Source organism: Bradyrhizobium sp. DN3, assembly GCF_041357655.1.
GTDB lineage: Bacteria > Pseudomonadota > Alphaproteobacteria > Rhizobiales > Xanthobacteraceae > Bradyrhizobium.
In genome coordinates, this window is record NZ_JAULLN010000025.1 from 57672 (window position 1) to 115342 (window position 57671).

Genomic DNA, 57671 nt, shown 5'->3' on the forward strand with positions numbered 1-57671 from the left:
AACACAAATATAAACTATTCAACTAACCAAGGTGTCGTCAATCAAGGCGCTGCATTCAATGGCACGTCCAGTCACATCGACATCGCCGGGCCATTGTCGGGGATGGTGAACACCTCAGTAAGTGCGTGGATTAAGACATCCGCGGCAAGTGCTACAATGTTTATTGCCTCACAACGTGACAGCGACAATTCCACGGGTCAGTGGATATTCTATCTCGACCATGGAAGACTAGTGTTTTCTGCCGAGAATGGCGGTCAAGGGAATGGCGGAGAAGGCAATAGCAATTCAATTGCCGACGGCAATTGGCATCACGTCGGCGTTTCTCAGAGCGGAAACTTCTATACGTTTTACCTCGACGGAGTCGCCGACGGTACGGTGACTCAGGTGTAGTATCTCGTACAGCAGACCGGCCGGAGCGATCGGCTATGATCGCCGCGGTGGAATCAACCTCTTCAAGTGTTTGGAACGCAACTTTATCAGCAGCTAATTTTGCGACACTCTACAATCGGGCTACGTTCTCGACGACAACGCCTGCTGGACCGAGCGGTTTGGGTGGCACGGCGGCATCGAATTCACAAATCAATCTTTCCTGGACAAACAATGCGACAAACGAGGACGGCTTCAACATCGAGCGAAGCGTCAACGTCGGTGCAAACATTGATGCCACAGGAATTACTATCGCGCCGTTCGGCTCATCGTCTAACCCATTCACCGGCACATTTGATGGCAACGGTCACACGATCAATATAGTTGGAAATGGCATCTACGTCGGCCTGTTCGCGGAGCTTGGAGCAGGCGGAAAAATCTCAAACCTCGGGCTCACAAACCTGTCGGTCTCCGCCGCGCGCGGCTACGATGTCGGTGGCTTGGTCGGACGCAACCTCGGAAAAATCGAGAGTAGCTATACTACTGGCTCGATCAGCGGCACCGCCGGGAACTTTGTTGCGGGGCTAAACGGGATCGCTATCGGCGGCGTCGCGGGCTGGAATTTCGGCACAATCAAAAACTCCTATTCCACGGCAACTATCACAAGCGACAGCACTATCTTTGTCGACTTGGGCGGTCTCGCCGGAGGCAACTCCGGTACGATTGATCACTCTCATGCAAATGGTCTCGTTCTCGGACACAGCGGCGCTTACGGCACCGGTCTCGTAGAAATTGGTGGCTTGGTCGGCTCCCTCGGAGACGTCAATGGAAGAAGCGGATTATTCTGAGCTCCTATGCGAGGAGCAGTGGTCGAAGCGTACAAAACCTCTCTCTGCATCCGCAAATAGCTACAACTGGCGTGTGCACTGCAATGATGATGCCCGCTCACTACTGTGCTACCGCAGAGGCCTAATCCGCTCGGCGCTAACCAAGTCATTACGCAGGTCTTCGCAGCCAATTGTATTTGGATATAGGTTCGTGTAAAGATTGCGCGGGGGCCTGCGTTTGTTTATTTTTTTACTTTCTTATTTGCGCCGCCCCTGGGGTTGGTATGCGGCGATTGATTGCGTGTTCCTTGTTCTTTCTTCTGGTCGGTTGTGCCTCGATTTCAGTGCAGGAATTCGAGGTTTACAAGACAGCCTTTGATAAGACGAATGAAGCCTCGACGGCCATCCTAGACCAATTGGCATTGCAGGAACGCGCGTTATTCCTGCGGCACTACAAGTATGCGAGGAGCACAATTCATTTCGAACCCGGGCTCGCTCGCTTCTTGACGGACTCTGTTGATCCGCCTGGTACTGCTGCCTTCAGAGGCGCTCTGCAGGTCATCAAAGCGTACAATGATCTGCTGTATGGTTTGGAGAGCGGACAAACCGCCCAGACCCTAGCTGCTAAACTATCGGCCATGGAGTCCGCTACCAGCAGTTCTATCGTTGCGGTGGGTGGCGTTGCTGCAACGGCCACAGGCGCCAACGCTGCCTCGCTTGCCACGTCAATGGCTGCGCTTGATAAGATTTTCCAGACGCTACTCCCATTCATTCAACTCGGGCTGAAGTACCGAGCACAAGAGGAATTCAGGACGTTCCTGGTTCAGAACTATGGTCTCGTCCGGGATCTGCTTTGGCAGCTGCGCAAGGGCACGTCAGTTATCTTCCCGGTGCTTACTGCGGCATCGGTCCGAGAGTTCAATGAGGGTGGAGCAATGTCCGCGGAGGATAGCAAGCGGATCGAAACGTACCGAAAGCTGCTGGCTGATTGGGTGGTCCTACTTGAGGTAACCATCAAGGCATTGGATCGCGCAAAGGCAGCCGCAGAGGCGCCACCGACGTTGGTGGACAACGTAACAGGGCTTACGGTCTTCGCGGTCGAAATGGAGACGGCGGCAAAATCAGCGAAAACAAATTTGGCGAAGCTTGCCACAAAGTAGTTATTTTGCGTGGAGTAACTGCAATGAGTGATACTCTTGACACAATTGAGGCCATACGCAGCAAACTGCGAGATGCTTTCGCACAAGCCACGGACGATGAGCAAAAGCAGAAGATCAAGAATGAGCTCAAAAGACTCGCGGATCTGCAAGAAGAAGTTGTTTTGAATGAGTTCGAAACTGCGGCGGCAGAAATACAAGGGCTCACGAACGCGCTCCAGCGGATCATCGACAATCTGAACGGCGTGATCGCAAACTTCTTCATTCAGGATCTTAGCGGGATTGGTACTCGCGCCGGCTTGCCCGTTCGTGCTGCTCCTACAGAGCCTCCAACAGACGCCGGAACGCCTGCTCGTAGAGATCGACGCCGGCCTTCCCAAGGCTCCGCCGCAACTCCTCCGACAAGCGGCGATGGGTGGTCTAGGCTCATCGCGGCATACCGAAGCAACGATACGATCAGTAACGACCTGAAGGTCGCAAGCCTTGCGCAATGGATCCAGGAATCGGGTCGCGGGACTAGTCGCTTGGCGCGAGACTACAATAACTTCGGCGGACTCAAATATCGGGCGCGCATGCAGGGTTATTGTACTCCCATCGACTACACGGGAACTGACGGTGAAGGTACGACCTATTGTAATTTCTCTTCGCCATCGGCCTTCATCGACGGCTACTGGCACTTTATAGGTAGCGGAGACGCGTATTCTGGATGGGAGAGGTACAACAACAACGCAGCCGCATACATTCGCTTTATCGCTCCCAACTATTCGGCTGACCCAAATTATGTAACGAGCGTCCTCAGGCTATTTGACGAAGCTACTTCGCTACTGAACCGGGGTATCTCCGGAGCGTCGGGAAGGAGAGAACCACCGCTGGCTCTGCGGGTGCCGGATTTGCCGAGGGTCGACGGGTCAGCGGCACGGGTCGCCATCGTGATCGGACACAATGCGCGATCCCCCGGCTCGAGCGCAGGCTCTCCTCTTTCCAGAACTGAGTTTACGTTTAACTCTGAGATTGCCGCGTTTATGCAGAGGAATGCCGCGCAGTATAATATTGAGCTGCAGGTTTTTACGCGACAATCCGATCCGAGCGTGCAGCGCGAAATTCTTGCTGCCTACGAGCAGGTAGCAGCTTTTAATCCGGTTTGCGCCGTCGAGCTTCACTTCAATTCGTCGGATGATGCAACGGCCACAGGCTCAGAGGTACTCTTAGTCGGCGGAAACCCAGCTGCGACCGCCCTTGCATCTAGCTTGGTATCCAGCGTGAAGAGCGCATTGGGGCTCAGGCTGAGAGGCAACAACGGCTTGGCTGTCGTTTCCCGTGGCGATCGGGGATGGATATCGGTTTCTGCCTTGCCAAACGTTCCGAGCGTTCTCTGCGAGCCGTTTTTTGGTTCGAATCCCAATGATTGCCTAAAGGTTGCAGCCCTTGGGGAAGATAAGCTTGCGCTGGCGTATCTCCGCGGACTGCGTGAATTTATCTTGAGCAGAGATCTGGTAGCTTAGGAGCGGGCTATGAGGGTTCTCTTCGCGCTCACCCTTGGTGTGCTCCTGGTACTATTGGCGTCACAATCGCCTCGACTTGCCTACTCGCAACAGGCGCCGGGGCTTGCCAATCCTGCGCCTACTGCGAGCCCGTCGGACCAACGAATCTCCAATCCGCCGCCTCCGGTCGAGCAAAAAAGCACGACAGAGCAGCGCGCTCCTACAGCGTACCTGACTTACAAGACTCCCTACGAATTCTGGCTCACCGCGCTCACGATCCTTCTGCTCATTGTAATGGGTGGGATGCTGTGTCTGATGGCGTACACGGGAACGTTGACGCCAGAATTTTACAAAGCGTTTCTAATACTGGTCGTTGTGTTTTCAGCCTTGTTCTTGATTGTGGCCGGCTACACGGATCAACAAACTGCACCAGTTTTCGGCCTCTTGGGTACGATCGCTGGATATATTTTTGGCCGTCTATCGAGCACTCCGGATGGGCAGGCGGACGGCCAGAACGAACCTGACCGAGTTCGTGCTGAGCCAGCGCGAAATGGAAATGCGGTGAACGCGGGAACAGAGCCAGCGCGCGACGCAAATCCAACCAATACAACAGGAGTAGCTCCCGGCGATCTGCCGCGATGATGAAGGAGAGAGGAGATGCGCAAAGGGACTGGACTGAAAAGTGCGGCGGCGCTGATCTTCGCTGTTATGATGCAATCAGCACCACCATCCTACGCTCAACTAAATCTGAATATTGAAAATTACGGCATGCGAATACCCCAGCCGGCGACTCCGTCGAGAGAACTCTCAGGGCGCAATAACACGTTCAACATACCCGGTCTCGCGCCGACGCCAGGAGCGGTAGCTCCAGTTGTAGTACAAGTCCCAGGCGTGACGCCCGGAGCCACGACCATGGCCCCGATCGTGACATCTCGTCGCCGCAGCATAGAGGATCCCACCGTTTCGAAAAACAACATTGGCTTTTACAACGAATCGAGCGATCAGACGCTGAAGTTTCAGTTGCTGGTCGGCGGCGCATCTCGCACCGTTACATTGCAGCCGCATCAGGTCATAACCATTGACGTAGATCCGCCGGCCGAGTTGAAAGGAGTGTTAAACACTGACGGCAGAGACCCGTCTGAAACACCGTTCTCCTTGGGCGAACTTTATGTACTTCGAGCTGAGGGCGGAAAATGGGTGTTTGCGAAGCTATAAGGACTAAATCATTGGACCCGCAAAAAAAGAACGACAAGCACTGCGCGAAGTATCTTTCGGTTGCAAACCGCGAAGCAGGTTGCGGAAGTCGAGATCTCGCGCGAAGTGTACTGCTCATTATATTTGAGAGAATTTCGGTGGCCTGTGCAAAACGAACAGTTATTGCCGCACTTTGCTGGATAGCCTTCAATTACGCGGCGCTAGCGGAGGATAAAGAATTTGTTCTGCGTGGTCCTCAATCGTCTTTGTCTGACTTTCCGGCGGAGCTACTGAGGCGGCCACCGGCGGATTTGAACGAAGGTCAATATGCGGAATGGCTGAAGGCACAGCCCGCGTTGATCTTAGATGGAACGACACTAAGGATTGGTCGACCAGGCACCACGATTTCCTTATCAATCCGCGCCAGTCGATTCGAGCTCCGTAACAGCGCTCAAATTTTTACAAATGGCGGAACCTTGGAAATCTCGTCCCCTATTATTGTCTCCGAAAATGGTGCCATAAGAGCGTTTGAGGATGAGCAGACCACACGACCGCCGGAGTCACGCGTTGCCACCCCTGGCGCCGCGGGGTTCGCGGGAGGCAGGGTATTGCTCGATGGAGCATTGGCGATCGGAAGCCAGCTTACAATTACTCTCAACGGAAGTGATGGCGGACAGGGTGGTGAAGGCCGCCCGGGACAAAGGGGGGCGCCCGGTGAGCCGGGTCAGCGTGGAGCTGATCATCTCTTCGATTGCGCTCGTGGTGGAGGCGCTGGGGGGCGTGGAGGCAAGGGACAGCCAGGAGAAAGGGGGGCTTCCGGAGGCAGGGGGGGTGATGGTGGCGTGCTCGTTCTTAAAGGGAAAGTCGTTCTTCAAGTCGATATGATCTCATTCTCAGCTAACCCCGGGGCTCCAGGACCGGGCGGCCCAGGAGGACCAGGTGGCCCGGGAGGACCAGGTGGCCCTGGTGGCGGAGGAACGACGTACTGCCGAGGAGGACCATCTGGTCCGGATGGGCCGCCAGGCGACTTCGGGCCAGCCGGAGATCCCGGACAACCCGGAAACCGCGGACAGATTTTGACAAATCAGTAGACGTGAACTCACCCACGAGATGGCACGCGCATGAGCATTGATGAGCATCACCACGAGCATTCGAGGGTAACTGATCAACCAGTTGCTGCTCTTATTTTGGCACTTTCGCTTGCGGCGGGGATACTGCTTCCCTCAATTTTATATGCTGTAGTACTTAGACCAAGCAATCCTGCGGATGTGTTAGTAGCAAGCAGCATCTGTCTGTTTTCTGCGATCGTCTATCTCTGGACGTTGCACGCGACGTCGATCGTTCCCTTTCGAGATCCTTGGATGAGCAAATCAATTTTCGGCGCGGCAATTGTTGCAATATTAGGAACTTGTACGGCTGCGGTTGCAACGCAACTCTCGGCCAGTCCTCACCCACGCGAGGGAACATGGGAGATATACCTTCGCCGCGTAGATCCGGAAACGCAAAAACGAAGTTGCGTTTGGTCCGGAAAGATAATCTTGGCCTATAGCTCGCCCAGAAACTCTTACGTGGGTTATGCCGAAGACAAGGGGGAAAACGAATGCGAATATGGCGTGCGCTCGATACGTCTCGTTGATTGGCAGGAACAAACAAATGAACTGCAAATCTCGATAAGAAACTTCGCTGCTAGCGATAATCGCCCATCAGATAAATTGGTCCCGACAGAGCAGCTGTCTTTCGTTATGGTGGGTGGCCCTGGCCGGTGGAGCAGCAAGCAAAGCTCCAATCAGACTACAAGCTATCTGTATGCGTTCGAAATGCTCAGGCCCGAGTGACCAGGGACAGAATGGACAGATTGGTTCGGATAGCCCCTAGCGAATTGCCTACCTTTCTAGTCTTAAAGAGCTGATCGCGGATACTCTTCTGCAAAAAGGTACCGTTGGTACCTGTTGGCGCGCTGGTCGTCTTTCCGCCATTTGAGAGGTTTGCTGCGAAGCGGGAGAGCTTCGGAGGGAAGAAGCAGGCGATCGTGACCATGCGGGTGTATCTTCGGAGAGACAGTCTGAACCCTCGTAGGGAAGTCGCTCGGTACATAGAGCGGCTCTCCTATAACTTGTTGCAGATGCACTTCATATTTCTGGAGCGCTTCCTTGATTTCCGGAAGGTTCTTATAACGTTATAGATTTGGGGGTTCTGCCGTTTTTGGTCGCTACGCCGGGAAGTGTGAGGTTCTCTGTGATCCACTGCTTATCAATCGCTGAGGTCTCGCCCTTTCGAGTGCGGAGCAAGATGCACAGACGGATGACTAAGCCGTACTGTGCAAGGCTTCCCAAGCGAGCGTCTCGGCGATCTCGCGCATGCTGAACCCAGCAATGTAGAACTTCGTGGCGGCCGTCCCCCGAAGGTCGTTGAAGTGGAGATCAACCCCCGACATCTCGGCGTCGATCTTCGCCTTATTGAACGAACTGCCGAAACCATCCACTGTCCAAGGCCGACGCTTGCTGCTCGTCAGCACGGTCGTGGCCCACTTGGGGATACGTGCCAGAACATTGCGGAGCGCATCATAAAGCGGAATGATCGCTTCTCTGCGGTGCTTACTCTTGCCGGTCGTCAATATGATCGCATCGTCGCCAACATGGGACCAAGACAAACGCACCAAGTCGCCCAGACGCAAGCCCGTGTGGCCCGCGAGATCGACAGCGTGGGCAATTTCGTCCGAGCAGGTTTTTTTTGATCTGCGCCACATCGGCGTCAGTCCAGATGATCTCCGAATGATCGTTTGAGAAGAGGCGCTTGATGCCTTCGCAAGGATTCCCGGCGATCTTGCCCAAGGGATCGACTGCGTGCGCGAGAAGCGCGAAAGTACCTGTAGGCCCTAGTCGGCGGTACGCGGAGTGTCTGACCACTCGTCGCGCCAACGGCGAATAAACGGTCTGATCTTTTCCGGCCGATCAAACTGCGCGATGCGCAGATCCCCGCCCGTTGCCCACAGGTCGCCCACAGGTTCAATCGGAATTTCTGCCACACTTTGGGCGGCGTAGCGCACGAAAAGCCCGCCGAGCAGATGCCGGCGGGCAGGATAGAGCAGGGCGGGCGCTTAAGCCGCCACGTTCTCTGTATCGATTTCCAAGCTACCTAGGACGGACTTGGCCCGCGCCGGAAGCTTGCTTTCATCGAAGAGCGGATAATAGCGCTCGGTCGAATTGCATTGAGTGCCCACCGCTCGATCGTAAAATACCTGTTGCTTCGCTAAGTCGCGCTCACCGTAGAGGTGCCAGCTCACGGTTTCGAGCTCCTGAACCAAAAAGCTCTGATAGCGAGTGAGCAACCCGGCGCGCGTGAGCTTGCGCCCGTGCCGTAGCGCGCCGACTCGCTTGCTGGCCTCGGTCAGCTCACCGGCCAGCTTGATGACGTCGTCCACGTTGAGAACCTCCTTAATCGCATCCGTTTTGAGGGCTTCGATTTCAGCGACTGCTGCCCTGAGCTGGGCAGCCACCTGCCCCGACGTCACCGCGCGCGGACAAGATCGCGCCCAAAATCCTGTTCTTTATGCCGCAATAAAAATCCAGCCTTTCATCCGTTGCCCTGGGACACACTTTCAGGCCGACATTGGGGAGGTGATCGATCACCTCGATAGCCTTGCGATGCCAGAAGCAGAGGATTTCGATGGGCTGTCCCTCGAGAACGAAGCCCTCCGGGAGCTTTCCGGAGATCTCCGGCGGATACTCTCCTGCTAGAAACAGGCGGATGGCCTTTAAGCTTTCGCTCTGGACATAGCGCACCCCTCCCGGCCATAATGGCCAGGTCGGTGCACCCGCCAAGGTTCATCCAGCATCAGACTCCGCCAAGGGTCCATGCATTCGGCAGCTACCGACGCCAATTGGCCGGCCGCCTATTCTAGCCCGGGTGTTCAAGCCCACGGACAGCTTATCGAATCGGTAACCAAATCACCTCGTTCGAGGGCGCTTCGGCGCGCCTCTGGCACTCGTATTTTCCCAGCCACGGCCGCTGGCGCACGCGGTAATCGGGGCACGACTCGGGTAAGTTGCTCCCCAAAATAGGAGAATTCTCGTGACCAGAGCTGACGACCACGGTTGGTATGCGAAACCATCCTGCGATAGGCACGACGTCGATACAGTCCTTTCCTATTTCGGCATACATGAGCCCGATGAATGGGCGAGCTTGAAAGAATTTTTTGAGCAAGGCGCCTTCGGAGAGCGACCCGGCCGCACGGCGTATGCTGTAGTGCCAGACCGACTTCCTGAGCCCGCGGATGGCCTTCACTGGTGTCAAACGGCCGATTTCGACGCGGCGCTTGCACTGCGAGCTGATCCGGGACTGAAACCGGTTTTCGACGTCGCTGTTCAGATGGGGTTTGCCTCAGTGCAGCGCTGAGCGGCGGCGCCCTCATTTCTTCTACCGCAGCTATGGTCCATCTACATGACCTACTTCATGTGGTTGCACGCACTAGTCCACGGGCCGGTGGGCTCGCGCTGATCATGGGGGCGGAAGAAAAGCCATCTCCACCAAGGAATTTCGTAGTCTTGGCAATCGTCGTGGTCGTCATTGCGGAGGCGCTGAGTGTTGTCGTGACTGTCGCCGTGGCTCGATATTCAAGGCGTGCGCTTGCCCGAGCGACCGAGCTTCTGGACGACCAGGATTTCCATGCCGGGGTTGACCCTAAAATCCTGTTAGCGGCCGGCGCAATGAGGGTAGTTGTGCCCGCCTGCTAGCCGAACTCATCGCCGCCCTTGCGTTCGTGTATGCGGGAATTTGGGGTATTCCCGGTTCTCGAATCTGATCCCCCCTCCGGCAGGCACTTCGGCGCGCCTGTGCACCCGTATTTTTTTTCCAGTCCCCGACTGCTGTTCGGTACTGACCGAGCGCGCTATATGAGACGCGGCGGCCGTCGCTGGTCCGGATTCTCTCTGATCCGATCCCCAGCGGTGACACCCGCCATCCCTGCGCCTGGTGACGTCGAAACGGCATGTTCGACCATCGCGCTGGTCGGTTCGCGTGACTCGGATCGATGGCAACCAGGATGAGACGCAGGGCTGTCGGAAGCGGTACGTAACGTGGACGGCAGGCCGATGCGAGCACATGAACTGGGGTGGTTTTCCGTTCCGATGGCGGCCCACACCTCAACCCCTTGGTTCGAGGCGCGCCCGATCCGGAGATTTGGCTATGAAAAGCCGACTTTTCGGATCGACGTTCAGGTGAATGTCGCAGCTTGTCTTTGGGCAATTGCTGCGATCATTCACATGTTCCACTGAACCTGAAGGGGAGGCTCCTGCTCCCCTTTTGATTCCTTGGCCGACCAAACCGCGCCGATGCGCTACGGCTTGCCTCCCCGCTTTGGTTGAGGTTGGATAGGCTCAATGAGGAACAGCGACCTGTACTTTCTTTATGATCAAGTCATCGAGTCGCTTACGCGACTTCACAGCTTCGCGGCAATGAGAGTCAGGGACTTGGACAACAGCAACGACGTTGAGGATGATGTCGACCATGTTGCAGAGCTCCTCCTGAGACGTGATCTCCTCACGTTTGCTGCATCAACACGAAATTTTGCCGAGGCTTCTAGCGCGACAAAAGAGATGAGGACGATCGGCATTCCAACATGCCAGCTTTTGCCACCCCCAGTGAAAGCGCCGTTTTTTACTGAAGGCGCCGAAACAATCACGCTGTATCAAGCCCTCAGCCGAATTCTTCACTCCAGTTCGATCAAGATCCTGCGTTCAGCAAGGGACTACGACTACCAAGCCGCTGCATCGAGCGAAGCCCTCCTAGATATCATTGGACGGCGTGCGCGCCAAAAGCCTGAGCGATCCGCCCCTCTGATTCTCTTGAAGGGAGAGAGAGATCCAGCGACAATTCTGCGCGTAAGGTCAATTGTACTTCGATCGTGCGCCTATCTTAATGGCGTTTCCGATCGGTTGTCCGAGGAGCGGAGTATCTACTTGCAGCGCGAGTTCAGAGATCTGTAGGTGGTCCTACATCCTGACTAGTGCAGTATGCTACGGCTTGCCTCTGAGTTGGTCTAATCCGGCCGCGAATCTGCGCTACAGGCTCAGATCAGGTGTTCGCTATGAAGAGAGCATCAAACCAACCCGTCTGGGTTACAGCAATATTGGGATGGATCGCAGCTGCCGTGGCCATAATGGCGGCGCTCACCGGATTAATCGGGAAGGTGCCGGCGTTTGAAGCCGCTTGGAGAACGGCAGTTTGTTCTGTGAAACACTGCGATCCGACGTACACTGTGGACGATACAGTCACCATCAAACCGAATGTACGGGCCTGTTGATTGCGGTTTGCCGAGGCGATGACATCGCAGTTTCACATGAGTTCTTGCCCCTACCTCCAGCAGCCAATCTGCACGACCAGGAGGTTAGGTCTGTTATCCGCGATGGCATACAAATCGGCTTTACGGTGAAGGCACAAAACGGAGCTGGCGAACAGCGCGGTTCATCGCCCTTCACTTTCCGCGTGAAGTGTCAGCCGAAGCCATAGATTGGCTTCTCCCTGAACGCGCCGCCATCGCTTCCCTCGGGAACGCTAGGGCTTGCGTTCTCGCCATGGTCGCGCTTGGATGAATTTTTCGAACAGGCCGTTTTTGGATGCGTTTCACAGCTTTCTTGACCGCAGTCTTCACGATCGCAGGCACCGTGTTCACCGCTCCTGTGAGTTGGAGCGACCAAGGCTTGTTGACCCTCGGAGCGGGCCAAAACTCATGCGGACGGTTTCTGGCCGCCATCACAGGACCGAACGGCACACAAACACCGGTCGGCCAAATCTGGACCCAAAATGCCTCGAACGGCAGCAAACTATACAGCGAGCTCATCCGCTATCAGGAGTGGATGACGTTCGTCACCGGCTACAACTCCGCTCACGAGCAAGACACTGACGAGCAGATCAACATCGATCTGTCTGCCGCTCGATGTTTGGCTGCGAGACTGGTGCAACAAAAATCCCACTCAAACGATCGCTCAAGCGGGTCGAGAGCTTCGGTACGAATTGCTCCGAAGACGGTAACGCCCGCACTCAGGTGACGATGCCCAGCGACGAACGCCCAATGTCCTCCCAGGTCCAGGAGATCAGGATAACCCGCTAGATGCGACGCTTCGAGTTGGAAAGATGTGGTGTGCTTGAAAGCACAGATTGGAAGTAGTCCTCATCCAAGAAGCGCAGAAGCTTTTTGAGTTCTGCTTTCTTTTCTGGAAGCACCAGTGCGACCCTATCGCCAGTGACCTCAGTTTCGAGGTTGACACCAAATACCAGGGCCGTGGCTTTGGTCGCTTCGAAATCAATCCTTTCGAGGATGCCGCTCTGCATGACCAGCGCAACCTTCCTTCGCACCCAACTATCTGACGTTGTCACGAAAGTATTCAAATCCGCAACCTTTAGAGCCTCGCTCGCAGCAAATACATTTAGATCCTCGTCGGTTGCCTCCCTGAAATACTGACTAAGGTCAAAAATTTGACGCGCCGAATGAAAACTGAAGAACGACAACCTGCTGTCATCCAGGATTGCGGAAAGGTTCGTTCCGATCGTTAAGCCTACGCCCTCGACCTTTCTGAAGACATCGGCCGAGTGGAAAATCGACAATCCCCTATTTGATAGGATTTTTCGCTTATCAAAATTTTGAACAATCGCAGTTCTCCTGCCGTCGATTTCCCTTCCCATGAAGAGGGCCTTGATCTTCTCAAACTCGTCGGCGGAAGGCTCGATTTGAGGCTTGCCTAGCGGGTTTGCAATCGCGTCGTGGAGGCCATCAATATCGTCGTAATCATCGATGAAGAGACATTCGCCATCGTCTGGCTTGTATTTTCCATCGAATTCGATCTGGTCCTCACTTGAGTCCCTGAATCTCTGTTCCTGAACGGTGAAGGCCTCATCCATCTCACGCTGCACTTCCGCCGTCAGCTGAATCCGAACAATTCGCCGATCGCTCATCAACGCGAATAGATTCACTCGACAATCTCCAACAGCATCGATCCTGAAATCCGTTTGACGGCTTTTACGTCCCGCGGATCAAAAATCTCCCGACGCGTAATCAAAGTATACACCATGCCATTGGCCGATTCGGCTTTATAGAAACGATAGCCAACCAGCCGCATCAGCGGGCTGGGTATTGTTGCGTCTGTAAGCCAAAAAACGAGCCAGACGACACAGCCGATCAGCAGAATTGCGCTCACTGTAATATCGGAAGCCCTCGCAAGAAATGGGAAAGCGTATGTTACTACAACCCCCAAGAGAAGAACATCGTTGGACTCGATCTTCTTTGCGTTGAAGGGAAATTCCTCGCCTCGCCATCTGAGGGCGCTCAAAATATAGACGATCAATAGGCTGCCGATGAAACCAGCGAACAAATAGTAGATCGCGTCCCAAAAAGGACCGCCGGCGAAAAGACGAGCCACACCCACGCTGATCAGCGCAGGTGAAAAAGCGGCCACAAAAAGAACTGTTTTGAGCGTGTTTCTCATTCAGTTCTCACTGGCTCCAAAAGCACATAACGTGAACATACGTCGGTAGAGGCGAGTTTGCAAGCTCTGCGGCACGTGCGATGCTCAGCTCACCTCGGTGGCCTCGTAGAGCGCTCTCAAGGCATTCGCCTGCCCTTTCAGCGCGTGAGACCGGTGCGGCGAGCAACTGGGTTGCCGGAAGCTCCGGGCCGTATGAGCCACGCCCGCATCATCTCACTGCCCATAAACGGCTCGACGCCACAGGCATTCTTAAGCACGCGCTGCCCCGCGCCGGCAGCGAGGGATTCACCGACCGTGCTGTCCATCATCTTCTTGAGGATGATGTCGACCTGGACATTTCCGTTGGCGTCCGTCCTGGCCGACTGACTCCCCCCCCCCGTTCGGGGCATTGTGGACATTAACCAGGACATTGACCCCGCGCTGCCCCATTGCGGCCATCTGGCCTGGCGTGAACACGCCCTCTCCCTTGCGCGCGATGACGGCACTCCATCCCCGGCGATGTCGCCTGAGTGGAAGCGCGGCGCATCGTCGAAATAGGCGGGATGGACGTAGCGCATCGTGGTCGGCTCGGAACCAACGATGCCGCCGCTGTGGTAGAGGCCGTCCGTCGAGGTCAGGCTGAGGCCCTGCCACCGCGGCACCGCCGCCAAGACCGAAGCCGCCCGCCAGGGATTGCAGCGAGCGCATCAAGGGTTGCACGATGGTGAGCTTGTTGCGGATCACCATCTTAGACATGTCCTGGAAGCCCTGCCCGATCGATTTGGTTCCGTGGTCAGATTGCCCTCGGTCGCGGCGCCCATCTGCTTGAAGGCATTGTTGGTGCGGATGGCGCTCGCCTCGACGCTGCCGAGGGCCGCAGCAACATCAGAATAGAGCCCCTGAGCTGTTGCGCTATCTGAACGTCTTCCTGCGACAGCCAGCAGTGCGGTATCGCGATTGAACTTGATGTCGGCGGCGACCTTCGCCTTCTCCAGCGCCTGCGCGGCCGTGGCAGCCCGCTCTCCGGGCTTTTCCATCTCGGCACGAAGGCTCGCCGTGATCGGCGTGCCATCCTTCATTGCCGCAGCGGTTAGCTGCGCCCCACCTTCGCCTTCTCCTGCTCGGCCACGGATTTGCCCACCTGTCGGCCGCGGCCTTGGTGACCTCGACATGTTTGAGCACGGACTCGGTCGCCCGATCATAGGCGCTCGCCGCTTCGCAAGCCGATGCCGCTGACGAAGATTGCTAGACGCGCTTTGACACGGACTGTGACGGGGCAGGAGCGAGGGTGCGAAGGTGCGGCGCGAAGAACACGCAGACGACCAACAGCGCTACCGCGGCGACTCCAGGCAGCCGGCCCGTGCCATCGGCTGTGTGCATAAGGTACGCGATTGGTCTGATGCTCGCATGCATTCGCGCCGAGGGCATGTAGAGATCAGTGTGTCCCATTGCCAAAAATTGAACGAGTATCCACGTATCCTCATCTACGTATTGGGATACGTCATGTAATGCAGCTCTTCGAGCGCTGAGATCTTACGCCCATATGGAATTGGGCGGCGCGCTCGTGGAAAAGCTTCGGTCTGTGCGACGGCCCTAAGTCTGGAGCCGATGACAACCTAACATCCGATGCCTCGCGCCGCGGCGATTGAATTTGTCCAGTCTAAAGTTCGTCACCGTTGCACTACCCGTCTCAAGCCGGTTTCGTCGAGCTATCGGCGGGTTTACCGGCGCGTTGTGTCGGCGCTATGCAGAGCCTCCAGCGAGTGCTCTTACTATGGAACTGACAAGCAATACTAGTCAGTTCGCTCGTATGCACCACGCGGATCGTCACCGTCCCCACTTGAGTCCTGGTGAACGTAGGTGACTGCCTGCTTCAGTATCGAAGCCAACCAGATCGAGCTTGAAGTGACTTTGAGCTGCTTCGTGTCCGACAGCGTCTCGCCTGCGCTGCTCTCGGTTACTGCGCCGCCACTGAAACGAAAATGGAGTTGTCCGCCTTTAATGTGAAGGTCTCGGCGCCGGCGCTGATGCGTTCAAGCCAGCTGGTCTACGAGCAAGAGCAGCGATGGCCCTGAAAGACCGACGCGGTATTGAGCTGCCCGCCCAACGCTTGTCGAGCCGCGTCCGGCAAAGTTCACGCTAGAACAGATGGGAGGGGCTTGATCGTGTGTGATCATTTACGTGCTTCACAATCGTAGAGGTGAGTAAGAGAGAGCGATCATGAGGAAGATAAATCCCGGCTTATGATCCGAAATCCCGGCGTGCCTTCAGTGTCGTGTCGCTCATAGTGAGGCAAAATAGCCAGCCGGATTTGCGGCTTGCAGTCTGAGAGCGCAAAGACGCCCTGTTGTCTCAGGGGGGCGATATTCCTGGGCGGTCGGCGCTCTGTTTCTATTGTGTGTGCTCAACTGCCACAAAGCCAAACGGCATGCACTCAGTAAGGAAAATCTACGTCTCCGGGCAGAACCAAAGGCAGGTCACCGCCGGGACACCCTGCGTTCGTGCCGAGTGCAAATTTCGAGAAAATCGAGGGATTGAGTCCGTTGTTAAGCTGCATCGGAAGTTGCAGCCTTCTTATTTTGCGCGGCCCTCCCGCTAGCCAAAGTCGTGACAGCAAACCACAGCTGATCAAACAAACCGCGCATTGAACAACTCGAAGTCGCAAACAAATGATTGTGAACCCGTTGAAGTAGTTCTAAAAGTAGTATACATCTATAGGTAGCGAGCCTTCGAGGCGGTGGGTGCTATCCGCTTCGCGAGCGCATGCCCACGAACCAGTTCCAATTTCATCGCGCGGATCACGCCATGCGGGTTTTATGAGGTGCGACCCAGTCGTTGGTCGAGGATTTTCCAAGCACGAGTTCTGAGACGAGGCGAACGTCACGCCAGCTCGAAAAGAAAGCTGGTTTCGTTTCATGGACTGGACATGTGTTGCGTCTATGATCTGCACTGTTGATCAGGCGGCAGATCGATCTGCTGGCCTCATATGCGAGTGTCCATCGATGAGAACGGCACTAGCCGTGTCGACACGCAGAGGGAGTCGGATTCTAAGTTGCTGGTGGTGTGTATCAAAATTGGTCGCCATTGAGCGGCGTGGTGACCGACCCTCAGACAATTCGGGTGTGTATCATCAAGATTGTTTTGCCGCGTTTGTCGCCAGACACGACCACCACGGAGCTTGTTTAGACATCCACAGAGAAAGGCGCCGTCATGAGTGAAAAAATGGCTGTTGATAACGTCATTCCGCGAGCAGACATCGTCAAGCACGCGGACCGGCTTGGTGCCGAAATCAAGAACATTACGCTGTCTGACGATTTGCCTGACGATGTCATCGTAGCGTTCAACCGGCTGCTGCTCGAGCATAAGGTCATCTTCTTCCGTGATCAGGGACATCTCGATGATGCCCAGCAACAGCGTTTTGTGCTCCGGCTCGGCTCGCTAATACCGAATCCCACAATGGCGGACACGATGGGCGGTTTAACGATCCGGCAGGAGCTGCCCGATCGCGCCTGCAGTCATCTCAACCAGATGAACGATGGGCGCGTCCGCACAGCCATTTCGGTGCTGCGGCGCGCAGCGATCCCGCCTTTTGGCGGCGACATTGCTTGGTCGAGCAGGGCGGCCGCTTATCTTGATCTTCCCGATCCCCTGCGGATGCTCGCAGATAACCTCTGGGCTGTAAGCTTCGTCGCATCGGATCTCACTGCGACAGAGGGGGCCACCGAAGCCAACAAGAGGCCTTGGTGCGGCTTATCCACCGGAACGATCTACGAAACGACACATCCGATTGTTCGTGTTCATCCCGACACCGGCGAACGCATGCTCTCGCTCGGTCGTTCCGTGCAGAACTTTGTCGGCCTGCAGCGCTATCCCAGCCAAAGACTGTTCGAACTGCTGCAATCCTATGTCACCGCCCCGCAGAACACCCTGTGCTGGAACTGGGAATCAGGCGACGTGGCAATCTGGGACAATCGCGCGACTGAGCCGTACCCCGTCAACAAAATCGGCAGTCCTCATTGGGCCACGGACCAGCTTGCGATTGACGCCGGCGTACCGCACATCAAGAGGCTGAAATCACGGGCCGCTGAGGCTGCCTAGCAGTGTCCGCACGTCCGGTTTTCGTAAGACGTTGGCGGTCCAAGACTAAGTTGCGCCCTGCAATGTCGAGCGGAGCCGGGCCTTCGAGCTTATCCCGCCAGAACCGGCTAACCAGCGCGGGCTATCTGCTTCTTTTTCTTGTCCATAAGACTTGCTGACAAGGCGCAAGCAGGCGGTGCCATTCTCGTGTGAGAGCCGGGTACACTGCGAGCCGGCTCTGCTATCGGTGCTGGGCATTGAAAAGCTGGAGCGGATCGAGCTTGGCGATGGTCGAGGCGCTATTCACCTAAAGCGGCCTCGCACACTGAAATAACTCATGAATGTGAGCCCAGGCACACCAGGTCCTGATTCCGATGAGGGCCTTTCAAGGGTGTCCTTCGCAACTGGGATGGCGCTCACCTCGAGTTCGAGGAGGCGGCGGTCGCGTGTTTGTACGCCACAGAATGGCGTGGGCGCGCTTGTCGCACATCTTAGGCATGCTGCGCGGTTCGCTGGAGCCTGTCGCGAGCAAATTGATTGTATCCGCAATGACGGACGTAGTTGGCACATTCTTCAGAAGTGAACATGTTCAGGGTGCGTCCGATGAGATCCCAGGGGGCATCGACGGTCCTGGCTTGGGCTTGCCGCAGCAGTTCTTCGAGTATGGCGAATGCCATCTCAATCGTATTGAGATCGGGGCTGTAGGGCGGCAGGAATAGTAGGCGCGCGCCGGCGCCTGCGATGAGGCACGCGGCCTCTTCGTTCTTCTGGCTCGACACATTGTGAGGATCACCGTCTCGTCCTGGCGCAGCACGGGGAGGAGGATTTGCTCGACATGGGCCAGGAAGCACTCGGCGTTGATCGGCTCGTCGAGCACGAAAGATGCAATCACCCCTCGCAGGTGAGGCCCGCAAGGAACGTCGTCGTCTTCCAATGGCCGTTCGGCGCATCGCCGATGGCGCGTGCGCTGACATCGGCCCAGGCGTAACGACGCGCCATCACGGTTGTCGTCAAGTCTCATCAAAGAAAATCAAGGGCGACCAAAGTCCTTCACGCCGCCACGCTTCCCGGCGCTCAGCGACTTCGGGGCGATCCTGTTCGCTGGCCTGCACGGTTTTATTTGAAGCTGATCTCCTCGGCGGCGAAAAACCGCGACAGCATCGACTTGTCTGCTTACGCCCGTTGCGCGCGAAGCAGACGCTCGGCGATCGCATCGAGCGTCAGATCGTCCAGGAGGCAATCCCAATGCCGCTTCAACGCGGAACGTCGCTCCGCGCCCGGTCGGCAAAACTGCTGTGCGGCGCGTTTTCTCGAACCCCTCACCCAATGGATCGCGCTCGCGATCCCGACCCCGACCCGGAAAATCCGTGCCGCCTCGTTCCGCGCAAGACCGGCCTCAACCACGGCCTTGATCACCCAAATCGGAAGAGCCTCCCCATGCGCCATCCCCGCCAGCCCTCCTCCCCGCCTTGAGGATGAATCACGCGTCGCCTGTTTGGGAATCCCTTGCTTCAATTCGATCTCAACACGATCTCATGGCTGCGACTTAGGTTCGCCATCGCGCCGCTATCCTCGGCGCGCCGCCGTCTGGCGAGTACCAGTGCGCCCTTCTCAACTCTCGAGTCCGATAGTCCTCACCACAATAGGTAGGTATCGATCCACTGTTGATGCTGTATGTAGACGGGGAAGATCGCATTGAATCAAACGCGCTGATAAGGGCAGACGAGGTGCGCAATGGAAATCACAGCTAATCCGCTGGATTGCAGAGCACACGTGTTGAAGTTCATTGAAGAAACTCGCGTCGTTAGCGAGAGTGAACTGCGCGTCAACAACATCACGCCTTATCATGTCACAAAGTTCTATCGCGAACAGATCACCAAAAGTGCTTACTACGAACAGCTGAAGTACATTGTAGAGCCCTCAGTCCAGGAGTTCGAGAGCCCTGGCACTTTGGATACGAGCGGCGAGCACGACAACACGGTCGTGCCGGGACTGCAGCACAAGTACGCACAGACCGGCTTATTATTGGTGACAGAACGCTGCGGTTCATATTGTCGTTATTGTTTTCGCAAGCGTATAGTGGGCAAAGCTTCCGATGAAATCGCACCGGACTTCGATCAGGCCGCGCAATATATTGCGCGCCATCCTGAGATGACGAACGTACTCCTTTCCGGAGGGGACCCGTTCGTGCTCAGCACCGCCAATCTGAACAAGATCGTTGACCACCTGCTGCCAATAAATCATTTGAATTCGATCAGATTCGGCACAAAAATGCTGGCCTACGAGCCGAGGCGGTTTAAAGATTCCGCTCTACCGGCGTTATTCCAGCGTATCCACAAGGCGGGTAAAACCCCAATCATCGTCACGCATTTCGATCACGTAGGTGAGATCTCATGCGACGCGGAGCACAAAGTTCGCGCTTTGCGAGCACAGGGCGTGCAATTCCTTAATCAGTCCGTGCTTCTCGCCAAAGTCAACGATGATCCCGAGATATTGGCCGCGACCTTTGCCAAATGTCACGAAATCGGAGTGCGACCTTACTACTTATTTCAAGCGAGGCCGGTGAAGGGTGCATCGCACTTCCAAGTCGCACTGCGGCGCGGACTAGAGATTGTACACGGCATCAACCAACGTCTGAGCGGGATTGAGAAGACATTTAAATACATCATGTCCCATTACACAGGAAAAATAGAGATATTGGACTTAGGACAGGATGGCCGCGTGTATATGCGATACCACCAGAACAAAGCTCCCGAGAAGATCGGAAAGATCTTTTCCCGACCGCACGTCGCGGCCGCCTGCTGGTTAGACGATCTGCCGGAACAATGAGGTTTACCGTAACTCCAGCGCACGAACTCGGAGCGAGTGCGGTACGCCCGCCGCCCCACGAAGCGTAATGAAGTTGAGCGGCCGCAGGCCATGGTCTCAACGGTAGAAAGGCCCAGATGCCGATCGACTATCCCGCTGCACTGAACTTAAGGACCTCTGGAGCTCGCTATTCCTGGACTGACAAGGAGGTAATGCTCTATGCGCTTGGAGTGGGCATGGGCTCAGATCCTTTGAAAGAGGAGGAGCTACAATTTGTCAACGAAGCATTTGCAACTTCGAAGCCATTAAAGGTGATCCCGACGTTTGCTTCCGTCTGCGTTTGGGGCGCACGCCCCGGAGTCATTGACCTCGATCGCGTCATGGTTGTTGACGGCGAACGCGATATTACGTTTCACAAGTCAATGCCCGTCGCAGCGAACGTGACGGCGGACGCGCGTGTGAGGGGAATTTATGACAAGGGTAAGGAGAAAGGTGCGATCATTCAGAACGAGGTGGTGGTCAGAGAGGGGGGCGGCGACAAGATCGTCACAATCGTTTCGTCGACCTTCGCGAGGGGGGACGGCGGCTTTGGCGGGCCGTCGGAGGGGATGCCCGAGCCGCACCAAGTGCCCCGCCGAGCACCAGATAGATCAATCGACATCCCGACCCGACCTGACCAAGCCCTGATCTATCGTCTTTCTGGTGACCGAAACCCTTTGCACAGTGATCCGGAGTTCGCCTGTCGAGCCGGTTTTCCAAGACCCATTCTGCACGGAATGTGCACGTATGGGCTGACCTGCAGAGCCGTCCTGCAGAGCTATGCCGACTACGATCCGTCTGCTTTTCATCGTCATCGCGCCCGCTTTTCCGCGCCGGTGTTCCCCGGAGAAATTGTTACCGTCAATCTTTGGAGGGACGGTAATTCGATCTCATTCGAAGCTTGCGTACGAGAGCGTCGGGTTACGGTCGTCAAGAATGGGCAGACGGTGTTACACTGAGCAGGGTTCGGACCGTTTCTTGTACCTCTTCGGCTGGCAGTTTGGCGCGCTCTTTCAGCGGTTCTCGCCGACATGCATGAAAGGTCCGCGACAACGTCCGCATAGATGGGCCGCCCGCCGCTGATTCGAACGAACCTGAGATGTGTGGAGCACTTCAATTGCGGCCTTCAAGGGCGGGCCATCTGCGGCTGATCGCGCGCGCTTTGACCTCAACGGGGAGGGCGGTGCGCCAGGTGGCAGAAGTTGAGCCGCTCCGGCTCGTTTGCTCCCGTCATTAGCTACAAACATGGCTCTCTCGATAATTACGTCCTGTTCCGACACGGGCATGCCGGCTTGCGTCCTCTGGACATCGGCTTGGGGGGCATCGCACCCTTGGCCGGCTCAGCGAACAATTCGGACAAGTGAATACCCAAGGTCGCGGCGATACGGTCCAGGAGATCAATGGTCGGGTTCTCTTTCTGCTGCTCAATGCGCCCCATATATGAGCGGTCGATCCCGGCATCATAGGCCAATTGCTCTTGCGGAATGCCGCGATCTACACGGATCCGGCGCACATTCCAGGCCACTAGCGCACGAGCGTTCATGCGCAAAGGCAGCCATTCCGATGATTATGAAACCACTGGTTATAGACAGAGTATTACGATAAGCTCGCATCCAGCAGTTGGCTGTCCTCGCCCAATTGCTTCAAGGAAGCAGGTCAGGGTGAGATGCAAACGCCGTAATGTTTGTCGTCTTCGAATGTGGTCGACCATCACAAGCGTTCTCGCGGGGCGATAGCCCGCCACTGGCGCGAGAGCAGTAATGGCCGCTCAGAGGTACTGCGGCGTTTTCCGGGCACCGCGACCAGATAGGACAACCGTTCAACTGGAGCTCGAAAAGGGAAACGAATTTTCTCCCTTGGCTGGGTCTGGCCACGGCCTTTCACCAGTGCGCGCTGGCCGGTCACCACGGGCCTTCCGGCAGGAAAGAGCAAGAACAGCCTAGTTACATGGCAGATCTGCGATCAGTGTACTGTGATGAAGGAGGAAATGCGCAGGATGGAGCCACCAGGTCATTGTGAGCCGATATGCGATCGCGGTCTTGGCGCGAAAAGGAGCTTGGCGCTGCGACGATTGGGGCGGTATCAAAATGCCCCCAAGTTAGTTATCGTTGCTCCGATTTCGATAGATTTTTCAGCTTGGTAGGAGTTTCAAGCAGTGCCGGCCGATCCGAAGATCGCAGATTTGGCGCCGAGCGCGCACGAGCTCACGTCATATGACAAGGAGCACGCTATCACCTACATGCGACTTCTCGATGCCGACGCTGACAAGGCAGATTGGCGCGAAATCGCGCGCATTGTGCTTGGGTTTGATCCGACAGTTGAACCGGATCGTGCGCGACGCACCTTCGAAAGTCATCTGGCTCGGGCCAAGTGGCTAGCGGGCCACGGCTATCGTGATCTGCTGCGCGGTGGTTGGCCAAAGGAATGAACTCAGCCGATCTCAGGATCGGCGGAATTCCTAGCAATCGTAAAACACGATCATTGCATCGATTCAGTGCATGCAAGGCGAGTACGCGGCACGCACGCAACCGTAAAGTGCCACAATCATCGGCTGCAGTTCACCGCGTGTGAAGATCATGCGGGGAAATGATGCGATGGCGGATACTGACTGGAGATCTGAGGAAGCATACAGCGGCCTCAAGAAGGCAGAGGTTGCCGACCTGGCCTGGGAGTGGCTGCGCCGGGATCGCGACTACCAAGAGGATTATAGGCGGTTATCTCGCCGCGAACGTTCAAGCGCAGCGGCGGGCCAATTCCGACGGAAGTGGGGGCTCTCGTTTTCCAGCTGATCCGCAAAAGACGTTCGACAAGCAAGCAGTCTTCTGGGCACCCGAAGTGCTGTCGACCGTACTGGCTGCGCGGGCGGCCAACTGCATGGCGCCCAAAAGCTACAAGCTCGATTTCGCCAATCTGCCGGGCAGCGAGCTGCGTCGCGCACCGGATGGATGGCATGCGATCGTGCCGCTCGGCGGCGCGAAGCATCGCCTTTGGCTGAGCAAGCTTCCGGCGAGCGGGTCTGCTGTCGTCGTCGATCTGCCGCTCGACGCGAATTTCGAGCTTCGCTTGGGGGCCGCACGTCGATTTTGGCTAGCGCTTGAGCATCGGCCGCTCGGAACGCCCCCTCTTGCTCTACCGGCTTTGAAGCGGCGTCGGCTAATCCTCGCGCTCCGCGCACTGGATGGGTGGCAGGAAGGAAATAGCTACCGCCAAATCGCGCAAGGCTTGTTTGGAAGTCATCGTATTGCCGGACGGGGCTGGAAAACAGACGATTTGCGCAGCCGAACCATTCGACTTGTTAAGCTGGGGCGGCGCCTCATGCGCCTTCGCTGCCGCGCGTTGCTCCACAAGGGCAGACGCAGGAAGGACAGTTCATGAGCTCTTGGGCGATCAATGGCGTACCTCCGTTCTGTGCAGCTAATTCTTCTGCTAGCATGGCACGATCGCGGATAGGATGAGATCTTTGCGTTCGATCTCTCACTGTTTGGCGTCGGGATTGCTGCAACAGAGAGGCGCTCTCTTTGTAAGGGTTTGACGACTCTGCTCGCATGGTTTTCTCAAGTTGAGTGCTTTCGACTTGAATAGCGGGCAATGCATCGATCTCCCGCTGTACCGGATTGAGGGGCGCCCGCTCGGCGTCAGGCAGCCTGCGCAAGTGCTGCCTTCTTGCAAAGGCGAGCCACCCATCGGCAAAAAGAACGAGCGATCTCGGGATGCTCGCTGCGATCCACGGCATAGGCGCGATATTGCATGCCACTTGGAGCGCGTGAGCCGGGGATGATTTGCAAAGCGCCCCCTCGCACTAGATCACTGACGATGATTTCTGGTGCGACAAGAAGGCATTTTCCTGTCACGACGGCCGGCAGAGCAAGATAGTTGTGATCGTACCGCGCGCCCGCTCGTATGTCGTTTGAGGACAGGTTCATGGCCCTCAGCCAAGTCGGCAGGATGTCGGGACGTGATGTGATGTTCAGTATCGGGGTTGAGCGAACAATCGAGAGCTCTCTGCCCGCGACCAGATTTGGCGGGCCGACGCATACCAGTTCCTCATTGTAGATCTCCCAACTATCGGCGGGTTCGATGACGGAAAGGTCGCGTGTAATCAATATGTCGAAGTCATCCGAAGATGTCGGCGCCGATAGCGAGCTGACGACGTCCACGATAACGCCGCCCGCTTCAGCAGAGAACGCTTGCAGATTTGGAATCAGGAGCGAGGAAGCAAAAGTCGATAGTGATGTGCGGACGACAATCCGATTGGTGCCCGCGGCCGCCCGCCGCCGCATTCTCTTGGCGGTGAAGCCGACTGTCTCGAGCGGTTCAGAGACTGCGTTGGCAAATAGTCTTCCGAACTCGGTCAAATCACTACGCCGGCCGCGCCGCTCGATGAGATCCGCACCGAGATAGTCCCGCAGGACGGACAAATAGCGGCTGACCGAGCTCTGCGTCGTTCCCAAGCTGCTAGCGGCACGCGTGACGCTGCCTTCGCGTGCGACGGTCACAAAAGCATGGATGGCATTCAGCGGAACTTCATCGTCTTGAGCCGCCATTGTCTGCTCCGGAGCCAGAATGGACATCCATCACATTATTGAATGTCCATAGCGGGATTGCCGCATATCAACGGTGGGTTGCGCACAAAATCCGCGTGGGAGCGCATTGATACTTGGTCCAGTACCGCACAAGATCTGCGTCAACAGGTCGGTGCTGTCAGGGGGGCTAGGTCCTTTTGCGGCGTGCCGGCTTCGGCTTGCGGCCTTTAGGTAAGGTAGCGGGTGGCGGCGCACCCTTGGATGGCCGAACAAACAGCTCGGAGACGGTAACGCCGAGTGTCTCGGCAAGGCGATCGAGAAGGTCGATTGTCGGGTTCGCCTGTTGGCGCTCAAGTCCGCTCATATAGGAGCGATCAACATCTGCATCGTAGGCCAATTGCTCTTGCGGAATACCGCGCTCGACGCGGATCCGGCGCACATTGTAAGCCACAAGCGCACGAGCTCTCATGCGCGAAGGCAGCCATTTCGATGGTCATCAAACCACAGGCTATAACCGACCTAAAAACATTACCAAATTGGAGGTTTTCGATCGAATTATTCGATGAGTGTCGCCGAATCGTTGTTCCCCCGACGCTACTGGGGCCACACAAGCTCTGGTATGTCGACCGTCTATCAATTTGCGGCGGCGCAGGTTTTGCGGGCGCCGGCGGTGTTGGAGCGCTGCTTATCGGAACGGCCGGTGGCACGCTGACGCTAGTTCTTGCTCAGGCCCCTCGCTCAGAGTCTGGTCTTTGACCTCGCGAACTGCGATCGCAATAGCATTCGCTGTTCGCGCCGCCCATCGCTGGTTATCCGTGCTATTCGCTCTGGCCCAGATTGGGGTGCCTTCCTGTTTGGCATGAGGCCTTCGCTTGACTTGGCGCGGTTTATTGACGGCACGGCTTGGACAGCCTCACAGTTTTTATCGAGACCCGCCCGTTCGAGCAGACCAGGTGGCGGAGAGGCCGTATCAACCATGCTTACAGCCGGAACGAGCGAAGGATGACCGTTCCACCTGATGACCGTTCCACCTCCTGCCATCGAACAGATTCTGTAGCTCGGCGTTAAAACGACGGATTGCTGACGTGAGCTGGGAGGAGTGCAATCTTCCTCGGGGAGCCTCCACGAGCCGCACTCATTTCGATCGGCCCACGTCGCTCCGGCCGGGCAGCATTATCTCGGTCTTCTCTTCGCATACGATACCGCCCTTTGCAGCAGATTGTTTCTCGTTCCGCCTCGAATCGTTCCAACGTCTTGTTGAGCACAACCGAGATACGCCACGTCTTCTCCCGAGATTGCGGTTCAGCACGCGGACGCACCTGGCCTCCTTGATGGCATGATCTGGCCGAAGACCGGCTTCGCCTCTTTCGTCTGAGCCGCAACGTCGTTGATACGACTTTCTTCCCCTGGGCTTCGCCCATTCCTCGCGAGGCAAGAAAGTCGCCACAACAACGTCCTCCGCTGCGCTCCGGCCGCGCTGCGGGTGCGTCGCCGATCGTCTTCCACCTTTAGATCGCCATCGGGCCGCGGTGGTCGCGGGCTCGAAACACGAGAGGAGAAGTGACATGGCTAACATCGGTTCACTTTCAAGAAGGTCAGCAACGATTTTCAGGGCGAGATCGTCACCCTGAGCTTTCAGGCCAAGGGCGTCCGCATCGTCGCCGAGATGAACCGGTCGAACGAGAACGCCCCCAGCCACCGCATCTACGTGGGTCGCGCTGAGATTGGGGCCGCCTGGTCGAAGCGCTCCGAAGAGCGCCGCGACTACCTCTCGCTGAAGCTCGAGGACCCATCGTTCAACGCAAGATCTACGCGAACCTGTCTTCAAAGATGAAGGCGGCGAAGGCTACACTCTGCTCTGGTCGCGGCCGCGCAAGAACGGTGAGTGAGGCAATGTGCGAACAACCCCGCCCGAATTGTTCGGGCGGGGCGCTTTTCGAGCGACAAAGAGGCGCCGCGCTACACGGCGATGCCGAGCAAGATTTGGCGCTGCTAACGCCAAGTTCGAGGCGAGGCTCGGCAGCGAGCGACTTAAGAGACAAGGAAATTCTGAATGGCGCGTGATCAGCGGGCTCGTGCATGTGCTGCGGTCGAGAGCGCGATTGCAGGACTGTCGTCGGAGTGCGGTCCCACAACACGCCACTTGCAGCCGCTTCAATCACTAGAGTCGGCCGGGCCTCTGGTCGGAGATGCGGGCTTCTGGTTGAAGATGTTTGACGCTTTGACTCGCAAGAGCGGCATTGTCGGATCGGTCACGATCGGCAGTCCCACATCGGCGCAACGGTCGGCCGCACGCGGAAAAAGGGACTACGGGCAAGTCATCGGGCGCGACGGCTGCACACGAACATCTACGCCGCTACGATCGCCCCGAAGGACGTCCCCGCCTGCTGCTGCCTTTCCGAGCGAATATCAGTAATATCGTACTGGTCCTGGCCTTCCTACGTCGGACCGACCCAGCGTTGCCGATAGAGCGGATGATGCCAACAACTTGCGAAACCTTGTGGCCAAGCGGGCGCCCAAACGTCTTCGAGGACTTTCAGCCATCGCGCCGCAGCGAGATGGAAGAAACCTACGCAATCGTCTGCGTCAATTATTGCAACTCGTTACTTCGGAGCCGCAACTCCGGCTGCGTTTGAGTTCAAATCTAAAGCTTGCGCCGTGGTGGGGTGGACGTCTCGCCGCGACTGGCAAATGTATGCGCATGGAAGCAACACCATGCTCCCTTGGGCTTGCTCTCAACACACTCGGCATCGGTTTGTTCTGCTGGGCGATTCCTCTTCGCCGTGTCTGCCTTGCCGTTTTTCGTTGTGCCCACCGCCCCAAGACCATCGAAACGAAGTTGCACACGCCGGCATTATCAGAACGACGGCGTTTCGGAGCGGCGCCGGCCTTGTGTTGGAGCGCTGCTTATCGGAACGGCCGGTGGCACGCTGACGCTAGTTCTTGCTCAGGGTCCCCTCGCTGTAGAGTCTGGTCTTTGACCTCGCGAACTGCGATCGCAATAGCATTCGCTGTTCCCGCCGCCCGTCGGTGGCAAGATTTGCGATGTGGCTAGGAGCCAGCCTGGCCTGCCCAAAGTTCCTAATGGGGTGCTATGGAGCAGAAGGCTCTGTATTTGCAAAGGAGTGCTGTAATGGAACTGATGATACAACTGTCGGGTTGTGCTCACATGCACCGCAGCGGGACTCCTTTTGTAGTAGCATGCGCATGGTGTTGGACTGCTCGCGATGTGTAGCGTCCGGACCCTGGTGCTCTTCGACAAATCGCGGATTGAATCGACAGCTTTTCGTCAGCTGCCTCGCTCATACATTAGTCATCAGAAGCGGCAGGGTACCTCGTTAGTAGGGATGGGAGCCAAATGTGAGGCGAGCCCTTCTGACTGCACCGCACGACGCTCGCATCACGAGTTCCCCCGGCGACCTGTTGACTAGGCGCGTGCGGTGCCGCTGCCCCGAAAGTGCAGAGACAGCCCATTGTGTTGGGTAAGTCATTAGGCTCGAGCACTTTCGGGAGCGCACACGGCGCGTGTACCAGCCTGTCGTCCTTCTGACCGAGGTGTGCTGTGTGCTTCTTCCGGGCCAGGAGCTACTTCTTGGATTTGGGTGGCCCTCGCCCGTAGAATCAACTCGTTCGTTTCGGCACGCTATTTGCTGGGCGCAAGGGGCACGACCAACGACGCCACAATAACGGGCTGGCTGACCAAAGCTGACATACTTAGATGGCGACACTCGCAGGCCCTTCTCCGAAGCCCGGATATAGGAACGCGTCAGTTAGATTTTTGCGAGCGGCCCAGATCCACTCGTCCTGCACATGAAGCACAGCGTGGACCTTTGGACATTCGTCACGAATCCGACGTTGTGGGTACGACGTATTACTGTTGAAGATTCCATACGCCGACTTTGTCGCGTTAACGTCATCGGTGGCAACTCCTCTCCGATACGAAGATCAGGTGCCGCCTCGATCGAAGCGTAGCCGCTCCAGGTTTGCTCGTTCAGGAAGTTAGAGATTTCGTTGCGAAGTGCAAGCTGCGATCTCTAACCAAGGCAACAATGGTGCTTTGATGCGATCAACCGGCTCGGCATCTTGCGGGCGCGCGGTTCGGCGTTGGCTCTTATCAGCGACGCACCATACAACCGAGCTCATCCATCATCCGATCATCGAGATGCGAACGTCCCGCGTTTGCCGTTTGGAGCTCATACCGTTTCCGGCGGGCGCCGAATTTGCTCTCGATATGTCGCCACTATGCAGAAATCCGGCGATATGCGTTGAATAGCATGCGGCCCGATAAGGCGTTCACGTACCAATTAAGGTTGCACTAGCGAATATGACAAAGATGCGCCTGCACAGATTGGGCTCGCGTCTCGCCGGCGCTGCGACGGCTGTGCTTGCTGGCGTCACCGTGACAAGCGCGGCCGACTGCCCGCGGTGGGATGCGCTCGGCACGTCGCGCGTGCTCGTTGTCGATGCGAAGGCCTATTCGCGGGTGGGATTAGATAGCTTTTCAGAGACCATTCCTCTAGTCGACCATGAGGTCGTTCTCACCTTCGATGACGGGCCGCGGCCGCCTAGCACGCAAAAGGTGCTTGCCGCGCTCGCGCGGGAATGCGTACGCGCCACATTCTTCCTGGTCGGCAGGTCTTCCGCAAAATTTCCCGAGCTCGTCCGCCGCATCGCCGCCCTCGGCCACACCATTGCGCACCATAGCTGGTCACATCCGATTATCTCAAAGATTTCATTCGAACAGGCGAAGGAAGATATCGAGCTTGGCATTGCTGCCGATGAAATGGCGCTCAACGGCGTCTGGATTAAAACACCGTCGACGCCTTTCTTCCGCTTTCCTTATTTTGATTCGACGCCCGCGACGCTCGACTTCTTGCAGTCGCGCGGGATCGTCGTGTTCGGAGCTGATCTTTGGGCGAGCGATTGGGAGAACATAACTCCGGGCCAGGCATTAAAGAATTTGACCGACCAGCTTGAGACCTCACGAAGAGGCATCATTCTGCTGCATGATGCCCAGGCCCGAACGGCCGCCATGATGCCGGCGTTCTTGCGATATCTGCGCGAAAACGCGTATCGGGTCGTGCATCTCGTACCGGCTGGCCCGGTTCAGAGGAACGTTGAGATCGCCCCTTGACGGTCTAACATCATGCCGCCAGCGCAATCACAACGACCGGGTCGCCACCACCGGCCGGTCTGCTTCCGAGAAGGGAAAGGAGCGGTGCGGGTGTGGATCGGCGACGGCTTGCGAAGCGGCCATCGTATATCGTGTGGGATCCTGCTACACGGGTGCAGCATTGACCGGACTGCGTCAGACAGTCGTGCATATGCATGCGCACTACATCGCAGCAAGCAGCGCAAGAGTCCCGCACCGGGAGCAAACCGCTACCGAAAGAGCGACGCGCCTTACAGAAAAGGCTGTTGAGCTGCTGCTGCTGCATCACATCTTCGGGCGCAGCGCAGCATAATAATGGTAAATGCAGACGATGGGATGAGCGAAACGGTAGAAAGATTCAAGAAAACTGCGCTGCGCGCTGTCGAAATTATCCGATCCGGAGGTTCTCGGCCGACATTTTACCAGAACGGCTGGCCTTCACCTGATAGCTAACCCGGGCGCCTTCTGCCAAGTTGATGTAGCCGGCCCTTTCAACGGACCTGATGTGCACGAAGACATCAGGGCCGCCGTCGTCCGGTTTGATGAAGCCGTAACCTTTTGCCGCGTTGAACCACTTTACGGTACCCGTTTCCACCTTCAGATCTCCTAAAAAATTAACTCATTCCCTCTGTCCAACTGTTGCAGGGCTATCAAGCGATGGTAATATGACAGTGAACTAGGCTGAGTGTCGCCGACATGAAATCCACCTGGAGGTGTTTCTGACCATTGGCACGGCAAGCGGATCGTCCTGGTTGCGCTCCGCCAGCCGGTGCGCAAGCTTGTAGCGGCTTCGATGTCCAGTGGCAGGGGCGGCTGTGCGTGATCACCTGTTGGACCGCTCCCGTCATCGAAAAGATCGTCCGGACCTCGGCGAAATATGTCGGGCCGCCACGCCTGACATTCGTGTCGATTGGAGTTCGCAGTCACGGACGTGGGCGGCCTCAACGATGCCCCAAGCCTCGGCGCGTTCGACCCGCCATCCAATCTGCTGGCCGACGCATTCGCAGTCTGTGGAAGCGGCAGGCTGCCGAACATTCGCAACGTACCGCTATGCGGGATCTCGTGCGGCAGCGAGCATCAGGAAGGAATCTTGGAAGTCTTCTCCTCGAGCAATTCTGCTGGCCGAACCTCGAGGGCTTGAGAGACCTGCCAAACTGTTAACAGGGTTGCGTTTTGCAGCCCTCGCTCCATGCTGCTGAGGAAAGCGCGATCAGCGCCCATGCGTTCTGCAACGGCCTCCTGACTTAGGCACAGCGCCAATCGAAACTCACGCGCATTTTTCTCCAAAGGCCTTGGCGAATGTCCATCCGCGGGATAGGAGGCAATCGCGTATTTTGGCGCTACGTGTTATAATACTAGGAACGAGCGCTCACAGCTCACTCTCTTTCGGACCCGCCCGTTCTCACGGATCACGCCTCTGACGAAATTACTGCGCGCAAATCTTAGGCGCGGGCATCCATATTGTGGCGCTCGCACGACAAAGCTTGCAGGAATTGAGTAATGTAGCTTACTAAGTTGATGGTAAGGACCATGCAAAATCCGCCGCTCGATCCCGACGTGGGCGATGTTGCTCCTGACGATCCGGCGCTTACTGCCAACTACCGAATTTCCTACCAAGAGGCTCAATCAAGAGGCGGGCAGGTGAGTGCTCGAATTCCGAAGGAGATTGGGTCTCTGCTTTCGCTCATGACCCGCGAGGGTCCTTTTTCGAACAGATCATCTTCTGGGCACCAGAGGCCTTGCCGAACATTGTGCAAATTGTTCGGAGCAAATCGGGCGCACAAGTTGTCGGCGTCGCGCCACCGATACTCGCACTTACCGATCTTGCATCGGGCAGTATCAAACGGGCAGCTGATGGCTGGCATGCCGTATTTCGTATTCAGGGTGTGCAACATCGTCTTTGGCTCGAACAAGCGCCACAGCTGGGTGCGGTTTGTGCTGCCGAGCTGCCCCTCGACACAGATTTTGAGATCCGCGCCCAGCCCCTCACAAACGTCGAGCGCGTGAAAGTCCACATCGTCGCATTTTGGGCGATCTGGTGCGGGCCATGTCTCGCCTCGATGCTGAACTTGTGCTCCTCCAAGACAAATATAGGAGCAACGGAGTTGAGGCCGTCGGGATCGCGGCTCACGAAAAGGCTTCAACGTCAGATGAAGCAAGAGCCAAGTTGGATGCATGATTGACGAAGAGCTTCCCAAATCTGAACTACGCCATCGCATTCGACTGCGCAGGCGAAATGAACAAGTTTGGATGGAGCTCAGTTCCTCCGTCGGAATTCCCACGTCATGTGTGATCGACCGCGACGGCAAGATCGGCTTTATCTGTCATCCAACGCAGCTTGATGACGTCCTGCCTAAGGTTCTGGACTGCTCCTGGTCGAACAGCGAAGAAGCCATAGCCCTGGATGTGGAGAGGATAAACTCGAGTCGACGCAGAAAGCGCGACGTATCGCAGAAGCAAGCGCTGATTGAGCCAATCTTCGCCAGACTCGGGCCCGCCATGAAGCGTATGGATTGGCTGACGGCCTTTTCAGCGGTCGAGGAGGCCCTTGCGTCGATGCCGGACGAGGTCATCTTCCGTGGGATTCAAGCGGAATTGTTGCTTCACAAGATGCGCGACATGGCGGCCGGCTTGCCGGTCTTGCACCAATTGGTTCGCGACGCAATCGACAAGAAATCCGTGGTCTGGATGAGCGTGGCGATTCGCAAGCTGTTCGATCCGGCGAAACTCCCGCGTGCCGAGCGCTTTGCGATGGGTAAGGAGCTGTGCGAACACATCTTGGCGGCGAAACCGTCGCAAGGCAGCGAGGGTGCGAAGTTCCTGTCCTATGGCGCGATCGCTCAGTATTACTATGAGACCGGTAGGAGGGGGCGCGCGATCGAGTTGGTCACACTGGGGCTAAAGTGGCTGGACGCGGCGCCTGCCATGGACGACGCAACGGGACCTCATGCAATGCTCTCTCCAGGCGTTGGGGCACCTACAGGGGTGAGAACGTCTGTTCCGAAGAGAGCTGTTCGACGCCACAAAACATGTCTGCCGAAAAGCCGAGACAGAAATCGTTAGGGTAGGCAGCGTGAGCAATCTGTTGTCATGTCCTTTCAGCCTCAGCTGGCAATCTCAACCAGTGCGTGTTGCGCGGTGCGGGGGCATTCACATGCGGCGGTGATAGGAAAGGAGGCCGGTAAACGCAGGCGAGCGTGGGGCCGTCCCGCCCTGGTCGGGTGGGCACGGAAGTACCTATCCAAGTGAGGAGAGACAGCCGACTTTGCCTCGAAAAGCGCGCCTCAATCAAAGGGGCAATCATGGCAATCCATTCTTTTGATTCCGAGGCGAGCTTGCGCGGAGCGCGCATGCTGCGCACTGCGCTGGGGTCCGCCATCGCACGGTTCTTGGAAGATCCGTCAGTTCTCCAGGTAATGCTCAATCCGGATGGCCGACTTTGGATCGACCGCCTGTCGAGCGGCCTTACGGATACGGGTGAAGAAACATCCGGGCCGACGCAGAGCGAATCATACGCCTGGCGGCCCATTACGTGGGTGCCGAGGTTCATCCCGGATCGCCCCGGATTTCTGCCGAGCTGCCTGAGACCGGAGAGCGCTTCGAGGGGCTGCTGTCGCCGATCGTTGCCTCGCCGGCATTTGCGATCCGCAAGCCTGCGATCGGGGTCTTCAGCCTCGAGGATTACGTCGCAGCCGGCATCATGACGCCGGGGCAGGCAGGCGCATTGAGAGATGCAGTCAAAGCTCGAAAAAATATTATGGTCGCCGGCGGGACATCGACCGGGAAGACGACACTGACTAACGCGCTTCTTGCCGAGGTCGCTAAAACCGCTGATCGGGTCGTGCTAATCGAAGATACACGCGAACTTCAGTGCACGACGCCAAACCTGGCGGCGTTGCGCACCAAGGACGGCGTGGCCTCGCTCTCCGACCTAGTCCGTTCGTCGCTCCGTCTGCGTCCGGATCGCATACCAATCGGCGAGGTGCGCGGAGCTGAGGCGCTCGACCTGCTCAAAGCCTGGGGCACGGGGCATCCTGGCGGCATCGGCACGATCCATGCCGGGTCGGCGCTTGGTGCCTTGCGCCGGCTCGAGCAGCTCGTCCAGGAGGCTGTCGTTACGGTCCCGCGCGCCCTGATCGCCGAAACCATCAACGTGATTGCGGTTCTTTCGGGGGGCGGCGCCGAACGTCGCTTAAGCGAGCTCGCCTACGTCACCGAGTTAGGGACGTCGGGCGAGTACGCAATTGGAGATCAGTCATGAGCATGCGTACATCTCTCAGGAAAGGCGTCGTTGGCGTCGCATCTGCGGCCCTTTGGCTGGCCAGCAGCCCGGCCTTGGCCGCGGGCTCGAACATGCCGTGGGAGCAGCCGCTCAACCAGATCCTGCAATCGGTCGAAGGGCCAGTCGCCAAGATCATCGCGGTCATCATTATCATCGTAACGGGGCTCTCCCTCGCCTTTGGCGACACGTCTGGCGGCTTTCGTCGCCTGGTTCAGATCGTGTTCGGTCTATCGATCGCGTTCGCTGCCTCGAGCTTCTTTCTGTTGTTCTTCTCGTTCGGCGGCGGCGTGGTGATCTGATGGAGGAGCCCGTTCCAGGTTTTGTGGCGCCCGTGCATCGCGCTTTGACCGAACCGATCCTGATGGCCGGCGCACCGCGTTCGGTTACCATTGTCAACGGCACCTTGGCGGTGGCACTCGGTCTTGGCCTGTGCTTATGGATCGCGGGCCTTCTTCTCGCCTTGCTCGGCCACATGTCTCCCGTTTGGGCGGTGCCAGGCGCGACCCCGATTTTGTTGAGGTCGTGCGCCGGCACGTTCGCATTCCCGGTCATCTCAGGACGCGAAATGCCCATGGTGAATCTCGCTGAATATCGACATTCGAGTACGCGACTTGCGGATTTCCTCCCCTGGGCGGCTCTCGTCGATGAAGGAATCATCCTCAACAAGGACGGCTCCTTTCAGCGGACGGCAAGATTCCGGGGACCGGATCTCTACAGCGCCGTGCCGGCCGAACTCGTCGCAGTTGCTGGCCGCCTGAACAATGCACTGCGACGGCTGGGCTCTGGTTGGGCGATATTCGTCGAAGCGCAACGGCATTCGGCCGGCCCTATCCACCAGCTACGTTTCCAGATGTCGCCTCCGCCCTGGTGGACGCCGAGCGCAAAGCTCAGTTTGACGAGGCAGGTGCTCATTTTGGCTCGAGCTACTATCTCACTTTCCTTTATTTGCCGCCGGCGGAGGGGCTGCCACGGTAGAGCGGCTCCTATACGAGGGCCGCCATCGGACGGGGGCGGCCGATGCACGAGAGGTGCTGAGCGGCTTCATGGACCGGACCAACCGCGTCCTGCAACTCATTGAAGGCTTTATGCCGGAATACGGCTGACTGGATGACGAGACAACTTTGACCTACCTGCATTCGACGGTTTCGACCAGGCGCCATCGGGTTCGTGTCCCTGAGATCCCAATGTCTCTCGACGCTCTGCTGGCCGATCAGCCGCTCACCGGGGGGCTAGAACCGATGTTGGGCGAGGCCCATTTGCGTGTTCTGACCTTGGTGGGATTTCCCACCGTGACCACCTAGACGAACTCAATCGCCTGGCGCTCCCCTATCGCTGGTCCACCCGGGCCATCATGCTTGGCAAGACGGGACGCAATCAAGCTGCTGGTGAGGATCCGGCGGCAATGGTTCGCCAAGCGCAAATCGATCGCCGCGATCCTGAAAGAGGTGATGACAAACGAGGCTTCAAGCCTTGTGGATAGTGACGCCCATAACCAAGGCAATCGATGCAGATTGCGCGCTGCAGGACTGGGCTCGGATCAGATTGGCGAGGCTTTTGTTACAGCAAGGGTCACGCTCTGGGACCGCGATCCGCAAGGGGCTGATGAAAAGCTGCGCAGGATCGAAAAGCTGGTCCAGGGCCGGGACTTTCACCTGCATGGTGGACAGCGTGAATGTCGTGGAGGCCTGGCTCGGCAGCTTGCCGGACAACTTACGCCAACGTTCGTCGACCGCCGCTGTCCATCTTGGATCTTGCTCATATGATCCCACTTTCGGCGGTATGGGCCGGAGAGGTGAGGGACCATCACCTCAAATCGCCTGTGCTATTATTCGGCCAGACGGAGGGATCGACGCCTTTTCGTTTCTCGCTGCATGTTGGCGATGTCGGACATACGCTGGTTGCCGGGCCAACCGGAGCGGGGAAATCTGTGCTGCTTGCGCTCATGGCAATGCAGTTCCGCCGCTACAGCGGTGCGCAAATTTTTGCGTTCGATTTCGGCGGATCGATCCGTGCAGCTGCAATAGCGATGGGAGGCGACTGGCATGATCTCGGCGGCGCGATCGGAGGAGAAAGCTCCGCGGTCATCGCTCTCCAGCCCCTTGCGCGCATCGACGATCTCGCAGAGCGCGGCTGGGCATCCGAATGGATTGCATCGATTCTGGCTCGCGAGCGGATCGAAGTCACCCGAAACCAAGAATCACGTCTGTCGGTCCTAACCTCGCTCGCGTCGGCGCCGCTTCAAGAACGTACGCTTACAGGACTTTCGGTCCTTCTCCAATCGCCACAACCCTATTGCCTGGGTGGGGCTTATGAACGGCTGATGAAGGCTGGCTCGCGCTAGACGATGCTGATTTTGCCGGCAAGCTCCGGGAATGGCTCAAGACGCTTCGGAAAAAAGAACGCGTCCGTCATTTTTGCGACCCAGTCGCTGGCCGACATCGAGGGCTCTGCCATCGCCCTCGCCGTCATCGAGAGCTGCCCGACCCGTATTCTGTTGCCGAACGATCGCGCCATTTACCTCCAGATCACGGCCATCTACCGGCGGTTTGGACTGAATAACCGGCAAATCGAAATCCTCGCCCGCGCGACGCCCAAGCGAGACTACTACTGCCAGTCCCGGCGCGGCAATCGCCTCTTCGAGCTCGGCTTGGGCGAGATCGCACTTGCGTTCACGTCCACGTCTTCGAAAGCCGACGAGGCGCTCATCGAGCAGGTATTGGCCGAAAAGGGCCGGCAGGATTTTGTGACTGGCTGGCTTACGGCGCGTGACGTCGGTTGGGCCTGCGATCTCATTCCTCAGCTTGTCAAGGTAGGAGCCCGTTTATGAGACGTTTCCGTGCCCTCTTGGCCGCGTGCTTGATCGCCTTTGCTGTTTCTGAAGCGCCTCGGCATGCCGCCGCGCAGTGGATCGTTTTTGATCCCAACAACTATGCTCAAAATCTGCTGACGGCCGCCCGCGAATTGCAGCAGATCAAGAACCAGATCACATCGTTGGAAAACCAAGCGCAGATGCTGATCAATTAGGCAAAGAACCTCGCAAATCTGCCGTACTTCGTCATTGCAGCAGCTCGAGCAATCGATACAAAGCACACAGCAGCTTCTCGCTCAGGCGCAGAGGATTGCCTATAAGTCCAGCAAATCGATCGCGCGTTCTCGACAACTTACGCGCCCGCATCGGCGAGCATGTCTAACCAGATGCTGATCGGAAATGCCCAGGCGCGCTGGCAAAACTCTGTGGCGGGTCTGCAGGATAGCATGAGAGTTCAGGCGCCCGTGGCTGGCAATCTCGAGACAAACCGAACACAAATGTCCGCGCTCGTGACTGCAAGCCGGGGCGCGACGGGTGCCTTGCAGGCAAGCCAAGCTGGCAATCAGCTGATCGCGCTTCAGGCGCAGCAGCTTGCCGACTTGACGGCTGTGGTCGCTGCCCAAGGGCGCTCACAAAGCCTGGAGTCGGCACAACGTGCCGTGGCCCAGGACCTGGGCATGAAGCAGCTCCGCGGTTTTTCACCAGGGCCAAGGCTATCAACCCACAACCGTGCAGATATTCCACTGATGAACAAGAGATTTGAACGACTGCCCGCCGCGGCAGCCGCCGCGCTCACTGTGCTTGTCTTTGCCACCTGCGCGATACGGGATGTTGAAGGCGACGGAGGCGAGCTCTTCGGCCACAGCAAGTCCCTTGCGCTCGTTGCCGCTCGTTTTGGCGGAGGTGGCAGTCTCAGCGGCCGAGCCGATCATAGCTCAACTGCCTCGTCAGAAAGCCCACCGGCATGGGTTCGCGTATAAAGCGCGTGCAGACGATCAGCCATGGCGCATCAGCAGCGACGCAGGCGGCTCGTTCAGGCGAACACGGTGGCAGCGCTGGATCGGTCGACCTCTCGCAAGAGGATCGCTGACGCTCGTTTTTCTATCCCATTCTAGCAGGATATTGAAGAACTCAGCCGCGTTCGCAAACGAAGCCTAAATCGTCGCCATTGTGGATGTAGAAGTGGCCGACGAGCCTGCCCGCAGTGCCGATCATAGCCCATCCGCGACTGCAGGACGGGTCATTCTCGTCGTGCCCTTCCCATAAGAGCTCGGCGCAGGCCGATCCTTCGCGAGTGCCGTAGCGCACGTCGAGGAAGCCCTTGAGAGCCCCAAAGGCGATTTTGCCATCGGATTTGCCCTGGAAGGTGAGGTGCGCCTCTTCGATAAGATCGAGGGAGTCGCTGTCCCAGACGTCCATCTTGACGATGCGCCAGCGGCCGACAAAGGCCTTGGCGAAGCCGGGCACCTTGGCCATCAGCCAGTCTCCGCGATCAGCTTGAGCAGCCGCACCAGATTGTAGGCAGTGGCAGCGAAGGTAAAGGCCCACGCGACGCGATCACGGCCACGGAAGCTGGTCAACGCCGGCAAGTCTGGTAGCGGCGGCACATCGCTATCATAGCTGATTTAGATGGTGCAGCCGCCGAGGGGCGGACCACAGCGAGCCTGGGCTATCCCCCTCGATGGTGTAACGATAGCGCCGTTGTGTCAGAGTCGACCATCAGCCGCCGTGACACCGCCCAGTGCCGGCGCCTGCAAACGCATCTGTTTCTTTCGATGAGGCATTCGCCAAGAATGACAGGAACGGAGACTTGCATTTATCAACGCGCCTGTCGACCGGCAGACAACGAGCTCCGATCGCCTCATGAGACCAGCCTTGCCCTTCGTTGTTCAGGCGGGGACAGTTATTCCGGCTGCCCTCATCATAGGAATCCGCTCTAACCTGCCGGGTCAGATCACGGCCCAAGTGACCGGCCTCAGGGCGCGCGATTGATCGGGATCTATGACAGCTAGGTTGCGTTCGGAACGGGTGCGAAGTGGTCAACGTCGAGCGGATCCAGCCAGGGACACCGCTCGCGACAATTCGGAAACTTCAAGCTGAAGCTTCGCGATTTGTTTGTTCCTGCTCGCGGACGAGCAGGCTGAGCGCTTGCATGTGCTAAGCTAAGTTGCGATTGGCGGCTCGAAGCTCACGCATGTCATCGGTCTGCCGGCCGCGCAAAGCGGCAATCTCGGCTTCGAGTTCGCTCACGTAGTTGCGGTCGACAAGCGCAATCGCGTTATCACGACTATGTTGTGCCAGTGCGGCTCCAAATCTGTCGAGCAGCTCTGGTGCCCGGTAGAGCGTCGCGCGCGAGAGCCCGGCTTGCGTGCAAGCCGTTCGATTTCCCGGTCATGGACTTTTGTGAGCAGCCGTGCTGGCGCAGCGGGGCGATCTCGGAGCCTGGTCCGCCAACATCGGCGTCGCCCCCTTGGTGGACGTCACGCCGCCGATGCCGGCTCGTGCCGGAGCTTGTCAACTCAGCGCCGCCGTACCCAGTCGCGTAGACCGAGCTCCTTCGCAACAGACACGATCGAGCGTCCGCTCGACACCAACTCGACGGCCTAACACTTGTACTCTTCTGTAAATGACCGAAGTTGACGTTCCATTCGACACGTCCGGGCTCGATGAGCCTACTACAGGTGTCCATCCATTCGGAGGAGGTTCACCACAGATCGCGTGGAAAAGTCAACCTGCCAGAACGACTATCGTCCGGCCTGTCGTCGGCGGCGAGGCTTGGTCTCTCCCCCGTTTCAGGCGAGGAGACTTGGTATGCCGCCCACTATCGTCAATTTCGGCGAGAGCTCGATCAGGAGGGCTATGACGATATCATTGTGAGAGACGACCAGTTGGCCAATGCTTTTGTTGTCGTGTGCACAATCTCCGATTTGACTTCTGTGGGACGTGCGCCGACCTTAGGGTCGATGTCATTCAATCCTGAAAGGAGCTTGCCGGATGCGAGGCGATCCGAAATCCCACGGGTTATGGGAGCTGACGGCTCCAGCGCCACCATATACTGGTTCTCTTATGGGTGGCGCGGAAGCCGATGTCGTTGTGATTGGAGGCGGATATACCGGACTCTCTTCGGCCATTCACCTTGCTGCGGGAGGCGTACGCGTCGCTCTGTTGGAGGCATCCGAGATAGGATTCGGTGGTTCCGGACGAAACGTCGGGCTGGTCAATGCGGGCATGTGGGTCATGCCCGACACGCTCGCAGGTACTCTTGGCTCTCCGTTCGGGGAGCGGCTGATCGAACTGCTGGGTCATGGACCGCAAAAGGTTATCGAACTGATCGAAAAGCACGGTATAGACTGCGAACTTGAGCGCTCCGGCACCTTGCATTGCGCTGTCGGGTGCAAGGGTCTGCACGAAATCGAGATGCGGGCCGAACAGTGGCAGAAGCGCGGCGCTCTCGTCTTCGTGCTCAATGCGGAGGAGACTCGCCAAGCAATAGGTGGCGGTAACTACACCGGTGCGTTACTCGACAAGCGAGCCGCCACAATACAGCCGCTGGCCTATGTGCGTGGCCTAGCACGCATTGCGCTAGCCGCGGGAGTGAAAATCTTTACGCAGAGTGAGGTCCTCACAGCCAGCGACACCGGATCGCGCTGGAGGATCGGCACGGCAAACGGCTTTGTGAATGCCGACTGGGTGATTGTCGCGACCGATGCTTACGGCAAAGGACCTTGGTCGCAGGTTCGACAGGAGCAGATCCATCTACCTTACTTCAATTGTGCTACGCGCCCCTTATCGGACCATCTGAGAACCTCAATCCTACCCGAACGGCAGGGGGCATGGGATACAAGGGAGATCCTTTCCTCGTATCGGATCGATCGCTCGGGACGTCTGGTGCTCGGCAGCGTTGGCGCTCTTGAGGGCGTTGGCGCTTCCGTTCACCGATCCTGGGCGGCGAGGTCGCTGCGCAGGCTTTTTCCGCAACTCGGGGATGTCGAATTCGAAGCCGTGTGGTTCGGCATGATCGGGATGACCTCAGACAACTTACCGCGCTTTCACAAGCTCGACCGCAACGTGGTTGCCTTCAGTGGTTACAATGGCCGCGGTATTGCGCCTGGAACTGTCTTCGGCAGTGTGCTGGCGTCGTACATCCTCGGCCAGGTTACGGAAAAGGACCTGCCTCTTCCGGTCGCGCCAGTCAAAGAGCGATGCTTTCGTGCTGCCCGTGAGGCCCTGTACAGAGCGGGGTCTCAGCTTGTTCACCTGATTGAAGCACGGCTATAGCCAGCGTGCTATTGGTGAGTATACCGTCTCTGCTCCAGCATCTTACAATTGCGAGCGCGTAGAACGCTTGCGCTAATGTGGCACCAGCGATCCGGTCAAGGACAACATGAACAAGAGCCGACCTCGAACCATCCATAGAATCTAAAGTCGTTAGGACGGCGTTCCGTCTTCGCACTGGCGCCGCCGAGTTCGATCGAAAGCAATGGCCGGAAGCCGTTTCCGCCGGGTCGGAACACCTACTACTAGTGGTACCGCACCTGGGACAATGAGACGCTTCGGCGCGCGCAATCCAAGGGCCTGCCTGTATGTGAGCAATCGTGTTCTGGCACAAAAAGCGGACCTGGCTTTTGCTAGTGGATACGTGGAGTTAGCAGGCGAATGCGTGCCGAATCTCGAACTCCGGCCAGTCACGCCGACTTTTTCTTGCCGTGCCGTTTCTACACAGCGCAACTAACTTCCGACCCACTAAGCCGCTGAGCGCTGGATAACAATTTGCCTTCGCCACAGTAGCGGTAGTGCCGGAGCAAACCGGCGGCGGCCACTCGTCCTGCCTGCCCCAGTGGGGCCTGCATGAGCCGCCAGGCATAACGCCGTCAGCTAGCGAGTGAGGTGTTTCCGTTCTTGTGCTTCATCATGAACCGTCCATCTCTGGTCCGCCCGCAGTAGTGGGTGAAGCCGAGAAAGACGAAGTTCTCTGGCCGGCACTCGCCGCGCCGCTGATTCGAAGGCCGAAAACCGGCCAAGCTCGATCAGCCGCATCTTGTCCTTATCGAGCGTCAGGCCGAAGCTGGCCAGCCGCGCCTTGAGCGTAAGCGTAGCTCTGCGGCCCTTTTGATTGACGCTTGACGTCTATTTGAGCCGCGTGGCGCGACGCCGCGGCTTCCAAATTCCGGACAATGCGTTGACGGCGGCCTCGAGCGTCTTCCGGTCGACGACGTTGGGATCGAACTGTTCGGGCCCCCAGAGGCGCATATTTTCATGTTCTGGATGAGTAGGGTCGCCGATGGCGTCGAGGTAGTGGGCATAGCCTGGCGCACCGCCGACGTCCTCCGGAGGACAACGACCGGCGGCATCGAGCAGGAGGGGAAGTCCCTCTATCGTCGTGTTGTCGAACCATTTTTCGAGTTTGATCACATGGTCCCAGCTGTCGCCGAAGTCATAGAGATAATGGATCGTCTTGGCGCCTGTCTCTTGAACGATATCGGAGAGCCGCGCCTTGCGGGCATCGATCGGCTGGGGGCCAAAATCACCGTCGGGATCAGGGATGCCCCAACGTCCTTCGCCAGCTAGGAACTCGAAGAGGTGGCTGTTCGTCCAGCCAAACGCCGCCTGAAGCGTCAGATGCAGCCGATCAAGGCGCAGGGTGACGGGTACGACAAGGCAACGCATCACCTCCGGCTTCACGTCCTTGAGGGTTACCCTGATCCGGACGGCGGTCGTGTTCAGGCTCATGCTGCCAGCCTCGGATCGTGCGCATGCATCGTGTAGGTCGACGCCCAGGGAAGCAGTTCGTCCAGTCGCGCCGCAGGCCAGCCGTTGACGAGCTTTGTGAGGACGTCAGAGAGCCAGTGCTCGGCGCTGACGCCATTGAGCTTGCACGTTTCAATGAGCGAAGCCAGCAATGCCCAATTCTCGGCACCCTCGTCGCACCCAGCGAACAGGGCGTTCTTGGCATTGAGCTTGATCGGCCGCATCGCACGCTCGACCGCATTCGTGTCCATCTCGATGCGCCCGTCATCAAGGTAGAGCGTCAAGCCGTTCCAATGACGCAGCGCATAGCGCAAAGTCTTCGCCGTGTCGCTTTTCTGCGCAAGGTGATCAAGCGTTGCCTCAAACCACTGCTTCAAGGCTGCAGCCAGAGGCCGGGCATGCGCTTGTCGGCCCGCGCGGCGCTCGGCATCAGATCGGCCGCGGAGGGCTTTCTCCACCGCATAGAGCTGGGCGATGCGCGCGAGGGCCTCACGGGCAACCGGAGCCGGTGCCGGCGAAGCTTCGCGCTCGATCTTCACAAACTGACGCCGTAGATGCGACCAGCAGAACGCGAGCGTACCGGACAGGGCGTCCGCACGCGTCTCTCGTGTCATGGTCTTGTAAGCCTCATAGCCATCGCAATGGATGATGCCACGGTAGCCTTCGAGCAGCCTCAAGCCATGGACGGCGCCGCGGCCCGGTGCATAGGCATAGATCACCCCAGGTGGGTCAGGTCCGGCCCAAGGCCGGTCATCGCGCGAGAGCGCCCAGAAGTAGCCGGTTTTGGTCCTGCCGCGCCCCGGATCCAACACTGGCGCCGGGGTCTCATCGACACAAAGCTTTGCGGAGGCGAGCAAAACCTCGCGCAGACGGCGCCACAAGGGCTTCAGCTCCTGGGCAGCATAGCCGACCCAGAAGGCGAGCGTGGAACGATCAATGGCAATTCCGTGGGTCGCCAGCATCTGCGCCTGGCGGTAGAGAGGCAAATGCCAATGATACTTGGCGTCGATCACATGCGCGACGAGCCGCTCGGTAGGCAATCCACCCCTGATCAGTCGCTCGGGAGCAGCGTGCTGGAGAACGACGCCCTGGCAGGCGCGGCAGGCCAGTTTGGGCCGGCGGGTGACGATTACGCGATACTGCGCCGGTACGACGTCCAGCCTCTGGCTCTCATCGTGACCAATCTCAACGAGATCGTCTTTGCACGGGCAGCAGGTTGCAACCGGCATCAGTGTTTCAACGATGCGTGGCAAATGCTCCGGCAACTGACCGCGATTGGCCCTGCGCTCGGCAGCTCTCTTCTCGCATGTTTTGGGATTGGCACGATCCTCGGCTGCTTCGAGAGCCGCGACGGCCTGATCGATATCCTCCAGAACAAGCTGTAGCTGATCAGCGTCAAGCTTTTCCGAGGATCGACCGAACTGCGCATCTTTTGCAAGCTTGAGCAACCGCTCGAGTCTGGCGCAGCGCTCCAGCAGAGCCGCGGCAAAGGCACGCAACTCGGCTGGATCGCTCGGCAGCACATCAGGCAAATCACTCATTGGCCCGAGTCTGCCATGCTTCGCGCCCCGATGCAGCGAAGATTTTATGCCCTACGCAAGTGCTTTCGGCTGCGGGATTCGAGGTGCGTGCATGCGTGTCCAATCCATGCCGGCCAGAAGCGCCGACAGCTGCGCGGCGTTCATCCGCATCACACCGTCAACAACCGGCGGCCATTTGAAGGCGCTGCCCTCAAGCCGCTTCCAGTACAGCGCAAGGCCACTGCCATCCCAAACGACGATCTTCACCCGATCGGCACGCTTCGCACGGAAGACCACTGCCACGCCCTTCATCGGATCGTGGCCCAGCGTCTCCTTCGCCAAGAGTGCCAAGCCATCCGCGCCCTTCCGGAAGTCTACAGGTCGGGTCGCAACGTAAATCATGAGGCCAGCGGGAGCCGTCAGCATGAACGTGTCCGGCGTAATGCCACGAACACATCACTCAGCACGGCAAGCCCTGGCGTTCCGCGCACCTCCACACGTGCCCCCAGGAACTCAACCGTAACAGCGGCAGCCTCCGGCGATCCGGAGGGCGCGGCAGCCGCCGGCAGCGACGTCTCCGACACCAAAGGCACGAATGATAGTGTATCCGCCGAAGCCGGCAGCACCAGTTGACCTGAACGCGCCCGGCGCCGCCAGTCATGCACCTGCTGCGGCCGGCAGCCATGGCGGCGTGCGATATCTGTTACAACCGCACCTGGCTCGAGGCTTTCCGCGACAATCTGTGCCTTCAAATCATCCGGCCACTGCTTCCGGCCTGCGCCAGCATACACTTCGATACGCTGCGTCAACGGTCGTCTTATGTCGTCCGAATGGTCGTCCATTATGAGCACCCTTGCCGAAGATGACTCTTCTAACGGTGCCCCCAAGTCTGCGCACAGACAATCTGAAGGGCCTCGGCGCCACGCTTACCCTTGAGCGTCAAGAGCAGTTCCCGCAAATCTACCTTGTTCTCGATGCCAGAACGAAGTCACAGCGCACGGTCACAACGCGACAGCATGCATGGCGACGACGCCATCGGCTCGTTGGCGCGATCCTGCTCGAACAGAACGATGAATACGCATCCAGCGCGCCCGCTACATGATGCTGAAACTGTCGCGCCCTGAGCGTCCCAGCGCTTCGATATGAACCGGCCTCCAAATTTGGCTCTGACGGTTTGCATGGCGCTGTTAGCGCGTTCTGATTCCCTCGCACCGAGTTGATTCGGCATGGGGGACTTCGATGCGCAAAGGACTGTTCTGGCTCAACGATAAGCAGTGGGCTCAGATAGAGCCGCATTTGCCAACCAGACAGGCCCAGTGCGCGATGACGATCGACGCATCATCAGCGGTATCATTCACATGCTTCAGTGCGGCGGACGCTGGCGCGATTGCCCGCCCGACTATGGTCCATACACGACGATCTACAATCGTTTCAATCGCTGGGCCGAGCGTGGACATTGGCAGGCGATCTTTGAAGCGCTCGCCCGCTGCGGCAAGGACGGCGTGACTTTGTCCATCGACTCACCTCGATCAAGGCGCATCGCTCCGCGAGCGGCGGAAAGGGGAAACATGAACAGGCGATCGGCCGCTCGCGCGGGGGCGGACCACGAAAATCCACGCGCTGACCGACCCTGATTGCAAACCTTGCGCATTTCATCTCACTCTGGGCCAAGACGCCGATATTGCCGCAGGGCCAGCCCTTCTGAAACTCGCGCCGCCCATGTCTACCCTCATTGGGACAAAGGCTACGATGGCGATGGATTTCGCGCCGAAGTCGTCAATCGCGGCGCGAAGCCCGTCATTCCAAACAAATCCGACAGGTCCACAGCAACAAACGCGCCTACAAAGGACGCAACGTCATCGAGCACTGTTTCTGCCGGCAAGGATTTCAGGCGTGTCGCAATTCGTCCACCTCGCCGCGATCGTCGCCTATTGGATCAATTGAGTCCGAACCCTATACTAGTCTAGGAAGGTGATAAGGTCGTTATTGCGGTCCGGGCGTCCGGAACCGTTAGTGTGTGTCTATCGTGCGGAACAGTTTCCCGACGTGTCCATAGCTGGTGTCGACCACGCGAGTCCGATCTTCGGCTCTCGGGGCGGATCGTACAGCTCCTGGTGATCGCCGTTTCCGTTGCGACGCCGTCCTGTGCCGGCCCGAAATCTTCACTGAGCGCTTCGCCGACGGAGGATACGCTCCCGCGCGTGGTCCGACGCCGTAGCCCCCCACCGGCTGGCCTGCTCAGGGAATGGAAATCGATGATTGGGCCCGGCTGCGCAATCACCGATACGCCAGCATCGTCTGCAACCTGGAAAGGCGCCAGGTTATCAGCCTGCTGCCACACCGGAGCGCCCAAGCCTGGCTCGCTGCTCATCCTCAGAGGGTGAGAATCTTTTTAGCAAAGAGCATTTGCCACGTCCTCGGTGCTGTGATTCGTTAGCATGTGCGCGAGGCAGGGCTGACGATGGCTGACGAGCAATTGTTCGAGGGGTTACCCGAGCAGGCAAGACCGCAGGCCGAAGGGCGCGGTGCGCTGCGACTGGGGGTGCCGGAACGCAGTCAGATCGGCATGCAGGTGGCGGCATTGGACGATCTGATCTCGGAGGATCATCCGGTCCGCGCAGTCTGGGCGTTCGTCGAGGGGCTCGATTTGTCGGCGTTGCATGACCTCATCAAGGCGCACGAAGGCCAGCCCGGACATCCACCAGCGGACCCGGCACTGATGTTGGCGCTCTGGCTGTGGGCCACGGTCGATGGGGTGGGCAGCGCCCGCCAACTGGATCGGTTGTGCCGTGATCATCTGGTCTATCGCTGGTTATGCGGCGGCGTGTCGATGAACTATCACAGTCTGTCGACCTTCCGGATGTCGCATATGGCGGTCCTGGAGCGGCTTCTGGCGCAGGGCGTCGCGTCGATGGTGCAAGCTGGCCTGGTGTCGCTCGACACGTTGGCGCAGGACGGCCTGCCGGTGCGGGCAAGTGCCGGGGCGAGCTCCTTCCGCCGGCGCGCGCGGCTTGGCGATCTGCTCACCGCGGCACAGACGCGGGTGGCACGCCTACGCGCCGAAGTGGAGACGGATCCGGCGGCTGGCGATCGTCGCCAGCGCGCGGCCAAGGAGCGCGGCGCCCGCGAGCGCGAGGCGCGGATCGCGGCGGCGCAGGAGGTATGAAGGAACTGGAGGCCGAGCGGGAACGGCGAGAGAAGACCAACAAGAAGCAGGTGGCCAAGCAGAAGGAGCCGCGCGCTTCGACCACCGATGCCGACGCACGAGTGATGAAGATGGCCGATGGTGGGTGGCGCCCGGCTTATAACCTGCAAATCATATCGGCGCCGGAACCCCAGGTGATTGTTGCGATCGATAGCGATACCAGCGGCTCGGATCGCGGCTTGGCACGACCGGGGATCGAGATGCTGCACGCTCAGGGCTACGAGCCTTCCAATTATCTGATCGATGGCGGCTTCACCAAGAGCGACGACATCGAATGGGCCCATGCCAAAGACATCAAACTGTGGTGCCCGGCGGGACAAACCAAGCATGGCACGGATCCCTATGCGCCGAAGAAAGACGACGGTGTTGGGGCCGCGGATTGGCGTAAACGCATGCAGAGCGAGGACGGCAAGGCATTCTACCGGCTGCGCGCCGAGCACGAATGCATCAATGCCCATGCCCGGCGCATGGGCCTGCGCCGACTATTCAAGATCAAGGCCCGCATCCATCTACTGTGGTTTGCGGTCGCTCATGCGCTTCTTCGTCTTGCACGCCAAGGTGCAGGTCGCGGCATGAAGAGGAGCCCGCGCCAGCAGGCGCCCACAACGCGCCGCAGCACCGGCCTAGCATCGGCCGGTTTGCTCAGATCGCGGTCGTTCGGCGCCGGCTCAACCCAACGCTACGGTCGCCGCCTTCCAGCCCATCAAACCTAAAATTCTCCGGGCAAGAACAAAATCATTCTCACCCTCTCACGATCGCGATCGTCGCCCGCACCGCAGCGGGGGGATATGGCCAAGCCGCGGCAAAGGCCCTGCCGCACGCTGTTCAGGTCGCAGATCGTTGGCATCCGATGGAGAACGCCAGCCGGGCTCTAGATGCCGTTCGCAAATGGATGCGCCAGATCCGCAGCGCAATCGGAGCGATGGCAATCGTTTCAAACTTCTCACCGCGGCCGAGCGCCTACGTATGAGGGCTATCTCCGCTACGAAGAGACCAATGCGACGATCTTGGCCCTGTCGAAGGCGGAACGCCGATCAAGCAGATTATGCGCCAAATGGGCCATAGCAACATCCAGGGCGAACGCCACGATATCTTCCGGACCCGGTACGGTTCACTCGACTAGCATCTGCCATGCCTCGACGACAAGTGGGGCCGCCGGCTGCCGAAACGGCGCTGAATTTGGGCGCCGTTTAAAGGGCACGCGGCTTCCGAGGCTCCCTTCGCGTTGTCGCTGAGTGGACGACACGTAGACGGCGGTCAGGAAAAGTCCGACGTCGAAAACCTTCACTGGGTCCCATCGGCCAGAACAATCACTCGCCTCATGATGGTCGGAGTGGATACGCTCTCGAAGTCCTGTAGCCCGCGGCGAGGTTGGCGTTCCCGCCCTTGTCGAACCTCGAGACATCGATGACCCGTTGCAGCCTCGCCTTGTCAGACCGAGCTAGCTCGTGCCAATCCCAGTTGCCTCATTCGCACGCGTCGTTACGATCGATGAAGCGACGGTTCTGGCGGCAATCACGTTGCCTTGGTCCAACGGACAGACCAAGGGGCAGATCACCCGCTTCAAACTTGTTATACGGCCGCGGCAAACTCGATCTGCTTCAGGCCAGACCTATCGGTGCAGAACAGAGTGGAGTTGCACGCAAAACTGCGTAAGAGCAATGTTGCAGGGCGAATGATACCTTCGAGGCGCTCTTCCGCTTTGCAGGCGGCCTGAATCAGTTGCGCATCCTGCGCAAAGGAATCCCCACAGCTCGGAACCGCTCCTCGAAAAACAAGGCATTCGGCCTTACGAAATCAACGACGCGCACCTAAGATCGAGTATACCTCACGATCAAAGACTACCAGCCTTAATAGGTTGGCTGTTGGCGTTTCTCAGCTAAGTTTAGCCGAGCCCTTTCGGGGAGACACGTGTCGCACAAACTCAGCCTTGCCGAAGCGCGCGCAGGTTCCGTCGGTATCATCGACAGTTTCTCGCAATCTAAGAGAGGCATGTGCTTGCTAAATGAACCACCTACTTGCGAAGGAGACCACCATGAGCGGAGTGAGCAGCGAGCCACGCAAGTTGCCGACTCGTGAGCCATGGAGCGTGCGCTCATACTCACGTTTGGTTGGCGGACCGACCTCATGGCGCGGCGGATCCGATCTGTACCTCTGCATTGTTCACCAGCGTCTATCAACCCTCGAAAATTCAGGGTCGCTGCTAGACCGATGAAGTCGATGAGCAAATGAGCTTTAAGAAATCAGCAGCAGCAATGAAATCAACAGCTGGAAATGCATGTCATAGCTCAACTGCTCGGAGCGGATGAGAAACGTCTCCCGCCAACAAATTGCGATTCGATCACTATCTCGTTGCATGCGATGCTTATCTGGAGGTCTACCACTAAAATGAATACCGACGTTTTCGCGGCTCACGAGTCAAACGTTTGTCGCTATGGGCGGTCGTTTCCCACAGTGTTTATGAAGGCCCTTGGGGCGACGATCTGGGACGAGTCTGGTAAGACCTATATCGACTTTTTTGTTGGGTCGGGCGCACTTAACTATGGACACAACAACCCAAATATTATCGCACCAGCAATTGAATATCTCGCCGGCGGGAACATTCTTTTGTCGCTTGATATGTATACAGCGGCAAAACGTGAATTCATTGAGGTCTTCGTCGACTCGATCCTAAAACCCAGAGGTCTTTCTTACAAGATACAGTTTCCTGGGCCGACTGGCACAAACGCTAATGAAGCGGCGCTGGCGCTGGCGCGAAAATATACTGGCCGCTCGAGCGTCATGGCCTTCACAAATGCATTTCACGGCATGTCGCTCGGCTCCCTGGCAGTGTCGGGCTCGGCCTCAACCCGGGAGCTAGGCGGAGTTGCTCGGCACGACGTGATTCGTGTTCCCTACGAGGGCTATCCCGACCGAGCTTTCGATTCCGCGAGTTATATCGACTACGTATTGGGCGACCCAGGGAGCGGTATAGAAAAACCCGCCGCAATCATTCTGGAAACTATCCAGGCAGAAGGCGGCATGAACACCGCATCCGCAGCTTGGCTCACAGAGATGCAGCGCATTTGCCGCAAACACGGCGTTATTTTTATCGTCGACGACATTCAGGCAGGTGCGGGACGAACTGGCGATTTCTTCTCATTCGAGTTCGCGAAAATCGAGCCGGACATCGTGTGCCTTTCGAAATCGCTAAGCGGCTCAGGTAATCCGCTATCTATTGTTCTAATTCGGCCCGACATAGACGTGTGGAGACCTGGAGAACATAGCGGGACCTTCAGAGGCAATAATCTTGGCTTCGTGACCGGAGGAGCCATGTGCAAAATGTGGTCCGACAGGCTGTTTATCGCAGGCATCGAGCGGACGGCGTCCAAACTGCAAAGGTACCTTGATCGCCTCGTTGAGAAATTTCCCGGAATAATCGAACAGAAACGCGGCCGCGGGCTGATGGCTGGGCTCAAGTGCCGTTCACAGGCCACCGTCGGTCGTGTGCACGACGTCGCGTTCGAAAATGGCCTGCTGATCGAATCTTCGGGACCAAATCGAGACGTTATCAAAATCCTACCGCCGATTACCATCACAGATGAAGAACTTGATCGTGCTATTGCGATCCTCGATCATGCACTACAGGAGTAGCCAATGGTGATTGCCCATGTATCTCAAGCGCCCGCCATCTCGCCTCTAGCGATCAGAGAAAGAATCGGCTCGATCAGCACTGCGGAGATCATCTCAATCATGAAAGGTGAGCTCACTGGCCTGCACATCAGACAAGGCTTCAGTGCCGAGGTAGCCGATGAGATCACCGCGAATTTCACCAGCAATCCCGGTCTCAAGGAGCGGCAAGATGGCGTTCCCGGACAATATGTCGGCGCTTCTCATTACAGGAAGGATGCCACCACCTATTTTGCAGAGGCGGAAAATGCACGCCCGTTCGTAGACGCTCTTTTTGGCAATTTGGTTGATCCGGTCCGGGGATTGTTCGATGCGCTGCGACGTGTGCTTCACAATCAGGGTATTGAATTGAGGCTTGCTCGTTCAAAGCACGGCCAAGCTAACGTTTGTCGCGCCATTTGTTGGTCTGGTACCGGCACGTACGCTTTAGAGCCTCACGATGACGTCGCTCAAGTCCTATATGCCGGGGAAGGATACGATCTTGCTGCTGTGGCCAAAAACACCGTCGTAGCGCTTAACTTCTATCCTAGCATGCCCGAGGAAGGCGGCGACCTGAGGATCTGGGGCCATAAGCCAACAGCCGACGACCGAAAGTCTCAGGGGGTCGAGACCAGAGGCTATCCCTATTCGACAGCTTATCTCGACTCCGTTCCGTCTCTCGATCTCCAGCTTAAGGCCGGGGATATCGCTCTGATCGATGGCGGTTTCATTCACGGCGTCACCCGACAATCAGGCAATGGAAAGCGTCGCCTTCTACTGAACTGCTTCTTCGGGTTTGCGCAACCAAATCTTGTCCTCTGGTGGACGTGAACTCTGCGTGGTGATTGTAGGGGGCGTCCCTAGGCATGCGGCACGGATCGCGACAGGCTGGGGCGTCGCGGCCCAAGTTCTCCACATACCGCGCGTTCACGAGCTGGATCAGATAAGCGTGTTCATGCCAGGGGCTCGAGATCGACACCTGAGGAAGAGGCATTTGCGGCAGAAGTCGGTTGCCCCAGCATGCGTTTAGCCCGCGTAAAGCTAAGCCGTCCTGCGGCGCCCTCAAACCGCGCTATGACGGGGGGTGGCTTTGCGATGGTCGCTGGCAATTCGCGGGTAGGGATACCGAGATAATCGGCTTTGCCCGCCCAGCGGGCGGATGGAGACCAAGGTCGCCGTACTGCGGCCTGTGCAAGCGAGCGCCGAGCGTTTGAAGGTCGTCGATCAGGGGCGGCTCAGCGTCCGCCGCACCTCCAGGCGCCTTCGAGGCTCCTGCCACTGATGGAGCGCTGAATCTCAAACAGGGCTTTCGATCCGATGCACCACCTCCATCTCGAGGAGAAAGGCCGACCCCTACGTGCAATTCCATTTCACGCCGACAAAAGCGCGCGCCGGCCTATACCGTCTGTGGGGTCGCAGTCTTAAACCGCTCACCTCGTTTGGCAGCGATGATGATGTCATGGTGGTCACGCCTGTCATCGAGCGGACCGCGCCGCCCACATTCGCGGGCCATGGCGAAGAACAGTATGATCTCGGTGAGACAAGAGGATCGTTTGTTCACCGAGGCAAAGTAGGGAGGATGACTCGATGGACGAGATACGCGAATCAAAATCAGAATCGGCTCTGCAATACGAGCTGACGAGACGGGCGGCTGGCCATCATGTCGCTATCGAGCTAAGCGAAACTGTGAAACTTGCTTGGCCGATGGTACTGACGCAGCTTGGGCAGATCGCGATGATGACGACCAATCTTGCCTTCTTAGGACGCATCAGCACAGAAGCGGTCGCAGCGGTTGCGCTAGCCGGCAGGATCTATCTCACCAGCATCACCTTCGGGGTGGGCCTGCTCGTGGCGATCATACCGTTGACGGCGGAAGCGTTTGGGGCGAATAATCTAGCCGTGGTACGGCGCTCGCTGCGCATGGGGCTATGGGCGGCGCTGCTGCTATCGCTCCCGGTCATGGCACTTATGCTGTGCGGAGAACAAACCCTGCTCCTTCTTGGCCAAGCGCAGGACGCAGCACGGCTTGCCGAGCAATATTTGTTCGGATTGGCATGGGGCGTGGCGCCCGCGTTATCTTTTCTCGCGATTCGTGGTTTTATGAGCGCAATCAATCGGCCGGAGCCGGTCTTATGGACCACGCTCGCGGCCATCCCCCTCAATGCTCTGCTAGCCTATCTGCTGATCTACGGCAAGCTCGGCCTGCCGCGGCTGGAGCTATTCGGGGCGGGTCTTGCGACCACTCTGGTGAACTATGCGACGTTTCTTGCTGGCTTGTGGTTCGCCACAATGCACCGCCCTTTCCGTGACTACCGCTTATTTGCGCATCTTTGGCGCTTCGATTGGCCAGCAATGCGGCAGCTAATCGTGATCGGGACGCCGATCTCAATTGCCTTCTTGTTGGAAACCGGACTATTCTCGGCCGCAGCGCTCCTGACCGGCTTAATCAGCACCGGCACACTTGCCGCTCATCAAATTGCGGTTCAGATCGCCACCATTCTTGCGATGATCCATTTCAGTATCAGTATGGCGGCGGCCGTGCGCGTTGGTAGCGCGGTCGGCCGCAATAACAGTGCCGACATCAAGAGGGCAGGTTTGGTCGCGATGATTCTCGGTAGCGCGATCGCGGCTATACTGACGCTTGCGGTAATCGCCGCGCGTTTTCAGATCGCCAAATTGTTTTTGGGCGAAACGGCGAGCGATCCCGACGCGACAATCGGGCTGACTGCAAAGCTCCTTTTGGGTAGCGCGAGCTTTTTAATCGCTGATGCCGCGCAGAGCACTGCGGCGGGCGGCCTGCGCGGCCTGAAGGACACGCGTATGCCGCTTCTGTTTGCGGGCATCGCTTATTGGCTGATCGGCTTCTCGCTTAGCTACGTGCTTGGTTTCAAGCTCGGCCTTGGCGCCATTGGGATCTGGATTGGCTTGTCAATCGGGATGACCGTCTACGCGGGACTCCTCGTCCTGCGTTTCCATCTGCTTGCGAGCAGGCTTGCTCTTCAGAGCCGATATTTGCCCGCGCAAAACGCGTGACGTCGTAGAAATGTGGTTATTCTCAAGCGTGAGAAGTTCCGTGCCGCCAGTGAACTCGAAGGTGCCGCGGGTTGGTCATTTTACATCTATCGCGGGATCCAAGGGACAATGAAGAGTCCGCAAATTGAACGTGCGGATCGACGTCATCGAGTTATACGGTCACAATGAACGTGGTCATGACGATCATCTGGCCGGCGCCGCGTCCTGTGCCGACCGCCAGCCAAGCTGCTTCTGCCGAGAGCCAATTCCTCAAAGCGCGGTTCAGCAGCCGTTGGTCGTCAGACGACAGATTTGCCCTTCGTCGACAAGGCGAGCAAAGGCGTCCAAATACTTCTTTGCTCCAGACCCTTCTACGCGGTCCGAACAGTAGCAATTTAGGAGATCATGGAAGCGTCCTATGCTCCGCTCGACTAGCCGAACACTTCCGACCATACTGCGTGATTGTATCGGGGCACTTTGCCATCTCCCGCCAGCGCATTTGTGGCGTGCTGTCGGACCACGACGGGTCCCCTTAGAAATAGTCTTTACAAATCGATCTTTCGCGATTTGGCACGGGGCTTGAAGGGCGTTCGGTGTCGCCTGCTCAAGAAGCCGCTGCGATGCCGTGAAGCTAGTCGTGACCTACGATGGCGATACAGACATAAACAGCTTTTAAGGCTCGCACGTAGACCGGAGAAATGGAACTCATGTTGAAGGCCGCTGCATCTAGTCTTATTCAGGATGAGAACTTTCATAAGGTAACTGCACGATTGCTGTCGGAACCGCATCCCCCTGGTGGTGGACCGGGTAACGATCCCAAAGCGAGCTGCAATCCGTTTCACTACGTAGAGCACGGACTTGGCATTGCGCCGGAGCAGGGCGAACTGATTTATCTGCTTTGTCGATGGCTTAGTACGAAGCGCGTTGCGGAATTTGCGACGTCTACCGGAATGTCAACACTGTATCTCGCTGCCGCGTTGCGTGATAACGGCGGTGGTGTTGTGATTGGATCGGAACTCGTTTCCGCGAAGGCCGCAGCAGCACGTCGCAACCTTCGCCATGCAGGTCTCTTGGACTACGCCGAGATTAGGGAAGGGGACGCTCGGCGAACTTTGCGTGATTTGGGCGGTCCTGTAGATTTCGTTCTGGTAGACGGTTGGCCTGTGAATGACGGCCCCTCTTTGGCTCGAGAAGTTATAGAGATTGTGGCACCGCAAGTGCGAATTGGGGGATACGTGATGAACGACGGCGCCGAGCCCGATTTCCTCGAGTTTATCCGAGATCCAGCAAACGGGTTTCTGGGCTTAATGCTGCCGTTCAAAGTTGGCATGGAGCTCTGCGTGAAGGTAGACTAGGCCCATTGACTTCTCGGCGTCGCCTTGCGCCACGTGATCTGTAGGTACCGTGTTCGGACCCGGTCCCCACAATAGAGGTGATCCAATGAGAGCATATCGACCTCCTTGTATAGACCGCCCTCCTCCGTAGCGAAATTCGTGTTTCTCAAATGAGTACGACTCCGCGCTTCTATCAGCATGCTGGATAGGATTCCGTTTGCCGAAGATCTGAGTAGCGAGCCAGTTCACTCTGAGCGCGCTTCGTCAGCCCGATAAGATCGATGATCCACTGACCAATGTCCTGCGTGCCGGTGCGCGGCAGCTGTCTGGCACAGGATATCGAGGCCGAAGTCGAGACGTTTCTTGCCACGGTGAAGGATTTGAAGCTTGCCGACGGACGCACCCGTGTCGTGGGCGAGCATTCGAATGTCTGGTCAAGGATCACGATGCGCGGCTGGCCTTCTACGACTTTCCTGCCGAGCATTGGGATCACTTACGCGCAAACAATCCCATTGAAAGCGCCGAACATCGGATGGGCCGGAATTATCTCTGGCAGCGGCGGGGCGATTCCACCAATGCTGTTCTCGCCGCCGCCGGCTACAACTTCCGTCGCCCTCATCCGCCGGCTGGAACTTTTGTTGCACCAAATCCTCGTCCAGCTCATCCTCCGACTTCACCTCGCCCCGAGCTGAAGTGCGGTTCTTCACCGACGAGTATGTCAGCTCAACCGCTTGCACCACATCCGCCACTCCGTGAATTTTTCAAGCTAGCTTGGCTCTTCCCTTAACGATGACACGACCATCCCATGATGAGAGCTCAAGGACTCCCCCGCTCTCCGATGCCTGCAGCGCTCGCAAGTCCGTTTTACCTAAGACCTTGGCCCAATATGGATAGAGCTTACAATGCGCCGACACGCAGACCTGATCTTCGTCGATTGCGATTCTGGGCAAAAAAACTCTTGATACGATATCAAATTCACCGAGCGCTCCGTGCGAATCGACCTGGGTCGTGAGAACGATACCGCGGCAATCGATCTGAGCTATGCCTTGAAAATTCGGCTCATAGTCAAGAACGACACGTTCGTTCTCGACGACAACAACGTAATCGTCATATGCTTTCCGAATCTCCCTAACCGGGATACCTATGCATCGTTGGACAGCGTCATATTCCATCGGATCTGCCGGAGCTGTATGGATGACCGGAAGCGCGACTTGTATGGCGTCGCCTTGCAGCCAAGCGTCGAGAAGCCCGCTCCGAGCGTGATAGGAGATTCGATCCGACCGACCGCAACCGGTACGAAAAAGCCAGTATGTCGCCGCAAATGTTCCATGCCCGCAGAGGTCCAGTTCGGCGTTTTGCGTGAACCAGCGAATTTCAAAATGGCCTGTCTCTTCCAAGGGGCGAAGAAACACTGTCACGGGCTGGCGAAATAGTCGCGCCAGCCGCTGGCACTCGGCCGTCGCCGGATATCGATCATAGAGCATCACTGCCGCCGGATTGCCGGCGAAGCGGCCATCAGCAAACGCATAAACTACTGATGGTGTATCGCCATCCAATCGCCTCGCATCAAACATTTCCTCACTTGAGCTAGTCGGCTGAATGAAACCTTTCCTTCCGGCTGTCATATCTTAGCTCCTAAGGCCTTAGGTGCAACACATGTCGCGTTTCGTCGAAGCTAGCGATTGGTTAACTCGGATATGCGCGCTGCGCCTCGGCTCTGGCCCTCTCATGTAAGAACCCATATGGTTCGGTCCGCATGACGGGAACGAGCTTGGACTCCATCTCTCTTGCGTGCACCAATCTCGCGTAGGTCCCAGCTATTGCGAACTCTCGCAGCACATCTCTCATCTCGCGAACGTCACGCTCAGTGTCGTGTGCGAGGAACGAATATTCGGGTCGGCCCTTAATGTCGCGACTATAAACCGACGTCGAGACATCCGTCGGGCCTCCTCCGAAGTCGGCAACCCCACTCAAGTTCATTGTCTTACCGTAAGGCACATCCGCTAAGAGTTCGCATCTATGCACATGAG

At 57.7% G+C, this 57671-nt stretch carries 49 protein-coding genes and 10 pseudogenes (2 of these 59 cut by a window edge); 36 read left to right on the forward strand and 23 right to left on the reverse strand.

The window, feature by feature from the left end; translation table 11 throughout:
• The 9 genes from AAE027_RS30345 to AAE027_RS30385 form a co-directional block, all read left to right on the forward strand.
• Positions 1-390, forward strand: partial view of a LamG-like jellyroll fold domain-containing protein gene (locus AAE027_RS30345; RefSeq protein WP_370989636.1) — the 3' portion only. Its footprint begins 81 nt before the window's first position; only the last 390 of its 471 coding nucleotides appear in the window; the start codon falls outside the window, past its left edge; its stop codon occupies positions 388-390.
• Positions 391-425: 35 nt separating this feature from the next.
• On the forward strand, positions 426-1214 hold the full coding sequence (locus AAE027_RS30350) for a GLUG motif-containing protein (RefSeq protein WP_370989637.1): 789 nt from the start codon (positions 426-428) through the stop codon (positions 1212-1214).
• A 287-nt stretch (positions 1215-1501) separates the two neighbouring features.
• Complete coding sequence (locus AAE027_RS30355; protein ID WP_370989638.1) at positions 1502-2353, forward strand: hypothetical protein; 852 nt, start codon at positions 1502-1504, stop codon at positions 2351-2353.
• A gap of 23 nt (positions 2354-2376) precedes the next feature.
• Positions 2377-3852: a glucosaminidase domain-containing protein gene (locus AAE027_RS30360; RefSeq protein ID WP_370989639.1), complete on the forward strand. Its 1476-nt coding sequence runs from the start codon at positions 2377-2379 to the stop codon at positions 3850-3852.
• Between the two features lie 9 nt (positions 3853-3861).
• Positions 3862-4473 (forward strand): hypothetical protein, encoded by a 612-nt coding sequence (locus tag AAE027_RS30365; protein ID WP_370989640.1) that lies wholly within the window; start codon positions 3862-3864, stop codon positions 4471-4473.
• A 15-nt stretch (positions 4474-4488) separates the two neighbouring features.
• Positions 4489-5046, forward strand: a complete 558-nt coding sequence (locus AAE027_RS30370; protein WP_370989641.1) for a hypothetical protein — start codon at positions 4489-4491, stop codon at positions 5044-5046.
• A 594-nt stretch (positions 5047-5640) separates the two neighbouring features.
• Entirely contained in the window at positions 5641-5910 is a 270-nt protein-coding gene (locus tag AAE027_RS30375) for a hypothetical protein (protein WP_370989642.1), read from the forward strand.
• A 54-nt stretch (positions 5911-5964) separates the two neighbouring features.
• Positions 5965-6105, forward strand: coding sequence for a hypothetical protein (locus tag AAE027_RS30380; protein ID WP_370989643.1), 141 nt, complete (start codon positions 5965-5967; stop codon positions 6103-6105).
• 41 nt (positions 6106-6146) lie between these two features.
• Positions 6147-6860, forward strand: a complete 714-nt coding sequence (locus AAE027_RS30385) for a hypothetical protein (protein WP_370989644.1) — start codon at positions 6147-6149, stop codon at positions 6858-6860.
• A gap of 470 nt (positions 6861-7330) precedes the next feature.
• On the opposite strand, the pseudogene AAE027_RS30390 reads toward AAE027_RS30385, so the two are convergent.
• The 3 genes and pseudogenes from AAE027_RS30390 to AAE027_RS30400 all read right to left on the reverse strand — a co-directional run.
• A pseudogene (locus AAE027_RS30390) lies at positions 7331-8002 on the reverse strand (tyrosine-type recombinase/integrase); the annotation flags it as partial.
• 120 nt (positions 8003-8122) lie between these two features.
• Positions 8123-8446 (reverse strand): hypothetical protein, encoded by a 324-nt coding sequence (locus AAE027_RS30395; RefSeq protein ID WP_370989645.1) that lies wholly within the window; start codon positions 8444-8446, stop codon positions 8123-8125.
• 43 nt (positions 8447-8489) lie between these two features.
• Positions 8490-8846 carry a hypothetical protein gene (locus AAE027_RS30400; protein WP_370989646.1) on the reverse strand — a complete coding sequence of 119 codons (357 nt, stop codon included), beginning with the start codon at positions 8844-8846 and terminating at the stop codon, positions 8490-8492.
• 250 nt (positions 8847-9096) lie between these two features.
• Between AAE027_RS30400 and AAE027_RS30405 the strand changes: the two genes are divergently transcribed.
• The 3 genes from AAE027_RS30405 to AAE027_RS30415 all read left to right on the forward strand — a co-directional run bounded on the left by AAE027_RS30405 (position 9097) and on the right by AAE027_RS30415 (position 12071).
• Positions 9097-9420 (forward strand): hypothetical protein, encoded by a 324-nt coding sequence (locus tag AAE027_RS30405; RefSeq protein ID WP_370989647.1) that lies wholly within the window; start codon positions 9097-9099, stop codon positions 9418-9420.
• Positions 9421-10403: 983 nt separating this feature from the next.
• A complete protein-coding gene (locus AAE027_RS30410; RefSeq protein WP_370989648.1) occupies positions 10404-11009 on the forward strand; it encodes a hypothetical protein in 606 nt (201 codons plus the stop codon).
• Between the two features lie 630 nt (positions 11010-11639).
• On the forward strand, positions 11640-12071 hold the full coding sequence (locus AAE027_RS30415; RefSeq protein WP_370989649.1) for a hypothetical protein: 432 nt from the start codon (positions 11640-11642) through the stop codon (positions 12069-12071).
• A 58-nt stretch (positions 12072-12129) separates the two neighbouring features.
• Here the strand turns inward: AAE027_RS30415 and AAE027_RS30420 are convergent, their stop codons facing one another.
• The 4 genes from AAE027_RS30420 to AAE027_RS30435 all read right to left on the reverse strand — a co-directional run bounded on the left by AAE027_RS30420 (position 12130) and on the right by AAE027_RS30435 (position 14563).
• Complete coding sequence (locus AAE027_RS30420; protein WP_370989650.1) at positions 12130-12993, reverse strand: Kiwa anti-phage protein KwaB-like domain-containing protein; 864 nt, start codon at positions 12991-12993, stop codon at positions 12130-12132.
• Positions 12990-13505, reverse strand: a complete 516-nt coding sequence (locus tag AAE027_RS30425; protein WP_370989651.1) for a hypothetical protein — start codon at positions 13503-13505, stop codon at positions 12990-12992. The genes AAE027_RS30420 and AAE027_RS30425 overlap by 4 nt, the downstream gene beginning before the upstream one ends.
• A gap of 137 nt (positions 13506-13642) precedes the next feature.
• Positions 13643-14155 (reverse strand): hypothetical protein, encoded by a 513-nt coding sequence (locus tag AAE027_RS30430; protein ID WP_370989652.1) that lies wholly within the window; start codon positions 14153-14155, stop codon positions 13643-13645.
• Between the two features lie 69 nt (positions 14156-14224).
• Positions 14225-14563 carry a hypothetical protein gene (locus AAE027_RS30435; RefSeq protein ID WP_370989654.1) on the reverse strand — a complete coding sequence of 113 codons (339 nt, stop codon included), beginning with the start codon at positions 14561-14563 and terminating at the stop codon, positions 14225-14227.
• Between the two features lie 2131 nt (positions 14564-16694).
• On the opposite strand from AAE027_RS30435, the gene AAE027_RS30440 reads away from it, so the two are divergent.
• Entirely contained in the window at positions 16695-17582 is an 888-nt protein-coding gene (locus tag AAE027_RS30440) for a TauD/TfdA dioxygenase family protein (RefSeq protein ID WP_370989655.1), read from the forward strand.
• 470 nt (positions 17583-18052) lie between these two features.
• Here the strand turns inward: AAE027_RS30440 and AAE027_RS30445 are convergent, their stop codons facing one another.
• Together AAE027_RS30445 and AAE027_RS30450 are read right to left on the reverse strand one after the other, a co-directional pair.
• Positions 18053-18340, reverse strand: coding sequence for a transposase (locus AAE027_RS30445; protein WP_370989656.1), 288 nt, complete (start codon positions 18338-18340; stop codon positions 18053-18055).
• 394 nt (positions 18341-18734) lie between these two features.
• Positions 18735-18977, reverse strand: a complete 243-nt coding sequence (locus AAE027_RS30450; RefSeq protein WP_370989657.1) for a hypothetical protein — start codon at positions 18975-18977, stop codon at positions 18735-18737.
• A gap of 318 nt (positions 18978-19295) precedes the next feature.
• Between AAE027_RS30450 and AAE027_RS30455 the strand changes: the two genes are divergently transcribed.
• A complete protein-coding gene (locus AAE027_RS30455; RefSeq protein ID WP_370989658.1) occupies positions 19296-20390 on the forward strand; it encodes a KamA family radical SAM protein in 1095 nt (364 codons plus the stop codon).
• Between the two features lie 116 nt (positions 20391-20506).
• A complete protein-coding gene (locus AAE027_RS30460) occupies positions 20507-21367 on the forward strand; it encodes a MaoC/PaaZ C-terminal domain-containing protein (RefSeq protein WP_370989659.1) in 861 nt (286 codons plus the stop codon).
• Positions 21368-21669: 302 nt separating this feature from the next.
• On the opposite strand, the gene AAE027_RS30465 is transcribed toward AAE027_RS30460, so the two are convergent.
• Positions 21670-21951 (reverse strand): helix-turn-helix domain-containing protein, encoded by a 282-nt coding sequence (locus AAE027_RS30465; protein WP_370989660.1) that lies wholly within the window; start codon positions 21949-21951, stop codon positions 21670-21672.
• 612 nt (positions 21952-22563) lie between these two features.
• On the opposite strand from AAE027_RS30465, the gene AAE027_RS30470 reads away from it, so the two are divergent.
• The 3 genes from AAE027_RS30470 (at position 22564) to AAE027_RS30480 (ending at position 23783) form a co-directional block, all read left to right on the forward strand.
• On the forward strand, positions 22564-22836 hold the full coding sequence (locus tag AAE027_RS30470; RefSeq protein ID WP_370989661.1) for a DNA -binding domain-containing protein: 273 nt from the start codon (positions 22564-22566) through the stop codon (positions 22834-22836).
• A gap of 166 nt (positions 22837-23002) precedes the next feature.
• The gene (locus AAE027_RS30475) at positions 23003-23197 is read left to right on the forward strand and encodes a transcriptional regulator domain-containing protein (RefSeq protein ID WP_370989662.1); all 195 of its coding nucleotides are present in this window, start codon (positions 23003-23005) and stop codon (positions 23195-23197) included.
• 46 nt (positions 23198-23243) lie between these two features.
• Positions 23244-23783, forward strand: coding sequence for a DUF2285 domain-containing protein (locus tag AAE027_RS30480; protein ID WP_370989663.1), 540 nt, complete (start codon positions 23244-23246; stop codon positions 23781-23783).
• 260 nt (positions 23784-24043) lie between these two features.
• Here AAE027_RS30480 and AAE027_RS30485 read toward each other — a convergent pair whose 3' ends face one another.
• Positions 24044-24952, reverse strand: a complete 909-nt coding sequence (locus AAE027_RS30485; RefSeq protein WP_370989664.1) for a LysR family transcriptional regulator — start codon at positions 24950-24952, stop codon at positions 24044-24046.
• A 166-nt stretch (positions 24953-25118) separates the two neighbouring features.
• A complete protein-coding gene (locus AAE027_RS30490; protein ID WP_370989665.1) occupies positions 25119-25400 on the reverse strand; it encodes a helix-turn-helix domain-containing protein in 282 nt (93 codons plus the stop codon).
• Positions 25401-26496: 1096 nt separating this feature from the next.
• Between AAE027_RS30490 and AAE027_RS30495 the strand changes: the two are divergent.
• Positions 26497-26820 (forward strand): annotated as a pseudogene (locus AAE027_RS30495) (DUF736 domain-containing protein).
• A 2435-nt stretch (positions 26821-29255) separates the two neighbouring features.
• Positions 29256-30065 carry a polysaccharide deacetylase family protein gene (locus AAE027_RS30500; protein ID WP_370989666.1) on the forward strand — a complete coding sequence of 270 codons (810 nt, stop codon included), beginning with the start codon at positions 29256-29258 and terminating at the stop codon, positions 30063-30065.
• 406 nt (positions 30066-30471) lie between these two features.
• Here AAE027_RS30500 and AAE027_RS30505 read toward each other — a convergent pair whose 3' ends face one another.
• Together AAE027_RS30505 and AAE027_RS30510 are read right to left on the reverse strand one after the other, a co-directional pair.
• Positions 30472-30678 (reverse strand): cold-shock protein, encoded by a 207-nt coding sequence (locus tag AAE027_RS30505; RefSeq protein ID WP_370989667.1) that lies wholly within the window; start codon positions 30676-30678, stop codon positions 30472-30474.
• Between the two features lie 482 nt (positions 30679-31160).
• Entirely contained in the window at positions 31161-31370 is a 210-nt protein-coding gene (locus AAE027_RS30510; protein WP_370989668.1) for a helix-turn-helix domain-containing protein, read from the reverse strand.
• A gap of 888 nt (positions 31371-32258) precedes the next feature.
• Here AAE027_RS30510 and AAE027_RS30515 point away from each other — a divergent pair.
• The 5 genes and pseudogenes from AAE027_RS30515 to trbJ all read left to right on the forward strand — a co-directional run bounded on the left by AAE027_RS30515 (position 32259) and on the right by trbJ (position 37921).
• Complete coding sequence (locus tag AAE027_RS30515; RefSeq protein ID WP_370989669.1) at positions 32259-33146, forward strand: TlpA family protein disulfide reductase; 888 nt, start codon at positions 32259-32261, stop codon at positions 33144-33146.
• A 239-nt stretch (positions 33147-33385) separates the two neighbouring features.
• Positions 33386-34344 (forward strand): annotated as a pseudogene (trbB, locus tag AAE027_RS30520) (P-type conjugative transfer ATPase TrbB).
• Positions 34341-34664: a TrbC/VirB2 family type IV secretion system protein gene (locus tag AAE027_RS30525; protein WP_370989670.1), complete on the forward strand. Its 324-nt coding sequence runs from the start codon at positions 34341-34343 to the stop codon at positions 34662-34664. The pseudogene trbB and the gene AAE027_RS30525 overlap by 4 nt, the downstream one beginning before the upstream one ends.
• Positions 34665-34936: 272 nt before the next feature.
• A pseudogene (locus AAE027_RS30530) lies at positions 34937-37192 on the forward strand (conjugal transfer protein TrbE).
• Positions 37189-37921: pseudogene (gene trbJ, locus AAE027_RS30535) on the forward strand (P-type conjugative transfer protein TrbJ). Before AAE027_RS30530 ends, trbJ begins: the two co-directional pseudogenes overlap by 4 nt.
• Here the strand turns inward: trbJ and AAE027_RS30540 are convergent.
• The 3 genes from AAE027_RS30540 to AAE027_RS30550 form a co-directional block, all read right to left on the reverse strand.
• A complete protein-coding gene (locus AAE027_RS30540) occupies positions 37891-38106 on the reverse strand; it encodes a hypothetical protein (RefSeq protein ID WP_370989671.1) in 216 nt (71 codons plus the stop codon). The pseudogene trbJ and the gene AAE027_RS30540 overlap by 31 nt on opposite strands.
• A 199-nt stretch (positions 38107-38305) precedes the next feature.
• Positions 38306-38650 (reverse strand): hypothetical protein, encoded by a 345-nt coding sequence (locus AAE027_RS30545; protein ID WP_370989672.1) that lies wholly within the window; start codon positions 38648-38650, stop codon positions 38306-38308.
• Positions 38650-38781 carry a hypothetical protein gene (locus AAE027_RS30550; protein ID WP_370989688.1) on the reverse strand — a complete coding sequence of 44 codons (132 nt, stop codon included), beginning with the start codon at positions 38779-38781 and terminating at the stop codon, positions 38650-38652. Before AAE027_RS30550 ends, AAE027_RS30545 begins: the two co-directional genes overlap by 1 nt.
• Positions 38782-38948: 167 nt before the next feature.
• Between AAE027_RS30550 and AAE027_RS30555 the strand changes: the two are divergent.
• Both AAE027_RS30555 and AAE027_RS30560 read left to right on the forward strand, forming a co-directional pair.
• Positions 38949-39183 (forward strand): annotated as a pseudogene (locus AAE027_RS30555) (TrbI/VirB10 family protein); the annotation flags it as partial.
• Positions 39184-40168: 985 nt separating this feature from the next.
• Complete coding sequence (locus tag AAE027_RS30560; protein ID WP_370989673.1) at positions 40169-41452, forward strand: NAD(P)/FAD-dependent oxidoreductase; 1284 nt, start codon at positions 40169-40171, stop codon at positions 41450-41452.
• Between the two features lie 849 nt (positions 41453-42301).
• On the opposite strand, the gene AAE027_RS30565 is transcribed toward AAE027_RS30560, so the two are convergent.
• Genes AAE027_RS30565 through tnpA form a run of 4 tightly spaced genes read right to left on the reverse strand, consistent with a single transcriptional unit; the run spans position 42302 to position 45284 of the window.
• Positions 42302-42904, reverse strand: a complete 603-nt coding sequence (locus AAE027_RS30565; protein WP_091898692.1) for a plasmid pRiA4b ORF-3 family protein — start codon at positions 42902-42904, stop codon at positions 42302-42304.
• Complete coding sequence (gene tnpC, locus AAE027_RS30570; protein ID WP_370989674.1) at positions 42901-44463, reverse strand: IS66 family transposase; 1563 nt, start codon at positions 44461-44463, stop codon at positions 42901-42903. The genes AAE027_RS30565 and tnpC overlap by 4 nt, the downstream gene beginning before the upstream one ends.
• A gap of 51 nt (positions 44464-44514) precedes the next feature.
• Entirely contained in the window at positions 44515-44868 is a 354-nt protein-coding gene (gene tnpB / locus AAE027_RS30575) for an IS66 family insertion sequence element accessory protein TnpB (RefSeq protein ID WP_370989675.1), read from the reverse strand.
• The gene (gene tnpA / locus AAE027_RS30580; protein WP_091898173.1) at positions 44862-45284 is read right to left on the reverse strand and encodes an IS66-like element accessory protein TnpA; all 423 of its coding nucleotides are present in this window, start codon (positions 45282-45284) and stop codon (positions 44862-44864) included. Before tnpA ends, tnpB begins: the two co-directional genes overlap by 7 nt.
• Before the next feature lie 397 nt (positions 45285-45681).
• Here tnpA and AAE027_RS30585 point away from each other — a divergent pair.
• From AAE027_RS30585 to AAE027_RS30625, 9 genes and pseudogenes are all read left to right on the forward strand, one after another.
• Positions 45682-46409: pseudogene (locus AAE027_RS30585) on the forward strand (IS5 family transposase).
• A 494-nt stretch (positions 46410-46903) separates the two neighbouring features.
• Positions 46904-48192: pseudogene (locus AAE027_RS30590) on the forward strand (IS1182 family transposase); the annotation flags it as partial.
• On the forward strand, positions 48090-48617 hold the full coding sequence (locus AAE027_RS30595; RefSeq protein WP_370989684.1) for a transposase: 528 nt from the start codon (positions 48090-48092) through the stop codon (positions 48615-48617). The pseudogene AAE027_RS30590 and the gene AAE027_RS30595, both read left to right, overlap by 103 nt.
• Before the next feature lie 1418 nt (positions 48618-50035).
• Positions 50036-51280 carry a diaminobutyrate--2-oxoglutarate transaminase gene (gene ectB / locus AAE027_RS30600; RefSeq protein WP_370989676.1) on the forward strand — a complete coding sequence of 415 codons (1245 nt, stop codon included), beginning with the start codon at positions 50036-50038 and terminating at the stop codon, positions 51278-51280.
• A 3-nt stretch (positions 51281-51283) separates the two neighbouring features.
• A complete protein-coding gene (locus tag AAE027_RS30605) occupies positions 51284-52126 on the forward strand; it encodes a 2OG-Fe(II)-dependent halogenase WelO5 family protein (protein ID WP_370989677.1) in 843 nt (280 codons plus the stop codon).
• Between the two features lie 756 nt (positions 52127-52882).
• The gene (locus tag AAE027_RS30610; protein ID WP_370989678.1) at positions 52883-54328 is read left to right on the forward strand and encodes an MATE family efflux transporter; all 1446 of its coding nucleotides are present in this window, start codon (positions 52883-52885) and stop codon (positions 54326-54328) included.
• A 677-nt stretch (positions 54329-55005) separates the two neighbouring features.
• Positions 55006-55662, forward strand: a complete 657-nt coding sequence (locus AAE027_RS30615) for an O-methyltransferase (RefSeq protein WP_370989679.1) — start codon at positions 55006-55008, stop codon at positions 55660-55662.
• Between the two features lie 229 nt (positions 55663-55891).
• Positions 55892-56054, forward strand: a pseudogene (locus AAE027_RS30620) (IS256 family transposase); the annotation flags it as partial.
• Positions 56055-56161: 107 nt separating this feature from the next.
• A pseudogene (locus AAE027_RS30625) lies at positions 56162-56333 on the forward strand (IS5/IS1182 family transposase); the annotation flags it as partial.
• Between the two features lie 69 nt (positions 56334-56402).
• Here AAE027_RS30625 and AAE027_RS30630 read toward each other — a convergent pair.
• Together AAE027_RS30630 and AAE027_RS30635 are read right to left on the reverse strand one after the other, a co-directional pair.
• Entirely contained in the window at positions 56403-57266 is an 864-nt protein-coding gene (locus AAE027_RS30630) for a PhzF family phenazine biosynthesis protein (RefSeq protein WP_370989680.1), read from the reverse strand.
• A gap of 61 nt (positions 57267-57327) precedes the next feature.
• Positions 57328-57671: the 3' end of an AMP-binding protein gene (locus AAE027_RS30635; protein ID WP_370989681.1), read on the reverse strand. Its footprint extends 2296 nt past the window's final position; 344 of the gene's 2640 nt are visible here — the last part of the coding sequence; its start codon lies off the right edge, out of view; the stop codon is at positions 57328-57330.

Coding starts and splice junctions, on each gene's coding strand:
- AAE027_RS30365 (WP_370989640.1), top strand. CDS start 3,862: ATGAGGGTTCTCTTCGCGCTCACCCTTGGTGTGCTCCTGGTACTATTG.
- tnpC (WP_370989674.1), bottom strand. CDS start 44,463: ATGAGTGATTTGCCTGATGTGCTGCCGAGCGATCCAGCCGAGTTGCGT.
- AAE027_RS30540 (WP_370989671.1), bottom strand. CDS start 38,106: ATGATCGGCTCGGCCGCTGAGACTGCCACCTCCGCCAAAACGAGCGGC.
- tnpB (WP_370989675.1), bottom strand. CDS start 44,868: ATGCTGACGGCTCCCGCTGGCCTCATGATTTACGTTGCGACCCGACCT.
- ectB (WP_370989676.1), top strand. CDS start 50,036: ATGAATACCGACGTTTTCGCGGCTCACGAGTCAAACGTTTGTCGCTAT.
- AAE027_RS30500 (WP_370989666.1), top strand. CDS start 29,256: ATGACAAAGATGCGCCTGCACAGATTGGGCTCGCGTCTCGCCGGCGCT.
- AAE027_RS30610 (WP_370989678.1), top strand. CDS start 52,883: ATGGACGAGATACGCGAATCAAAATCAGAATCGGCTCTGCAATACGAG.
- AAE027_RS30465 (WP_370989660.1), bottom strand. CDS start 21,951: ATGAACGCTCGTGCGCTAGTGGCCTGGAATGTGCGCCGGATCCGTGTA.
- AAE027_RS30560 (WP_370989673.1), top strand. CDS start 40,169: ATGCGAGGCGATCCGAAATCCCACGGGTTATGGGAGCTGACGGCTCCA.
- AAE027_RS30545 (WP_370989672.1), bottom strand. CDS start 38,650: ATGGCCAAGGTGCCCGGCTTCGCCAAGGCCTTTGTCGGCCGCTGGCGC.
- AAE027_RS30565 (WP_091898692.1), bottom strand. CDS start 42,904: ATGAGCCTGAACACGACCGCCGTCCGGATCAGGGTAACCCTCAAGGAC.
- AAE027_RS30490 (WP_370989665.1), bottom strand. CDS start 25,400: ATGAGAGCTCGTGCGCTTGTGGCTTACAATGTGCGCCGGATCCGCGTC.
- AAE027_RS30630 (WP_370989680.1), bottom strand. CDS start 57,266: ATGACAGCCGGAAGGAAAGGTTTCATTCAGCCGACTAGCTCAAGTGAG.
- AAE027_RS30605 (WP_370989677.1), top strand. CDS start 51,284: ATGGTGATTGCCCATGTATCTCAAGCGCCCGCCATCTCGCCTCTAGCG.
- AAE027_RS30455 (WP_370989658.1), top strand. CDS start 19,296: ATGGAAATCACAGCTAATCCGCTGGATTGCAGAGCACACGTGTTGAAG.
- AAE027_RS30375 (WP_370989642.1), top strand. CDS start 5,641: ATGGAGCATTGGCGATCGGAAGCCAGCTTACAATTACTCTCAACGGAA.
- AAE027_RS30360 (WP_370989639.1), top strand. CDS start 2,377: ATGAGTGATACTCTTGACACAATTGAGGCCATACGCAGCAAACTGCGA.
- AAE027_RS30435 (WP_370989654.1), bottom strand. CDS start 14,563: ATGAAGGATGGCACGCCGATCACGGCGAGCCTTCGTGCCGAGATGGAA.
- AAE027_RS30615 (WP_370989679.1), top strand. CDS start 55,006: ATGGAACTCATGTTGAAGGCCGCTGCATCTAGTCTTATTCAGGATGAG.
- AAE027_RS30385 (WP_370989644.1), top strand. CDS start 6,147: ATGAGCATTGATGAGCATCACCACGAGCATTCGAGGGTAACTGATCAA.
- AAE027_RS30440 (WP_370989655.1), top strand. CDS start 16,695: ATGAGTGAAAAAATGGCTGTTGATAACGTCATTCCGCGAGCAGACATC.
- AAE027_RS30515 (WP_370989669.1), top strand. CDS start 32,259: ATGATTGACGAAGAGCTTCCCAAATCTGAACTACGCCATCGCATTCGA.
- AAE027_RS30370 (WP_370989641.1), top strand. CDS start 4,489: ATGCGCAAAGGGACTGGACTGAAAAGTGCGGCGGCGCTGATCTTCGCT.
- AAE027_RS30425 (WP_370989651.1), bottom strand. CDS start 13,505: ATGAGAAACACGCTCAAAACAGTTCTTTTTGTGGCCGCTTTTTCACCT.
- tnpA (WP_091898173.1), bottom strand. CDS start 45,284: ATGGACGACCATTCGGACGACATAAGACGACCGTTGACGCAGCGTATC.
- AAE027_RS30485 (WP_370989664.1), bottom strand. CDS start 24,952: ATGGCGGCTCAAGACGATGAAGTTCCGCTGAATGCCATCCATGCTTTT.
- AAE027_RS30415 (WP_370989649.1), top strand. CDS start 11,640: ATGCGTTTCACAGCTTTCTTGACCGCAGTCTTCACGATCGCAGGCACC.
- AAE027_RS30525 (WP_370989670.1), top strand. CDS start 34,341: ATGAGCATGCGTACATCTCTCAGGAAAGGCGTCGTTGGCGTCGCATCT.
- AAE027_RS30350 (WP_370989637.1), top strand. CDS start 426: ATGATCGCCGCGGTGGAATCAACCTCTTCAAGTGTTTGGAACGCAACT.
- AAE027_RS30460 (WP_370989659.1), top strand. CDS start 20,507: ATGCCGATCGACTATCCCGCTGCACTGAACTTAAGGACCTCTGGAGCT.
- AAE027_RS30475 (WP_370989662.1), top strand. CDS start 23,003: ATGGCGGATACTGACTGGAGATCTGAGGAAGCATACAGCGGCCTCAAG.
- AAE027_RS30410 (WP_370989648.1), top strand. CDS start 10,404: ATGAGGAACAGCGACCTGTACTTTCTTTATGATCAAGTCATCGAGTCG.
- AAE027_RS30595 (WP_370989684.1), top strand. CDS start 48,090: ATGCATCAATGCCCATGCCCGGCGCATGGGCCTGCGCCGACTATTCAA.